The organism is Sphaerochaeta globosa str. Buddy (genome assembly GCF_000190435.1).
Classification (GTDB): Bacteria; Spirochaetota; Spirochaetia; order Sphaerochaetales; family Sphaerochaetaceae; genus Sphaerochaeta; species Sphaerochaeta globosa.
This window is the reverse complement of sequence record NC_015152.1, coordinates 1,728,377-1,785,901: the sequence shown is the minus strand read 5'-3', so window position 1 is coordinate 1,785,901 and position 57,525 is coordinate 1,728,377. Positions and strand designations below refer to the sequence as shown.

Genomic DNA, 57,525 nt, shown 5'->3' with positions numbered 1-57,525 from the left:
TTCCTTTTCCATCCAAGGTGAACCAAGCCAGAAGCAGATTTACCTTGTTGCCAGCAATCAGGTAAGCTCTTGGACCCTCACCATCGAAGGTGATGAGAAGGATACCTACACGGTAGGCCCACTTAGTATGGGCAGGAATGTCATGCTGCCTGAAGGGGAGTGGAAACTGTCCATCCTCAACGACGACGGACAAACGTTGGAAGAAACCTTTCTTGTCAGCTATACGATGCCAAAAGATATCGTTGGGTATGATGCAGAAACCTACACCCTGCATCTGCATGAAGGGCTTGGTCAGCTCAGCCTGTATGATGCAGATGAAGCATTGCTTGAGACCCGCCAAATACAGCAGAACGAACCCATTACCCTGCAAGAGGGAGTTTCTAAGGCAAGCGTTTTAGTGCAGGACCAAACGGTACGCTACATCGTCTACCGCTAAGTACGCTGTACCGCTTTCATCAATTCTTCCTTGTTCAATCGCACCACGAAGGTTCTTCCATGCGGGCAAGTAGGCTCGTCGAGTTGAAAAACCTTGGTCAAGAGCGATAGTGCCATCATTCTGTCAACCGTATCACCGGCTTTAATCGCCGCATGGCAGGCAACAACGGCATAGAGTCCCTTTTCTACTTCTTGGGTATCACCGGTAGTCTTCTGGATGAAAGAAACCAGCTGCGCCTCGATATTGCGGTACAAGCCAGGTAAGGAAGAGATCTGCCAAAGCAGGTCTTCCGTTCGCTCAAGCTTGATACCGAGATTCAGATATACATCCTGATGTTCCAATAAGTAGGTGTCAACATCCCGTTCCACTTCAAAAGAGAGAGGGATCATCAACTGCTGAATGTTCTTTTTCTCCCTCACCTCGTCAAATATCAAGCGTTCGTGGGCCGCATGCTGGTCAACCAGGAACAAGTCATCTTTTTTCTGGGCAACCAGAAAAAGGTTGAATGCCTGCCCAAGGTAGATAAACTCCTGTTCGTCTTCCTGTTCGGCCCAGATGTCCTGTGACTCGGTTGTGCGAGATGCTTGCATCCGGTTTCCTTCCAGCAATTCTCTTGCTTTCTGGAACCATTCACTATCGAGCGGAGCCTTTTGCGAAGGGGCTTCATACCGGTTTGAGCGCTCCGAAGCCTGATAAGAACTCGGTTTTGTCTCATACAGCGGAGCAAGCAAAGGGGAAGCTTCAGCTTCCAACTCCTGTTTCACCAACCGTGGAATGGTTCGCTTGATTTGGCTTGCAATCATGCTGACCACCTGATGATGAATTTCAGCTTTGTTGCGTAGCTTCACCTCTCGTTTTGTTGGGTGTATGTTGAAGTCGACCAGTGTGGGATCAACGTCGATGAAGAGATAGCAATACGGAAACGAACCTCCTGCGAGAAGTTCTCCATACCCATAGGTTACTGCCTGCACCAGTGAGTACTCGTCAACCGGACGATTGTTCACATAGATTTTTATATGGGAGCGGTCACTGCGCGAGAAAGCGGGGGAAGAACAGACTGCATAGAGGTCGAAACGGCCGGCACTATCGTACAGCTCAAGCATTTCAGAGCTTACGATATTCTGATTGAGCAACAATACATCCAGGACACGTTGTTTTCTGGTTGTCGGTACCAAATCCACCCGTACTGTCTGGTCGCTGATGAAACGAAAGGCTCGATCGGGGAACGCCAACGCCTTCTCAAGCAGAACCGCCCTGGCCATGGTGGCTTCCGTGGAAGGCCGCTTGAGAAACTGCCTTCTTGCAGGAAGCTCTTTGAACAGGCCCTCTACCGTCACCATGGTACCGGTACGCGGGCCTCCGGGCAGAACTGCTTCCTTTCTTCCGTTGTCTACGGTGATTTGGTAGGGCTCTTGGCCTTGAAAACTGCTGGCGATGGTAATTCTGGAAACAGAGGCGATACTGTACAGTGCCTCACCGCGGAATCCCATGCTCTTGATATGATACAAGTCATCAAGCTCGCGTACCTTGCTGGTGGCATGGCTCTCACACAAAAGAGGTAGGTCCTCTCTCTCTATGCCTTCACCGTCATCAATAACCTTGATCTCTTCAAGTCCCCCCTCGATGACACTGGCAACAATGGATTTGCTTCCAGCATCGAGGGCGTTGTCCAAGAGCTCCCGTATCACTGAGGCTGGTCGTTCAATGACCTCCCCGGCAGCTATACGCTGTGCTACCAAGGGATCGAGTAGTTTAATCTTCATAGCAAGACTCTATCACAGAAGAGGCCGAAGCGCAAAAGCTAGAAGGCCTTACTGAGCTTCAGGCGTGCAGTCAGGCTCACAACCGGCACTGTATATGCTGAACTTGAAACAGGGTAGGTAACCTTAGCCAAAAGACTTGCAATACCAAACTCATAGCTGGCATAGAGGTAACTGGTCGCATAGGTGCCACCCAACAGCGTAGTATACCTCGCTGTTCCAGCGAAAATTGCTTGTAGCGTGTCAAAAAGGCCGAGGTTGGAAATTCCTAGACCAAATGAAGCCTTCTTGATTTTTACTCCGAGTGAAAGCTGGCTGTAATCAGCTGCATGACCTCCACTCAGGGTGGCTATGGCAAACGAAGCTGTAAAGGGCACATTCCAAACTACTTTCGATTCAAATCCTGTACCCTCATACCGTATGTCGGTAAGAAGATCGACAGTGGAAGCGTAGGAGGTGTCAATGCCCGCATAGGCAAAATCATTGACCAACAGGTTATGATTCTTTCCCTCGTTCAAGGAGGCAAGAATCTTGGCTGAGAATTGGTTGCGCTTAATGGCAAATCCAGCTCCCAAGGAGTAATTGGGGAAGAAGGTTGCAAGCGAGGTGTCGATGAATTGGTCGGTATCAAATGAAGGATAGACAGGCAGGTACCCGTGAGCTTGCAGGATAGCACTGAACTGGGTTGTTCTGGTATTGATTACCGGGAAGCGGAAGCTGAGCAGGGGATAGAGATTCACCGAATTAGAGGGTGTCTTCTCCACTTTTGCCAAGGCACCGAGTGCGATGGTGAGCGGATATCCGCCTGACGGGGTAAACTGAAGGATGGAAGAACCAAATTGAGCCCGGTTTGCCAAGAGGTTTGTCAGATACAAATCGTCGAAGGCTGTGATCAAGGTGAAAGGACCTGCCTTGATTTGGTTTTGCAGGACCAACTTGCTGCTTTCTCCGAATTGGGGGGCTGTGAAACTGGTCATATCACTGACCATGCTTCTGGTGTGGTCCAATACCAGATAGAAGGCAGACGTGCTGTAGCCGATTCTCAGTTGGTCCACGTAGGAGAATGCATAGGAGAGCCGAGCAAGTGTCGAAGAAGGAATAGGATTGGTATTACTGGTAAATGAAGAGAAATCCTGGGTCTCTATATTCGACTGCAACGATAGGCTGAAGGGACCCTTGGTGAAAAAGGGCTTTACGATGAGCCGATGGCTGAAGGAGTTTGCATTCGTCCCATCCAATTGGAATCGATAGTCTGCAACCAACCCAAAGGACCCCCCAATCCGTTCGGCATCGGAAGAGGTGAGCAGGCTGGGGGTACTGGTCAAAACCGGGGTCGTAGAAAGTACTGCTTCGCTTGGCTGCTCAACGGCCGCTTGTTCACTTGCAGGAATCGGCTCGATTACCTCGGCCTCTATGTTCTGCAAGGGAATTGCTGCTGAACGTGTATCCTCCGGTTGCATTACCATGGTAGCGGGCTCTTCAAGGGGAAGGGAAACGTCAAGACTTTCCTGCTGAACTACACTAGGTACGTCTAGTTCAGACATCGTAGTAACTTGAGAGGGTGCAGAAGGCACTTGAACCGATGTTGTTGCCTTAGGCGCAGACGGAATGTCGGCAACCATGGGGCGCACCGTAACGATAATCCTGGAGGAGGGTGCTTTGAGTATGGTTGAAGTAAGCGTCCGTACCGGTTGCGGTACGGCAATCGGTTGCACCGCTACTGAAATGACCTGTACTTGTTCCGGAATAAAAGGTTTCTGCTGCGTTACAACCAAACTGCTTACGGGTTCAGCCAAAGCTGCGATGGTAACCTTCTCTACTTCCGGTTGCTCGATCACCAATTCAGTTGTTCGGGCCTTAGGGGCCATCGGCTTAGGAGCAACAATCGGAGCTGAAAGATTCTGCACAATCTGTCGTGCAAGCATCATGTCAGGGTAGGTTGCATAGGTCAGATAATATCCAATCTCAATCGGCTGGGGCCTGGCACTCTCTTCCTGCATGAACAACTTGTCGAATGGCCGTATGGTTCGGGTGAACCCCGTCAAGGCGTTGAACGATTCTACCGTACCGGTAAAGGAAGTGACACTTTCCTCCCCCTCGGTGGTAATGACCAACATCTCCCCATCCCCTTCGAGTCGGTGGCGGGAGACAGGGGTGGTTACCGTAAGCACTCCCCCTTCCATTGCATACGTGTTGAAGGTGGCTTTTCCTGAAACTAGGTACAAGTCGGAATTTTTGCTGGATAGATTGCCGGTGACCAACAAGGAGCCTTCATACACATTGATGGTCCCCCTGGGTGTAATGATGAGTATGGGTGTGTCGGGGTTCTGGATAATCCACCCCTCACCGATCTGGCTAGCATTTTCACTGGTTGCATCGAGTGGGTTGCCTTGACTGTCGTAGAGTTTCAGGGCGCTGATATCGCCATCGCCGATGAACACAGATTCATCAGCATACAGATTCCCTATGAGGCAGGCGGCCAAGAGAAGCAGACCAACATGCTTGCATAACCGATTCATATACACTCCCTGCACTGAAGTTACAGGATTGAAACCCTTACTGCAGTATCTAACGTATAGGTTGCTTGGGCTTGGTCATCAAAAAGGATGCTTAGTCCAAGATCAAAAGAGTACGGTTTGACTTTGACTACTGCAGAGGCAGAAAGTATTACATTGCGTAGTGTCTGCAAGCCCTCAAAGAACCTTTCTCCGGTACTGGTAGGATAAAGCTTTTCATAGCTCAAGTCTAGCGAGACGATATTGAATAATCGCTTGTCTATGCGTGCATTTGCAAGGAAACGGTAGTCATGGTAAGATCCAGAGGTGTAATTACTTGTCATTTTTGCTCTGAGGTACACCCCATCCCGCACAAAGTTCAGGCCGAACATCCCATCGAGTCGTGAAGTCCCCAACTCAAGAATGAGATTTTGTAGATCCTGTGCAGTTCGATTCTCAAAATCTGAGGCAAAGTAATCAGTATAATAGTGACCGAAAGTTGGAACTGTCACACTCGTGTTGAATACAAAAAAGCTTTTCGTATGACCCCAAAGGCCGTACCGGTAGGCGAATGCCGGCTTACTTGAGCCGTTATCGGGAGATTGTGCGAGAAGATCGGTAAAGAAATCAACATTGAACCAGCTCCAGGTAATAATCGGAATAGAGAGGTCCAGTGCGATGAGTTTTCGACCGAGTAGTTGTCTGTCCTCAAGGTCGAGCAGTTTAGGACTCTGGGCGAAGGAAAGACCGATTTGTACATTGGAAATAGTTTTATACTCGGGATATTCGTTCAGTGGCCTGGAAAAAAGTCTCCACGCCGTGAGTGTGGGTTTAAAGACATCGTTGGTGATGAATTGAAAGCCTGCATCCGGGATTCCCAACAATGTTCCATCAAGCATGACTTCCAAGCCGGGGCGACTGCTGCGCACGGAAACCCCGCGGTCGAAGTAGCCGTTGAGCAGAGCACCATCACCTAGGGTAATGCCCAAAAGTTTTCCGAACCGGATATACAGCGAGTCATAGCGTTCCCCATACTGGATGGTCCGTATGAAACGACTGTAATGCTTGAGTGCGATGACCGCATATGCATCAAGACTCTGGTTCTCAAGGCGATCTGGAGCTTTCCAGTCTGAGAAATCCAAGGACAATCCAAAGGGGTCGGTTGCATACGATCCCTTGATTTTAACATCCAGCTGAAAAGCAAGTTTGCCGATGCTGAAGTCCGGCATATAAGAAAGGGCGAAAAACCCATCGGAAGTAGCGACGCCTTCGAGCAGTCCGGTTGCAACATCATCACCGGTGATTCCCCAAGTATTCTCATTTGTGTCAAAAGAAGGTTCCTGCTCCGTATTGCTTGGCGTGATTTCTGTTTCCTCACTGGGCACAACAGCATCACCCTCGCTCTCAGCACTCAATGGGAGGGTTGCAAGCAGGATTATCAGTAGAAGCAGACCTAGGCGTCTGAGCAAATCGTCACCCCTCCTTCCAGCTCTATCATCACATATACTTGGTATTGATGTAAACAGGTCTGAAAGAGCCAAGTTACAGCCTGCCCGTAAATTGATGGGCATGATATATGTGCTCTCGGCTGAGTTTGTCCAAATGAGAAAGGTCTTTGATAATGGGTTTCAGACGGGCTCGGATATTTGTTTGGTCATAGGGGCAGACCGGCTTAACCACCGGCAAGTCATAGACATCGGCTAGCCGTTGGGTAACCGATTCATGTATTTCTATCATAGGTCGGATAATATGAATTTTCCCATCAAAAAAGGGCTGAACCGGCTGCATGGTGGAAAAGTTTGCCCGAAAACAGAGATTCATCAGACTGGTCTCCACCAGGTCATCGAGGTGATGCCCCATGGCCACGAGACCTATCGAATGTTCTTCACAATAATTGAAGAGCACTCTTCGGCGATTTCTGGAGCACAAATAACAATTGAACTCACCTTTGAAGGATTCTGGGTACTGATGTTCATCAACAATGGTAAAATCATAGCCAAGGTCGGTAAAGTAGGTAGTAAGCTTCTCTCGAAATTCATCGGGAATCGGATGCTCGATCCAGTTGATCATCAAAGCCTTCAAATTATACGTGATAGGCAGCCAATTGCGACGGATCGAAAGGGCCAAGGCCAAGGCGAGGCTATCCTTTCCTCCCGAGGCGGAGAGCAACACCGTATCCTGCTCGCGGATCATAGAGTAGGTATTGATGGCTTTGCCGGTATGTTTGATGAAACGCATAACCCACGGCGGGATCTCGCCGTTGATGAGCGTGCGATAGGGAATTTTTTCCATGTACTCAGAGCTCCAATGCCTCCTCAAGTGCTTGCACCGGGATGGAGGAGGGTGTGAAGATTCTGAATTTTCTCAGGCTTTTTGTAAAGACCTTTCCGATATCATAGGAAAATATATGGTCCAGGGACTGGAAGCTCGCAATCTTTCCCTGATCGTTGAGAATGGGAATATCTGTTTCAAAGGAAACCGGCTCGGGAATATCGACAATAATCTGCGATGCAGGCACCTCAAGTTTTGCAGCGAGAGCAGCCTCATACTCCATCCGCTTGGACAAGGTATCGGTTCGGCTCTCCAAATCTGAACCTGACTCATACTGTTTTTCGAAGCCCAGCTTATAGAGTTGATTCTCACGCACGAGTGTAAACAGGGAGGCCGCAGGAAACTGCTTGGTAGTAGGCAGTAAAAAGAACTGCTCATCATCCAGCGCATACAGTTCTTCTGCTTGGATGCTGCCATCACAAAGCGAGAGAAGCACGGCCTTCTTGATCATTGCCGTTGCACTGCGCGTTGTTTTGTGCCAGTACACATTGCGGTACATCAGGTACTTGCTGAACAAGAGGTGTTCCACCGACCCTAGTGCCTGCTCGGTGATTGCAAGGTGGGAATCAACAACAAAAAGCTTATCTGTTATGTAGGACACATCCTGGGTGCCGTACGGTACCCCGCAGAAGAATGCATCACGGTTCAGGTAATCGAGCTTGTCCGGGTCCAGCGTACCAGAGAGAATATTCCGATACAAGCTGATTTCCTCACTGTCAAAGGCAGCCTGCTCATCGATGATACTCCCCACCTGTTCGGGCACAAGGCCGGCACGTTCGATGGCAGTCCTGAAATTCCCTTGTTCACAGATAAGTCGATTGGCAATGCTTTCATGGCTTTGAAGCGGCAATTCTTTCAGCGAGTGCGCAAAGGGGAAATGTCCGATATCGTGGAGCAGGCAGGCACACAGGAAAGTTTTCATACCCTGTTCCGTGCATGGCAATGTACAGGCACCATGCATGGCTTGTTTGAGCAAGCTGACAAGGATGGAGAACCCTATATGGTATACCCCCAGGCTATGGTCCAGCCTGGTGTGAACCGCCCCCGGATACAGGTGGAACGTGGGTCCCAGTTGTTTAATCCTGCCTAATTTTTGGAAAACAGGGTCTGCGATGATCGGTTTGAAGGAGAGTGGAAGATGAATATCCTTCCACAGTGGATCACGAATACCAAATTGTTGTTCGCCATAGAGGCTGCTGAGCAAAGATGAATACGTGCGCTGCATGCCTAGATAGTAGAACACCGAGCAATCTGTGTAAAGCGAAAGAGAAAAGTGTGGCAACCAAGCAGGGGAGCAGGCTAGAATGGTACTATAGCCGTATCGGGGAGGAACCTATGCAAACTTACTTGATCATCGCCGATGATTTTACGGGAGCCAATGACACCGGCTTACAGCTCGTGCGCCGAGGATTTCCTACCAGGGTACAGATCGGCCGACCCAAACTGCTTGCTCCCCAGTATTCATTGGTGCTCGATACTGAATCGAGAAATCTTGCACCAGGCAAAGCGAGAGAAGTCGTGCGTTCTTCCCTTGCCGATTTGGATAGCTCGGCTTTCACTGTTTTTATGAAAAAAATCGATTCCACCCTTCGCGGCAATATTGTAGACGAGGTGGTTGAGGTTGCAACCTGCCTGCATGCCGATCTCATCGTTGTTGCAACAGCATTTCCCGATATGGGGCGTATCTGCATGGATTCGGTGGTTTCGGTTCATGGGAAACCACTGAAAGAGACTGAGCATGGAAAGGATCCCCATAAGCCGGTAACTGAGGATAACCTGTATACGCTGTTCAGCTCATCCAAAAAAGTGGTTTCCTTGGATTTGGAGACTGTCAGGGCACGGTCTTGGCCTAGTATAGAGGAGGGTGTTGTCGTTTGTGATGCCACCACCAACGAAGATTTGAACCATATCGCTGCATGGGCTCTCTCCTTATCTCAAAAGGTATTGTTTGTAGGGAGTGCCGGACTTGGTGAAGCGTTGGTTACTCAATATCACCCTTCCAATCCCGTTCTGGGACTGATAGCAAGCCTGAGTGAAGTAACACGTAAGCAGGTGCTGTATGCACAAAGTCGTGGTATTTCCACTGTCAGTGTAGGGGTTTGCGACCTTTTGGAGAAAAAAGGCCTGCATAGCCATGCAGAACGGGTTCGTCTCCTCCTCTCCCAGAACAAGGATGTTCTGTTATTGGCTTCATCGGTGCTTGAACACGCAGACTATGAGGATTCATTGAAGCTGGGCATCCAAATGGGACTTACTGAAAGCCAAGTGGGTAATGCTGTACGATTGGCCTTGAGCACCATAGCCAAGGATGTAATAGAATCTCATGCCTTGGGCGGTTTGTTTTTAACCGGCGGGGATACTGCTTTCGGCATACTTGAACTTTTACAGATCAGCGAGGTGGAAATTATTGGGGAGGTGCTCTTAGGTCTTCCCCTGCTGGAAGTGGTAGGCACGAAGTATGAAAAACTCAGGCTCGTCACCAAGGCGGGAGCTTTCGGGAATGACGATGCCATTGCCTACTCACTACGGGTTTTGCGAGAAGTATAGGAGTACAACCATGAAACGTTTTGGTATCACACTGGGAGATCCCTGCGGGATCGGTCCGGAAATCACCTTGAAGGCACTGTATGCCAACGAGCTCTATCAAAGGCATGCTCTCTTGTTTGGCAGCCATGCAATTTTGGAGTATTACAATCAAGAGCTTGGCTATGGGTTTGTATTCAATGCCCTTACAACCATCGATAGTTGGAAAGAGGATGCCATCAACCTCTATGATCCGATTCCGTCGGTAACATTGGCGGACATCCAGATAGGAAAAGTGACTGCTTTGGGTGGGGAGCTGGCATTCCAAAGCGTACGTACATCAATCGAATTTGCCCTACGAGGGGATATTTCCTCAGTGGTGACCGCTCCCTTGAACAAGGAAGCCTTGCATTTGGCCGGACACAAGTTCGCCGGTCATACCGAAATTTTCGGCTTCTATTCCCATGGTCCTTCGTATGCCATGCTGCTGTGGAGTGAAAAGCTGAAAGCCATTCATGTTTCCACTCATATCTCCCTTCGACAAGCATGTGATGCCTGCACAAAGGAACGAGTTTTGGATGTTATCCACCTTGCCGATGCAACCCTCAAGAAAGCAGGGTATGCCTGTCCGAGGATTGCAGTTGCCGGCTTGAATCCTCATGCCGGGGAGAACGGGCTGTTCGGTACCGAAGAGCTAGAGCACATCATTCCGGCTGTTGAAGCAGCCCGCGGGGAAGGTATTGCCGTTGAAGGTCCCATTCCTCCTGATACCGTGTTTCTGAAGGCAATGAAGGGAGGCTACGACATTGTTGTGGCGATGTATCACGATCAAGGCCATATTCCCTTGAAAATGCTCGCATTCGACAGCGGAGTGAATATTACCGTAGGTTTGGATGTTGTCAGGACATCGGTTGACCATGGTACAGCCTTCGATATAGCAGGTAAGCTTGTCGCCAGTGAAAAGAGTCTGCTTGAGGCTATATCCATAGGTATGAAACTCTAGGGATATACAAAACAGAGAGGGGATAGTCCTCTCTCTGTTTTGCAACGAGTATCTGGTTATTTCACGTAAGGAATGGAATAAGGTCCATCACTGAGCCAGATGATTTTCAGCTTTCTTCCACTTTCTCGCTTGGAAATGACTTGTAGCAGTGTTTGTACCACTTCACTATAGTCCTTGCTGTCGGTAAGGGTTGCGGCATTGATGCCCGGCAGCCCGGGTCCGTCAGCTTTAGACAGCTGGGGTGCAAAGTAGTAATAATGGTCTAGAGGAATTTTCTCAAATACAGGCGCCCACTTTTGCACTTGCCATTGGTCGGGGATGAACGGCCAGTCCTTGCTGTGCAGCACCTTAATCAAGGCTTCAGCCCCACACAGTGACAAAATGGCCAGCACCGTTTTATAGGTGATCGAACCGATTATGTCTTTCTTGTCGGTGAAGTTGGCGATGCTGATCAGATACCCGTCCTTTTTCAACGCCCCGATGGAAGCGAAGGCAGCTTTGGCACTCTGATAGTGGTTGATCCCGACAAAGCCACCGTGGGTGATGACAATGTCCGCCTCTTCGGTGATGGGGACTTTGGCATAGCCTTTTACCATTTCGAAAGCGGCAAGGTGGGCAGCCTCAAGGTCGCCGGCATATACACCGGTGATGGCAAACTTGTGGTCCAGCGTTACATTGACGATGAAGTCAACTCCTGCCATTTTGGCAAAAGCCAAGGATTCCTCGTGTACAGGGTTTCCCTTCAAGTTGAGGTCGCGAGAGTCCGGATGGCCCATCAGGTTTGCCCCATGGAAGAGGAATGTACCGTGTTCACTGATCAAACCTGGACATACCGACTTACGGCCGCCGCTCACCCCTGCCATGAAGTGGCTTTCCACCAAACCGGTGAGAATCTTCAAGTCGGCGTTTACATAGCTGCTGTTGATCTTTACTTCGCTGCCGCGTTCTGTCTTGCCAAGGTATGTCAGAATTGTTTCATCCTTGCAGTCATGATTGACGACGGCGATTCCTTGTGCAAATACCCAGGGATCGATGATGCGCTCTATCTCTTCGCCGGTCATGGGTCGATGGGTGCCGGTAGCAATCAGAACGGTTATATGCTGACTTTTGTAGCCGGTTTCCAACAAGGTGGTAAGAATGGGAACAAGTATGTTTCCTTTTCCTTTATAGGGTACCGGTCTGGTATTGTCAGAGATGACAATAACCGCCGAAGCATCCTTGTTGGCACCAAGCTTCTCTTTTGCAATGACCGAAAGAGGTTTGCTTTGGATGGGAGCTGAAAGTGCCTTTTGAATGGCAGCCTCGGGATCAGAGAGGGCAGGGGGGGCCGACATCCCATATATCACCGTAGATTCGGGAAGCAGTAGATCTTTGTTAGTAGGATCTATCGGATTGTGCACATGCATAAGGTCCTCCTGAGACTCATAAAGACGAGCATTTGCTCGTCTTTATGATGAATTGTATACAAACGAGTGCCTATAGCTTAAAGCTGTTGGCCTGCTGCGTCAACCTCAACGGTTGCCGTGATTGCGTGTTCATTTATCAACCCTCGCTTCTGTTCCCAGCGATAGAAGAAATCTACCAGGAACGGCACCAAAATTGCCGTAACAATAATGGCTGCAGCAACCTGTACGGTGGCTTTTTCAGCAAACGGCAACCAGGAAGGATCGACAGCTGCAATCGCAGCAGGGGTTGCAATAGCATTGCCAGCCGTTGTTCCGACACCGGCACCAACTGCAGCGGTTCTTCTCATCTTCTTGGGTACCAACCACTTGTAGATGAAGTAGGAAGGAACACCGGTTACGATCAAGGTCAAGACACCAAGGATGATTCCCGGGATACCTGCTTTGATAATGGTCTGGAAACTCAGGCCTGCTCCAAGGGGGAAGGAGAAGGTGAAAATGGCAATGAACATACCGGGCTTGAGGAAGTCGCGGAACTTATCGTCTAAATTGCCCAGAATCATGCCAGCAAGAATGGGGACAATGACAGCGACCAAACTCATAAACGGAATGGTTGCAACGCCGGCAATACCCATGAACATCATCTCAAAGAATGGTCCATCATTGGAAGAAATGACTGCGATGGCACCAACGTCTGATTCATCACCATATTTGGATGCAAGAGCAGTATACAATCCACCGTTCGAGTTTGACATGGCGGAAATCATGGCCAGGGGAGTGACTCCAAGCAGAGCACCACCAGGACCGGCAACCTTTGCAAAAATAACACCAATGATCAGGCCGAAGAATACTTTGCTGGAGTTGAGAACTATACCTTTGTACAACGAAATACCGGCAGTTTTGAGATTGATTTGGGCGCCGCTACAGAAAAACAGGAGTGCGATCAAGGTCAATGCACCTGTTTTAAAGAAAGCAGTGGTAAAACTGCCAATATTCAAAGCTCCAGGGAAGAATGTGTTGAAAATCACACCGAGAACCAAAGGAACCACCATCATGCCACCAGGAATCTTGTTGATCGTGTCAAAAATCGGTACTTTTCCCATCTTCATGTTATTGCTCTCCTCTTTTTTTTTCTGTTGTCCAACGACACACATGTGTATACAATATCACAAGGCTGTATAATGTCTAGAAAAAAGCATGGAACAGGTATACAATTTGCAATGGTAAACCTAATGGCAAGGAAGGGCGTGTTGAAAAAGTATCGAGTTGCACGAAATTGTATACTGTTCATGGTTGTAGGAATGCTTGCAACACCGCTCTTTGCTACTCCCAAGCCAATGCTTCCTCTGGACCGAAATATCGGTCAAATTGTTGAAATACAAGATGGTAGTGTAGAAGAGAGAGCCCTGCAAGCTCTCAGCGAAAGCTACTCCCTATCGTGGATAGAAAGCTATGTTCCTTCTTCGATGCGAACGGGATTTGTCTATACATATGATCGTATTCTTGCCTCCCATCTACCCTTGCAACAACTACAAATTGCCCAAGCCATCCAAAGAGGCCACCTCTATGAAGTCCCGTTTTGTTACCATGAACCAACCTACGGCTACGGCAGTACGACCTGGATGAAGAATGAAGATGGAGCGTTTGTCCTTCTTTCCTTCACGCTGGATGAATAAGTTCTTAAACACTTTTGATTTACAATAGCCAAATCCTTTTCTTGCTTGCCGCCCAATCAATGATAGAATTATCTATACGTTTTTTAGGAGGTTCTTATGAAACAGTTACTGATAGGTGTGCTCATGCTACTGTGTCTGTTCAGTCCTCTCGCAGCCCAGGGGTCCAAGGAGGATGGGCAGGCAGCAAAGGAGTTGGTCGTCTATGCAAGTGTAGATGAAGCGAATGCCGTGAAGATTCTCGATGCCTTTACCAAGGATTCTGGAATCAAGACGAGCTTTGTCCAGCTCTCCAGCGGTCCGGCTTTGACCAGGATCCAAGCAGAGAGTGGTCGTCCACAAGCCGATGTCTGGCTTGGTGCCCCAAGCGACAACCACGTTATCGCAAAAACACAGGGCTTGACGATTCCCTACAAGGGACAAGCATTCGAAGCCCTTGGTGCAGAGTTCAAGGATGCTGAAGGGTATTGGAGAGGTTTCTACATGAACCCGCTCTGTTTTGGGGTGAATACCGTTGCTTTGGCCAAAGCTGGAGCAAAAATGCCTACCAGTTGGGCTGATTTGCTCAGAGCTGAGTACAAGAACCTCATTCAGGTTCCTACTCCGCAAGCAAGCGGCACTGCAACCACCATGGTCTACAGCCTGATCGAAATCATGGGTGAAAATGAAGCCTATGCGTACATGGCAAAACTGAATGCCAACATTCAGACCTATACCTCCAGCGGCACCGGACCCTCGAAGGGCGTCAACGTTGGGGATGCCGCAATCGGAATCCAGTTCTCTCCGGCATTCTTCCAAATGAAAGCCAATGGACAGCCGATTGAAATCGTATTCCCCAAGGAAGGTTTTGGGTTCGAGTTCCCCGCAGCCTCGATTCTCAAGGGTGCCAAGAACTACGAAGCAGCCAAAATCTTTATGGATTGGTTGGTAAGCAAGAAAGGCCAGGATGTGCTGAAGTCCACCGGTACCTACTTCTATCCGGTCATCGACGATGCTGAGATTGATCCTGTCATGCCCGCATTCTCCACCCTCAACGTGGTGGGAGTTGATTTGGCATACTACAGCTCGCGCAAATCTGAATTGGTCGAACGCTGGGTCAGTGAAGTGCTTTCCGCCAAGAAGTAAGTCTTTTTCTGTTCTCCGGTGGAATCCACCGGAGAACATTGGTCTGAGGTTTTCATGAAACAACGAATCATCTCCTCATGGCATGGTTTTATTCGGCTGAGCAAGGATCCACTTCTGTTAGGGGTTATTTTGCTGCTCTTGCTCTCGTTGATTCTTTTTATCATCTATCCGCTGTACAAGGTCATCGTAGTAAGCTTCCAAGTCAATGGAGCCTTCTCCATCAAGAACTTCACCGATGTGATGACATACTCAAATGGGTATTACCTCAAAGCTCTGTTCAATTCACTGTGGATGGGAATTGCCACGGCACTGCTTGGGACCTTGATTGCATATGTATTTGCGTATTCTCTGACTCGTGCAAACATTCGAGGAAGAAAATTCTTCAACCTTATCGCCACAATTCCCATTATCAGTCCTCCGTTCATCGGAGCATTGGCGGTGATAATGCTCTTTGGACGCAACGGGTTTGTGAGCTCATATCTGTTGGGCATGCAGGATGCCAACGTGTATGGTCCAAAAGGATTGCTGTTTGCCCAGGTACTGACCTTCTTTCCTGTTGCATACATAACACTACGCGGAGTGCTTGAGTCGATCAGTCCAACCTTGGAGGATGCTGCCATGGATTTGGGCGGCAACCGCTTTACCATTTTCAGGAAGGTCACCCTTCCTCTCTCAATTCCCGGTATTGCCAGTTCCATGCTCGTGCTGTTCGTGGAGTCTCTTGCTGATTTCGGCAACCCGCTTGTGCTCGCCGGTGCCCAGTTTCCAATTCTCAGCGTCCAAGCATACCTTGAAATAACCGGTATGGGCAACTTTGCAAAAGGTGCAGCCCTTGCCTTTATTTTACTGGTTCCTTCTGTGTCGGCCTACATGTTGCAAAAATATTGGGTCAGCAAGAAACAATATGTGACAGTGACCGGAAAACCAACCCAGTCGAGCAACGATGTGGTAAGTCCCAAGGCCCGCTGGATTTTGTTTGCCGTCTGCTGTGTTATCGCAGCCTTCATTATTTTGGTTTATGCGAGCATTATCTGGGGTGCCTTTGCCCAGTCGTGGGGAAACAGCAACAAGCTTACCTTGCAAAATTTCGTCTATGTATGGCGGGTAGGCTTTGAGTCGGTACTCGATACCTTGGCGATTGCAGGGCTTTCGACTCCGATTGCAGGAACGTTGGGTATGGTCATAGCCTTTTTGGTGGTTCGCAAACGTTTCTGGGGACGAAAGTTCATGGAATTTTCCTCCATGCTCAGCTTCGCTCTGCCTGGAACTGTTGTAGGTATTGGATACATTCTGGCTTTCAATAATCATCCGCTCTACCTTACCGGAACCCTGCTCATTCTTCTGCTCAATTTCATTTTTCGTTACTTGCCCGTAGGAGTACAGGGTGGGGTGGCTGTCCTTAACCAAATAGACCCATCCATAGAGGAAGCGGCTGTTGACTTGGGTGCTGACAGCAGCAAGACGTTCCGCAAGGTAACGCTCCCCTTGATGATCCCGGCTTTCTTCAGCTCTCTCATTTTCAGTTTTGTACGTTGTATGACAGCCATCAGCGCGGCAATATTTTTAGTCTCTGCCAGGTGGAAGCTGATGACCGTACAGATTATGAGCCAAGTCGAGAGCGGGCGCATCGGAGCTGCAGCAGCCTTCAGTCTGATTCTTGTAGCAATAATATTGGTAGCCATGGGTGTCATCAAACTGATTCTTCGCTTGAAATACCATACCACCAGCTCGATTCTCAGCCACTAGGAGTTTTGTATGAGTGTAACCTTAGTAAATGTAACCAAGATTTTTACCGACCAGGATGACAAGAGCAAAGAGTTCACTGCAGTGGATACGGTCAACATCGAGATTAAGGAAGGCGAAATGGTTACCTTCCTTGGTCCTTCGGGATGTGGAAAAACAACGACGCTGCGCATTATCAGCGGTTTTGAGAAACAAACCAAAGGCAATGTTTTCATCGATGGTCAATTGGTCAACGACCTGCCGGCAAATAAACGAAACTCCGCAATGGTGTTCCAATCGTATGCAATATTTCCACACTTGACCGTGGAGCAGAATATCGGCTTTGGTTTGGAGTTGAAGGGCATGAAGAAAAGCCAAATCAAAACAGAAGTCGATACCATAATGGCCACCATGGGGCTCTCTGCTTTGGGCTCTCGTCAGCCAAGCCAACTCTCCGGTGGTCAGCAGCAGCGGGTGGCCTTGGCACGTGCCATTGTCACCAAGCCCCGGGTGCTTCTCTTCGACGAGCCGCTCTCCAACCTTGATGCAAAGCTCAGGGATCAGATGCGAACGGAAATCCGCAGGATTCAGCAGCAGTTCGGTATTACCAGTATCTATGTCACGCACGACCAGGATGAAGCCATGACGGTAAGTGATCGAATTATGGTCATGGACAAAGGAAAAATCCAACAGTTGGGCACTCCCTTCGAGATTTACAGCCGACCTACCAATCATTTTGTGGCTGACTTTATCGGCAGGGCGAATTTCTTCAAGGGGATGGTCAAAAAGATTGATACTGCATTGACGATTGAGATCAACCAAAAAGAGTATGTTTTCCCCTCATTCAATAAAGATGTCAGGGTTGGCAAGCGTGCAACTGTAGTCGTTCGTCCTGAAGGTTTGAAAATTGAGAAACCCAGCGAACAGGCTTTTTTCAATGGGGTAGTACAACAAGCAGTCTATTTAGGGGCGACGGTTGAGTATGAGATATCCGTGAAGGGAAGGACTGAACCCATTGTGGCGATATCGTACAATCCAGTGAAAGAAGGCCTCTATCAGGTAGGCGACCTGGTAGGGGTCAGCTTCGAAGCTATCAGCGCCCATGTGATCAGCTAATCAATTTCCTGTTGCTTTTGGATTACCAGCACGTACTCTCCCCTGTCACTGACAGGGAGGGTGTGCTGGTTTTCTTTGGTATCGATGTACGTTGACAACAGAGAAAGGTCGGCATCCAACTCATCGAGGTTGAGGACAATGGTTTTCTCGCGGGGTTTTACCACGATGTGCACATGCTCCATATCCGCCCGGTCAAGCAGGGGACCTTCCCATTCTTGTGCTTGGGGAGTAACCGATGGCACCTTGCTGTACACGCCGCAGCCACTGAGCAGAAGGGAGCAGACAATGAATACAGCAACGCTATGTTGTCTTATATGTGAAATACTTCGCATCTGCTTTCTCCCCCTACAAAGCTAGAACAATCAGACTTCGTAAAGATTACAGAACCGTATCGGGTGGCTTTTTGAGAGAAAATGCGATACAGTTGCTCCCAACCTGGAGGCAGCCATGGCGCTCATTCGGCTCGATTTTTTCTCTGATGTCCTGAAAGTAGATACTGCTGTTCAAATTATTGTACCGCAGAAATGCGAACGCAGTCCTAGTGTAGGTCCAGGACCGTACAAGGTGCTCTATTTACTGCATGGACTGAAGCAAAATGAGACCAGCTACCTCAGAAACTCGCATATCGAGCGATACGTACAGAACTTGGAACTAGTAGTTGTTATGCCCTCGGTAGGCAGAAGTTTTTACACTGACCAGAAGAAGGGATATCCCTACTTCACTTTTCTGACCGAGGAGCTTCCCCGTTTGCTTGCCAAGCTCCTGCCGATCAGCACCAAGGCTGAGGATACCGCCATTGCGGGGCTTTCAATGGGCGGGTATGGAGCGCTTAAGGCAGCACTGACCAAACCTATGCAGTATGGCTTTGCCGCAAGTATGAGCGGTGCCCTCGATTTGGTCTCGCTCGCCAACCGACTTACGGATGAAAAGCTCCCATTCCCTTCGGAATTTGAGAATACCTTTGGGCCGATAGCGTGCCTTTCAGGCAGTGAGGACGACTTGTTTGCCCTTGCCGATTCCCTTGCATCGGTACAGCCAAAGCTCTACGTCACCTGTGGGACGGAAGACTTTCTGTATGAGGATACCAAACGATTTGTTAAGACGTTCGCTGACAAGCTACAAATCACGTATGAAGAGAGAAGCGGCGCCCATACGTGGGCTTTCTGGGATGCCGCTTTGCCAAGAGTGCTCTCAAGCTTCCTGCAATGAGGGTAAGGTGTTGTAGTCCACCCATCGGTCGTCAAGGGTGAAAATGATGTCGGCTTCACACCAGTTGCTATAGGTATAGAGAGCCTTGAGCATTTCCAAGCGGATGGCATCGAGCTGCAACAGTGGTCGTTCTTCTTTCAAGAAGACATACATGAGTACATTCAAGGATCTACCCTGTTTGGATGCAAATACTTCGGCTTTCAAAAAGTCATACTTGCGAACGAATCTGTACGCAATCTTTTCCAAGGCTGTCTGGGTCGAGCTTGTTGGGGCAGCTCCCAAGAGTTCCTTGCTGTACTGGACCAAATCCTTGGTCAAGAGTGGAATCACGCAGATTAGGAATCCTAGAGTTAAGCATGGGTCGATGTATCGCATCAATCCGGAAAAGGAAAATCTTAGTGCTATTTGAGCGATCACCATCGCCGACATTGAAGCAAAACTGAGCAGTGTATCCAGCAACCAAGCTTTGCTCTCAGCTCTGAGCACCGGGCTGTTCAGTTTGGTTGCTTCTCGCTTGAGGATGCTGTACACCACGGCACAGACCAGCAGTGAAAGGACTGAGATCGGCAGGGCGATGTCTACGGATATTGCATACCCACCATTGAAAAGTGAGAGGAACGCTGAGAATCCGATGCTAAGGACCATAATCAGCAGTGTCAGTGACCGGATAACCAGAAAGAAGGGCTCAAAAGCGGCAAAGCCAAAAGGAAATCGTTGGTCGTCACTGGTAAACAGCAACGAAACGATACGCCCGGATCCAAGAATGAACAGGCTTTGAATGAGTGAGTAGAGTCCGTCCAGAAGCAGCGAGCGTGAGTGGGCGAGCTGGGAAGCCGCCACTCCCAATATGCCGAAGAATAGACACACAAAGGTTGTGAAACGAAGGATTGCAATTTCTCGTGTTTTGGTACGCATAGGGTGTTTGTAAGCCCAGCACTCGTATGGTTACTCCTCTGATTCTCCGTCATAGGCACGGAGTATTCACACAATAAAATGGGAATAGTGAGATGGTGTGCTGAAAGCTATATGGTTATTATACAAGAAGTTTTAGTAAACTGCAAGCAGAGGACCAATGGACAAGGCTTCTCTTGTCTAGGGAAATTATTATCTGTATACTTATTGAAACTAATTCCTAAAAACTATTTTCCCATTTGAGGTATGTATGCAGTTGAGGCAATCGGTTCGCTGGATTCTCCCCTTGGTGGCCATTATGATGTTGGCAACTTCGTGTGCAAAGGCACAACAGGAAGATCCTGTTGCAGTCGAAGTGGTTGCTTCAGCGACGGACTATACCCAAATTGTCTCGTCAGCGGTTGCGGTGCAGACCAAGGCTTTGCGTGACAAGGTTGTTGGCAGCGGGACAATTCAAGGCCAGCAGGAAGTAAGTGTGAAAGCACGCACGAGCGGTGAGATCAATACAATTCAGGTAACGCTGGGAAGTACCTTGCAAAAAGGTGATGTGTTGATCGAGCTCGATGACAAGGTAGCCAATCTTACGTTGAGCCAGCTCGAGAAACAGAGTGAGAATGCCCAGAAGGAACTTGGCGTCAATGAACAGCTCTATGCAAAAGGGGCTATTTCACTGTCCGCCCTCAATAGCTCCCGCTCGACGGCAGACGGTCTATCAGCCCAGTTGCAGAATGCCCGCAATACTCTGTCGAACATGAGTATTACCACTCCCATAGCGGGGAGTGTGGCTGAGGTTGCGAAACTGGTTGTCGGCGATCTACTGACATCAGGTACCCAGGTGGCACGTATTGTCGACCTGGCTCATCTCAGAGTAACCCTTGCAGTAGGGCAATCCCAGCTTTTTCTGATCAAGGAAGGAGCGAAAGCCGACATAGTCATTGCAACTCCAACTGAAACCATAACAGCACAAGGATCTGTCAGTGCCATCAGTGCTTCCAGTGACAGCAGAACCGGCAGCTGGACAGTGTACGTCGACTTTGAGAATCCTCGAGTGGATTTGATCAGGGCAGGTATTACCGCCCAGGTTACCATCTATAATGCTGATGCTCCTGTCTATACCTTAGTCCCCAATGCCGCAATCGTTGACCGCAATGATACAACGTATGTATTCGTAGCGCAAAATAATACGGCACAGCTTGTTGAAATTCAGATTATCGATCAGTTTGGTGACCAGACTGCAATACAGAGTGTAGATCCTGCCTTAAATCTTTCAGATAAGAAGGTATTGGTCAGTGCTCTCTCTCGTATAGTCGACGGCAGCTCGATTAGCAGCCAAGGCTTGTAGGAGCAGGGTATGGACGAAAACACAAATCGCTTTACCATAGGCAGGTTCTCCGTAACCAAGCCGGTACTTATCAATATTCTCATGGTCACGGTATTGGCTCTTGGGCTTTTCTCCTTGATTAGTCTACCCCAGGAACAGTTTGCCGAGGTTCCTTTTTACTGGGTCAATGTCATTGTACCGTATCCAGGGGTTGCATCTGAGGACATGGAAGCATCAGTCACCATTCCGGTAGAGAATGCATTCCAAGGGATGGACAGGCTTAAGCAGATAAGCTCCACTACCAGTGAAGGCCTTTCTGTCGTGCGCGTTGAATTCGACGACGGCATCGATGACCAACTCTTCAAATCCTTGTTTCAGGATGCTCAAACACGGTTCAGTCAAGTAACCTTGCCTGATGGAACCCTGCCGGCAATCCTGGATGACTTCTCTTCGTCTGACTTTTTGCCCGTAATTGAAGTAATTATCAGTGGAAACCTTCCGTATCAGGATTTACGGGAACAGGCTCTCTCGTTACAGAATGAAATATTGAAGGTCGGTGATGTCGCTGATGTAGAGATTATTGGACTGCCCGAGCGCCAAATCCAAGTTCAGATGGATCCAGTCATGTTGGCTTCCCTTGGCTTGAGTGTAAACGAGGTTGTCCGCTCCATCTCCGAGCAAAATCGATCGGTACCCAGTGGAAATTTAACGACACAAAGTCGGGAATACCTGTTGAGGACCCTGGGCTCCATTCGTGAGGTTGCTGATATCAACAGCGTCATCGTGCGGCGCTCGAACCAAGGTGAGGGTATCATCAGAGTCAGCGATGTCGCCCAGGTCATTGATGGCTTTGAGAAGGATACTCCCTTCAATCGATTCAACGGCAGTCCTTCTGTAAGCCTTCGGGTAACCAAGGTGGTGAAGGGCAACTCAGTCGCCATTGTTGATATGGTTCGTACAATCGTTGAAGAACAGCAACAGCAAAGCGGGGCGACTCTTACGCTGTTCAACGATTCAACCGTCCAGATCGCCTCAAGCCTCTCGGTGCTTTCTTCCAATGCTCTTATGGGATTGGTCCTGCTCGTTCTTATTCTCAGTTTGTTCATCGGGGTGAGAAACTCCCTCGTCACCGCTTTGGGTATTCCCGTTACGTTTGCCCTGACGTTCCTGGTTCTGGATTTGTTGGGGGAGACCATCAACACCAATACACTCTTTGGTCTGGTGCTTGTTCTTGGTTTGATCGTCGACCACGGTATTGTCATTATTGAAAACTCCTACAGGCTGCAGAGCTTGGGAATGAAGCGCCACGATGCCGCTATTTTAGGGGTAAACCAAGTTATTTGGCCCATTATTGCAGCAACCGGTACAACCGTTGCAGCATTTTTACCGCTTATGATTATTCCCGGTACCATTGGTAAGTTTTTGAGAGTCATCCCCCTGACGGTAACCATCGCCTTGGTTGTCAGTACGTTTGAAGCTTTGTTCTTTCTTCCTTCACACTATGCAGAATGGGGTCCTAGGGAGAAAAAGAGCGGGCAAAAGCAAAAGACAAGTCGTTTTGATGCCTTCATAGGGCGGTACCGTAGGGTATTGGAAGTGGTGTACAAACGCAAAGGTTTATACCTGATCCTAACTCTTCTGATCACCCTTGGAGTATTCTCCTTGGTGGGAACCCTTAAGCAGGATTTATTCAGTGCCGAGGATTACAGTTACTTCAATATTGAGATCACCACGCCTCTTGGTTCCACCCTGGACCAAACCAACCGCATCGTACAGACGTATGAGGATGTGTTGCTGAGCAAAGTAGGGAAAGGCGAAATTCTTTCAATCAGCAGCAATATTGGGGGGTCGGGAAATTCCCAAACAACAACACAGGCCCAAATTACGGTTGACCTAGCAGAAAAAGATCAAGGAAGAGAGCGTGGCATTGAAGAAATCATTGAAGAGCTGAAGAAAGAAACCTACTATCTCAGTGGCTCAGAACAAGTGCTCTTCACCAAGGCTCAGACAGGACCTCCCACCTCATCCGATTTCAGTTTCAGGCTCTCCGGAGACTCCTATCAGCCCATCATCAATGCAGCAGCAACACTTTCCAATACGCTTGCAGGAATTGAGAATGTCTCCAATGTTCAGAGTGACTTTGTTCCGGGTAATCCTGTGCTTCGTATTGAAGTGAATCAGGATCAAGCAAGCCGACTGGGTATTGGCGTTTCTACCATAGCCAGTTACTTACGCTCCCGATTCGATGGCATTACGGTAGGTACTTTTTTCTTGGAGAATGAGGAAATCGACATCATCGTTCAGTTTGCTTCCAAGTCGACTGATCGATTCGAGGACCTTGAACAGATTCTTATCCCCACCGACGATGGCCGATTGGTTCCCATCTCCAGCGTGGCAACCCTCAAACTGGATAATTCAATCGGTTCCATTCGCCGGGTTGAAGGCAAGCGAGAGATTACCATCACAGCCGATGCGCTGGGTGATATCGATCAAAAGGCCGTCAATGAGCAGATCCGCCAACTTTGGGATACCCAACTCGATGAGCGCTTTAGTGGTGTCGACTTGGTAGTCGGCGGTGAGTTCGCAGACTTCTCCAACCTTCTGATTGATATTCTTAGGGTCTTCGTCCTGGGAATTTTCTTGATGTACCTTATCCTCGGAGCGCAGTTCAACAGCTACAGCCAACCGTTCTTGATTCTCCTTTCCGTTCCCTTCGCTTTCATCGGGGTTGTGCTGTATTTGTTTGTGTCAGGCACGCCGCTTTCAACCACGGTCATTTATAGTGCTGTTGCCCTTGCAGGGGTAGCGGTCAACGATGCAATCGTCTTGATCAGTTTCATCAACGAATTACGGGCAGAGGGGAAAACGGTGAAGGAAGCAATCTTCGAGTCTGCAGTCACCAGAATCCGGCCGATTCTGCTTACCAGTCTGACTACCATTGCCGGTTTGCTCCCTACTGCCATCGGCATCGGAGGCTATTCGGTGGTATGGTCACCTATGGCAAGCACCATCATGGTGGGCCTTATTTTCTCAACCCTCAGTGCCTTGCTGGTCATCCCGTTGCTCTACGGTGTTCTCTACGACCGTACAAGAAGGAGCGCTGCATGAAAACTAAATTCCTTAGCATTCTTATACTAAGTCTTGTCTGTCTGCCTCTTTTGGCAGCGTATCCTGATTTGTCCACTCAAGGGGTGCCTTCTTTGGCTCTTCCTGAGTTTGAAGAGAAGAAACTTCAGGACTTTCTTTCGGAGTGGTCTCCAACCCAAGGTCCTTCACTGTTCTCCCTTTCTCCAACCTTGCAGCAATTGGTACAGCAAACCAGCCTCGATGCAAAGCGACTTGCTTCGGTTGTAGCCATCCAACAAGCACAATTGGATTTTGCCCAGGAGAACAGGAAACCCAAGATTGGCATCACGGCAACTCCGTATTCGTATAGCGACACGACTATACCATCAGGACCGGGGACAACAAGAACGCAGAAGCACAATTTCTCAGTTGGATCGACCCTTACGCAGAATCTGCCAACCGGAGGGGTTGTGAATCTGAGTGTAAAGCAAAGCTCAACGTTTGAAAGTCTTTCCACCTCTGCATGGACGCAAACTCCTTCAGTTTCGCTCTCCGTTTCCCAGCCGTTGTGGACAGGAGAGAAGATACTGGACACAGCCTACCAATCCAAACAGCTTGAGAAGCAGCTGCTTGCCCTTGAATCCTCCCAAATTTCCCTGAAGGCGCTCTCTTCGGCGATGGTTCTGCAGAATCTGCAGCTGCTTATACTTCGACAGAACCTATTGGAGAACCGCTACCTCATCGCTGAAAGGACCAGTCTCGCCTATGATTTGGTTCAGAAGGCTGAAGAAGACCTGAAGCAAGGCCTTATCAGTGCCCAAGCATTTGAGAACAGGTTGCTATCGTATTATCAGAATGTATCCGCCTACCAAAACTTGGGATATGAAATAGCGGAACTCGAAGAGACTCTTGCATTGACTTGGGGTGAAGCCCTACCTTCCGAGCTCACACTTTCTTCCTTCAGTCTCGCTTCCCTTGTACAACAGGCAAATAATCGCGATGTACTGCTCACCAGATATCTGATGGAGAATGCTGAATATACCCAGGCAGTAGGTGAACTGCGCTCAGCAACCTTGGATAGCGGCTTTTATGCTCTGTCCGATGCTCCCCAGGTCCAACTCTCGTTTCAGATCTCACCGTTCTATATTCCCTCAAATAACACGTCCTTTTTCGAATCGTTTGCCAGCATGTTCTCCGATTCGAAACCTATACTTTCCTTCTCGATCAGTTTCAGTGCAACCGATCTCTTCCGTCGATCGTCGGATTTGCAGCAGAGTAGTGCACAACAGGCACTGTATGCTGCCAAGGCAAAGGTGGAACAAGCTTACGATAAGGCATCCTCAGAGGTCAGGGCCCTCCAGCAGGACCTGTCCACGTATCGGATGAACCTGATATTGCAGCTCAAGGAGTATGAGAACAAGCAGATCCTTTTACAGACCGAACAGATTCGTTTTGCTGCAGGCCTTTCCGACTCCTCCCTCGTTCGTCAGAAGGAACTCGATGGAATGCAGGCAGCGTTCACCGTGTTAGGAACGCTTCGGGAGTTGGAATTTCTGTATATGAGAATGCATCTGTCAGGATTGCTCACGTAGTATTCGTTTCAGCTCGTTTTTATTTCGATACATCTGCTCGTCAGCATGGATGAAGGCTTTTCTCAGTGAGATGCCCGCATCCTTGCTGCTCAGCGAAAACCCGGACGCAATACGGATAGGGTGTACTCTGCTCTCGTTGGCAGTTGCAATGGACGCAAGAACTCTTTGTTGGTACGAAGCAGGGTCTGGTTTCTTTGCTAGAGGGAGGATGGCGCAAAACTCGTCGCCTCCGATGCGAAATACCTTTGCTTCAGGCTCAAAGCTCTTGGCTATGATTTGGGCAACCGAGTATAAGAGGCTGTCCCCTTCCTGATGACCCCAGATATCATTTGTTTGTTTTAGATTATTCACATCGAACATAAACAGAGCATAATCTTGTTCAAGATGCTGCTTCGAAAGCAATTCCTGCTCAAAGGCTTCCCTGTTGCGTACTTTTGTCTGGACATCGTAGTCAAACTGCGCTTCCTGAACAATGAGATAGTAGAGCAACAGTGAGATTCCCACCGTACTGAAGACGAAGATTTCATCGCGGGTTGCCATCTGAAAGGCCGTTGAGATGATGGGCAAGAGATAGACAAAACCCATGAGGAACTTCGAAGGGACAATTCGTTCTTTCCTGATTTGCAGGAGTCTGAGCAGTATCCAGACATAATAATATGCCGAAAAGGCAGTAACAAGCCAAAAATAGGGGCCTCGCTGATACGTATTGTCTGCGAGAATGGTAAAGTACCAACCACTTTGCATCGAGAGGATGGACAGTAATACGTTGAGTCCCATCGGAATAAACAATACGTTCTTTTTTGCCAAAGGCCAGGTAGAGCATCCGAGATAGAAGAGAATCACCATAGGTACTGCCGGAGTGAGTGCGTATCCCAAGGAGTAGCTGAGATAGTGGATGATCAAGGCAAAGTTTGTTTGCGTTCTGCTGATGAGGCTTCCTACGATTTCCAAGAAAAGTAAGATGATGGTAATGACCGATGCAAAAATATAGTACCAATTCTGTCGGGAACCTGAGAGATGCCGTTTCGCCAGATAGATGGTAAAGAGCAGAGGAAACATACTAAAAATGTTTACTATCACTACAGGTTGCATGCAAGTGTCCGCCTGTTCTTATCCTACACAATAGTCGAGTATTTGCCTATAAAAAACGTCAGTTGGACACAAAAAAAGCGCAAGAGAAGCATCTCTCGCGCCTTTCATCATCCTGAAACGATTACATCTGCCAGTGTAGACCCGTTGAGAAGGTAAGCGATGCAATATTGTTCTTGGTGTACGGCAATACGTTTTCTGTCCAATTATCGCCGATGTTTTCGCTGATACCCTCGGCTGTTCCACCAAAGAATCGGGCGTTGGCAAATAAGGAGTAGTTTTCACTGACCAAATAGCTCATTCTCAGAGAAGCATCAAGGATCGATCCCGCAAACTCGAAATCAGCGCCGTTGATAATGGCAGAATCTGCATAGGAGCCTGCAATGTCTGCACTCAGGGTCAGACCGAAGGGGAACACGTACTCACTATAGATCGCAAGTGCAGGTACCAAGCCGACGTTCTGACTGACATAAAGTTGACCAGAAGCGCCATCGATTTGCTTGAACTGTATGGAAGCATTTCTGATCTGCAAGGCAAGTCCTACACCTAGGTATGCATTATCATTTTTGCTTAACAGGTCATAAGTATAGGTCATTCGGTAGAAGGGGAAGCTGTAGGTAAGTTCCATGGGAGTACCACCATTAAATGTAACTCCTCCAATAGTGACGTTATCAGCAAATCGCACAGCGGTGTTGAGTTCCAGCGGCTGGTAGGTAAACCACAGACGGTGGTTCTCCTGGATGGTTGCGCCAACGGTGTACCTGCTGAAGGGGTAGAGGTTGGTCTGTCCACCTTGTTTGATGAAGTCAAAGTTAGTTCCTGCTGTTCCATTTTGATAGGTATGGTAAACCAGGCCGATGGTTCCCTGTTCTGTTTCTAAAAAGGGGGTGAATGAGAAGGCGGGAAGTGAGAATGAGATAAAGCAAAGAAGCAAGGCAGTGGTGATGAGTATGCGTTTCATAGGTCCTCCTGATTGATGATTTAAGTATAGAGGTAAATAATATTGATGTCAATATAATAGAGGGCTATTAATACTCTGTATTGGTAATATGCCAGTGAATTTTCTAACATCGCCAATTTCCTGTCGGCTATATACAGATAGTGCATGAAAAAAGATTGAGAATCGGAATACTATGCTGTATGCTACACATAGTTGAAGTGATAATTTCTTCCCTCCTGGGGCACAAACTTTGGTAGGAGAAGGTATGAATACACATCCCGAGAAAGAACGCGTACAGAAGACTACTTTGGTGTATTTGGTAGTTATGGCTCTCATTATTGTCTTGATTCTTATCGCAATTCCAAACCCGACCTTCAAGGCGATAGCCAGTATTCTGGTTGTTTTGGTCTGCGCCATTGCCATTATCAGCCAATGGATGCTGCTCGGGAAGAAACCACAAGAGGACCCAGAGCCTATTCGTAAGGCACAAGAAGCAGAGCAGCAGGACACTGAACGAGTCTCCACCCAGACCGGTGCCCCGTGCGAAGTCAGCGGACAATACCACTGCAGTGAACATCCCGAACGCAAGGTTTCCATGGAAGAGGGCAAACGCTTCCCACCTTGCAGAGGTGATAACAAAGGACACTCCGCCATTTGGATGTTGGAAGCGTAACAAGAATTCAAACAGAAACATCTCTCATTTGCGCTCCTGAAAAGGAGCGCTGAGGTAGTTACACTAAAGGCTCGGAGCTCTGTTTGGTCTTGTTGGCTAGATGCCGCTGATAGAGCACTATAAGTACCAGGAATGCCAAACCGATTGCATCCTGTACAACATTGGCAGTGATCAAAAGTAGCGATCCGACGAAGGCCAGAATCCTCAGAAGCGTGTTCATGGTGGTAAACAGATATCCCTCGGTCGCCATTCCGATCATGCAAACCCCGATGATTGCCGTGATGGACACCCGAATTGCTACCAAGGGCGTAGTATCGATGAGCAGCAAGGCTGTGTTGTAGATGAACATGTAGGGGACGATGAAACCGGCAAGTGACAGCTTGACTGATTGCAAGCCCGTTTTCATAGGGTCGCCACCGCTCAGACCCGCAGCTGCAAAAGAAGCAAGTGCCACCGGTGGGGTAATATTTGCAAACATAGCAAAATAGAAGACGAACATATGGGCGGCGATCGGAGGGATTCCCAATTTCACCAAGGCAGGGGCTGCCATGGTGGCGGTGATCAGGTATGCGGGGATGGAAGGAAGTCCCATGCCCAGAATCATGCAGGTTACCATGGTAAGAATCAGGGTGAGCATCAGGTTGGACTGTCCCAACTGGATAATGGCGTTTGCCATATTCAGGCCGAATCCGGTAAGGCTTACCACGCCGATGATGATGCCGACAACTGCACAAGCTACAGCCACCGATACAACCGCCCTTGTTCCTTCGCTGAAAGCATCAAGGATTTGGGTGAAGGTCATTCGAGTGGATTTACGTGTCATACTGACAACAATGGTGGCAACGATTGCCCAAAAGGCACTGAATATGACCGTTGCTCCGCTGAACAGCAACATATACAGCAAAAATGCTATGGGAATAAGCAAATGCCCGCGTTCGCGCATGACTTCGCCTACTTTGGGAAGGTCCTCTTTGGGAATGCCTTGAAGGTTCTTCTTGGAAGCCCTCAGTTGTACTTGCACCAGGATTCCCAAATAATAGAGGAGGGCCGGGATGGTGGCACTGATCACAATGACACCATATTTGACACCGAGCATTTCTGCCATGATGAAGGCAGCAGCCCCCATGATGGGCGGCAACAGCTGTCCACCTACCGAGGCCGACGATTCAACGGCTCCGGCAAATTCCTTGCTGTATCCGGTTTTCTTCATCAGGGGAATGGTAAAGGTTCCCGTGGTTACCACATTTGCTACCGCACTGCCGTTGATCGATCCGAGGAAACCGCTTGCAATGACTGCGACTTTTGCCGGTCCTCCCTTGGAACTACCGGCAAAGGCAAGAGCAAGGTCATTGAAAAATCTGCCCATGCCGCACTTGTTCATGACAGTCCCGAACATGATGAACAAGAAAATGTAGGAGGCCGCAACATCGACGGAGGTACCGTAAATGCCTTCAGTATTGATGAAGATATGATTGACCAATGCTCTCCAAGTATAACCGCGATGCATAAGAATGCCGGGAAGATTGCGGCCGACCAATCCATAGAGCAGGAAGATGAGGCTGAGAATTACCAACGGCCAGCCCGAGATTCTCCTGCTTGCTTCCAATACGAGTACGATAAGAATGGTGCCCATCACCACATCCATGGTATTGGGACTGCCCATGCGATTGATAAAGTTGATGTAATCGACCCATACATAAACTGCTACAGATACTGCAAGCAGTGCAAAGAGGATGTCGTACCATGGGATGGTCTTGCGTGGTGACTTTTTGCTGAATGGGTAGAGGAAAAAGGTCATGAACAACATCATAGCCACATGGAGTGAACGGTGCAGGTGGGTGGCGGGGTATCCAATGAAGGAGGTGATGAAGTGGTACAAGGCGATGCCGATAGTCAAATAATAGACCATCTTCACCAAAAGTACGTGGTCGAAGGTCCTGGTCTTTGACTCTTTCTCAAATTTGCCCAGCAGTTCTTCCTGCTTTGCTTTCATATGGGGATTCAGTTCATCAAGATGTATCTTGGCCATAATGTTCTCGTTCCTTTGATAGAGAGTACTACCGGAAGGTGATGTTGTACGTCCTTGCCGGCAATGAATGTAGTGAGTCCAAGTGTAATGGAAACAAGGGCTGTTTGTGAATGTATCCATCGAATCGCATCGAAGCTCTGGTCGATCTGACGCATGACGATCATACCATTCTCGATGGATACCACTCCCTTGTTTTCAGGTATTCCTGCGCCGAAGCCGGCAACAGAAATGGTGTCTAGCGCAAATGTACCATCTTTTTCAATGGTGTACTCTTCGATCCAAGGGATATGTTCGAACGAGTGTATCCAATGAAAGGTTAGGGTGTCACCCTCTTGTACAGGAAGGGAAAAGAGGACCTTTCCTGTTTCTTGGTCACTGAGGACAAGCTGCAGTCCAGGTCCCGATGCGAGAAGAAAGAAGAGCAGTGTCCCCATCACGAGGATGAGGACAACAAGTACTATAAACCGTGTTCTGCTCTTCATCGACTAATTTACATACCTACTTCGCTGTAGTAGCGCTTGGCCCCTTCATGGAAGGGAATATCAACACCAAGGTGGCTGTTTTCCAGCGTAATGTGTTGCTTTGCGGTTGCATGCGAAGCCTGGATGTCGCCGATATTCTCGAAAACTCCCTTGGTCAAATCGTAGGCAACTTCTTCATCGAGACTTGCATTGACGATCATGATGTTGCGAACCGTGGCGGTGACGACATCACCTTTGGTGTCATATACATCGGCAGGAATCGTAGCCTCAACAAAGAACGGATACTTTGCCTTCAGGTTCGCAAGACCTTCCCCTTCGATGGGAATGAGAACGATTTGGCTGCTGGTACCCAGTTCCATAATGGTTGCATTGGGAATGCCGCTGGTTACGAATACTGCATCGACCAGGTTGTTTTTCAACTGGGCAATGGCCTCACCGTAGTTGAGGTAGTCTACCTTGCTATCGGCATAGGTCATGCCGTGGGCTTCATACATCATTCTTGCGTTGAGTTCTACACCACTGTTGGGAGCTCCGACGCCGACGCGCTTGCCTTTCAGGTCAGTGAACTTTGTGATGCCGGTGCGGCTGGTGGTGACCAGCTGTACATAGTTGGGGTAGAGTCCCAACAGAGCTCTGAGCTCACTGGCGGGCTGCTTGCCTTCATAGGCACCGAAGCCTTGGTATGCCTGGGCGACAGCATCACTCATGGCGATAGCCATTTCAGCACGCTTTTCCAAGATCAGGGTGATATTTTCAGCCGAGGCACCGGTTGCCTGAGCTGAGGATTTATAGCCAAGCTTATTTTGAAATACCGATGAAAAAGCTCCACCGATCGGATAGTACAGCCCACTGGTAGGACCGGTTGCCACGGTAATGAAGTGCTTGCTGCGGTCCAATCCTTCAGTCTTTGTGGTCTCAGCCTGACCAGCTGCAAATATATTGACAGCCAGAAGCAGAGCCAAAAGTGCTACAAGGACAATTCTTTTTGTATTCATATCATTCTCTCCTGTTTGTATGATTGCAGGGAAGAAAGTCCTGCGACTTATAAAATGGAATCCTTACTCTTAAAGTAATGATTATAAAGATGCATAGAGGTTGCATCAATATGCAATACTAAGAATATTGGCAAGTAATAAGGAAAATCAAGCCAAAAAGACTAGACAGTGGTAAAACCACCCGTTTTTCGGTACTATAGCGCTATGACGCGAAAGCAATTCATGCACATTGTGGAGATGCGCACAAAAATTATCAGCATGGGAACGTTCTTGTGTGCAAGCATCTATGCACTTTCAGTGAGAGGTTCATTGAATATCCTGACATGGTTGGTCATGGGCCTTGCCACGCTCCTTGTCGATATGGGAACAACCGGTTTCAATACCTTTTTTGATTATTGGAGGGGAACCGACAACGCCATCTATACCAAGGAAGAGGATAAAGTACTCGTCCATCAAGACGTCAGCGCATTCTCTGCTTTGCTGGTCTCCCTGCTTCTTTTCGGCTTTGCCGCCCTGCTTGGCCTCTATCTTGCATGGCTTACCAGTTGGTACCTAATTTTTGTAGGGGGGGCGTGCATGCTTGTCGGTTTTTTCTACACAGCAGGACCGTATCCCATTTCACGAACACCGTTTGGAGAATTGTTTGCCGGCCTCTTTTTGGGAACCGTGCTTTTTCTCATCACGGTGTTTGTACAGGACGTCACCCTCACTCGTTTGCACGTCGTGGTCACCTTGCCGTTTTACTTGCTCATCGCCATGATCCTTTCGGTAAACAATGGATGCGATTTGGTTGGTGATACGGCAAGTGGACGTAAGACGCTTTCCATTGTAGTAGGGAAAAGAAAGGCCTTCACCCTTATTGCAGGGGAGGGCCTGGCTGCCTATGTACTGAGTTATGCCTTGGTCGTTCTTGGATTCTATCCTGTGACACTTGCCCTCTGCCTCGTTCCTTCGCTCGCTCTCTTTTGCATTGCACTAGCGAAAGTCAAACGGGAAGGGTTGGATGCAGAGCACAAGTCTGTTCACATGAGGTTTGCCTCCATAAGCTATGTGCACTTTTGCATGGCCTTTCTTCTCGCATATGTGCTTAATATAGCGTTCTCTGCTCCGGTTTTTTGATTGTTGCAGCAAAGAGGGAGTTGATCACTCCCAGGATTGCAGACATGGTAAACAATACTTCAATGCCCAAGGTTTTCCAGATGTAGCCGCCCAGCAATGCAATCAGGACGCTGATCAGGTGATTGACCGATATTCCCGTTGTCAGAGTGGCTGTCAGCTCTTCGCGACTGGAGCTAAGGTCACGGACATAGACGTTGGTTGCCATGCTTGCCAAACTGATGATTGAGTCCAGAACAAAATTGATACAGACCACGATAAAGGCGATATGCATCGGAAAGAGACGATGTGCATATCCGTAGAAGAAGCAGACGACAACAAGAATCAGGGTATCGGCAACCATGATTTTCTTATACCCCAGCTTGTCCACCAGCATCCCTATTACCGGGCTGAGAAGCATGCCAAAGACTGCGCAAATGGCCAGTAGTAGGGCGATGACCGAAGTGTCGGCACCATAAAAGAGAATGAGCGCATAGGGGGCGAAGGTGAGGAAGATTTGCTTGCGGGCTCCATAGAATATTTCCAGCATGTAAAACTTGGTATACTTTTTGTTGAAGTACAGGCGTGAGCGTTTTACCTGCTTTCCTTTGTCCTTCATGGACAGCGCTATCATGGTGGAGAGAAGCAGCAGGATGGCCGCAATGAGGAAGACAATGCGGAAGCCCAAGAGTGAGTCGCGTGCATACCCCAGGCTTGCGAGCACGACAAAGAGCAGGGAAACCAGCATATAGCCGATGATGTTGCCCCCGTGGCTGATGCTGGAAGTCACGCCCAAGCTCGCTCCTCCCTTGTCGCTCTTGGCAAAGGCGAGGGACATTGAACTCTTGATAGGCATGACAATATGTTCACCGGTACTGAAAACCACCATAAAAAGAATGACGACCACTTTGCTCGATCCCAGCAGCAAAAGACCGAGGACGCCTCCAAGCATGATGGCTGTACCGATCTTGAAAACCTTGGTTTCACTGAGGCGATACATCCAAGCAAGGATGAAGACGAGCATGAGGCCGGGAATTTCCCGAAAGAATTCCACAATACCGCGTTCGAATTCAGAAATCTTGACAATTTCCGCCAAGTAGTTGTCCTGAATCCCCCGATAAAAGCCGTAGGCAAGACCGGAAAACAAAATAGTGGCCAAGAAAGTTTTCACCGTCTTGTCCCCTGTATAGATGGATGGTTTTTTTGGTTGCATGACAGTATCTCCCGTTCCCTTACAGCCGACTATGCTGGGAAAGCGAAGGGATGTCAACAATGTTCTTACTTCTGGCCTTCAAGAACCTTGTTTATATCAGCAAGCGAGCTGCCTAAGTGTGCGAGCATGTACGCTGCAGCCTTCTGATTGTCCCGCTCCTCAATGGCGTTGATTATCAACTCATGTTCGCGAATGGTATTGTCTGAGCTGGTTTTCACCGAAATGGACATGAGTCGATAACGCTTGAGTTCCATGGCCATCAATTGGTTAATTTTCAAAAGCAATGGGTTATGCGCCATGTGACAGATTTGGGTATGAAACTGTTCATCGAGCTCGGCTAGGGCGGTTACATTGCTGACCTTGTTCTCTTCGATGAATTGCTGGTGAATTTGCTGCAGAATAACCAACTCCTCATCGCTTCCACGCTTGATGGCCATGCGTACCTGCAGCGTTTCCAACGCTTCGCGGACCTCGGTGGTATCCTTGAGGGTGGGAGCGACTTCGATGAACCACGAACGAATGGCATCATAGTCGTGTCCTTGGTTGTCCTTGACAAAAGCGCCTTTGCCGGAGATCAATTCGACATACCCTTCTGCTTGTAGTGAGCGCATCGCTTCACGGACGGTGGAACGACTCACCGAGAGCATTTCACAGAGCTTTACCTCTGGAGGGAGTTTTGAACCTACGGGGTAGGTTCCCTGAAGAATTGACTCGCGGATCGAGTCTATCACTTGGGTGGTCACGGATATGCGTTTTATTTCTTTCATAATGTTTGTCTGACAACAGACTAGCACGAAAATGGGGCATAGTCAAAGAATTGTTAGGAAATTTACGGTTGACAACCAGGGTATTCGTGGTAAACTCAGTATGTAACGCATGGATTGTCTGACAATCCGGCATCCTACAAATCCTTTGGAGGTTCTTATTATGAAACGAATGTTGCTCGTCATGGCCGTACTGATGCTCGGTCTCTCATTGGCCTTTGCCCAAGGCGGCAAAGAAGCAAGCGCACAGGCAGAGAGCGTAACGTTAACCGTATACTCCCCTGGCAACGTAAACTCTGTACCTACGAAAACCATTCTCAAGTACAAGGAATTGGTGGAAGCAGCTTCGAATGGCACCATAAAGATGGTCGCCCATCACAGCGGTGAGCTTGGCAACGATGCCGAGGCCCTGCAGTCGACCAGAATGGGAACCATTGACGTAATTTTTGCAGGAACAAGCGGATTTACCAGTTTCTACGACAAAGCAAAAATCCTTGACCTGCCGTTCCTTTTTGATTCAGCTCAGGAAGCGTATGAGATTGTCAACAGTGCAATCGGCGAGCAGATTTTCGCCGACCTTCCCAAAGCCGGGCTTGTATACCTCTCCGAAGGCGACAATGGCATGCGTCATGTTGCAACCACCAACCGCCCTGTAAAGAACGTTGATGATGTAAAGGGACTGAAGATTCGCGTTCCGACCAGCAAGATGTACCTCGATGTCTGGGGTGCCTTGGGATCAACACCCGTAGCACTCGCACTCAATGAGCTTGCCATCGCCCTTGCCAATGGAACCGCTGAAGCCCAGGACAACGCAACCTACCACCTGGTAGCCAATGCAACCTACGACGATATCAAACACTACAGCTTCATCAACTACATGTGGATGGGTTGCACGATGGCCATGAACCAGAAGTCTTGGGATAAGCTTACTGCCGACCAGCAGAAGATACTCAAGGAACAGGCAATTGCAGCAGCAAAGTACTCCTTCGACACAATCGAGGAAGACAACGTAACTGCAACCGAGACGCTGAAGAAAGCAGGCGTGCAGTTCATCGAAAATCCCGATATCCAGAGCTTCAAGAACAAGCTCGGGGGATCTGCCTATTACAAGCAGTATGCCTCTGAAGCTTGGTATGACCAAAAAATCGTAGATGCAATTCTCGCAAAGTAAGGTATAGAGTCTGAAGAAGGGCGGTTTCCTCCGCCCTTCTGTTTGTACAGTTTGGGAAGGTGGTACATGCAATTAGTAAAAAAACTCCTGGATCTCTTCGTCCGCCTGGTCTCGGTACTCCTTATGTGCTTGGTGGCAGGCATTGTGCTTCTCATGCTCAATGAACTGGTACTGCGTAACATATTGGGAAAATCCTTTCGAGGAATGACCGAGATGGCAGGTTTCATGTTCCTGTGGATGGCCTTTTTGGGTGTTATCGTGCTCTATGACAAACAGAGGATGATAAGCTTGGACATGTTCTATGTCAGGACAAAAGGCACCTTGAAAACAGTGCTCTGGGTTATTCATAAAATGGTGGCAGCAGCCCTTGGGACGATTATGGTCATCGCATTTTTTGGCTTGTATCCTTATGTGAGCACCGAATACTACTCCTCCATGCCCAAGTTTGCCAAACTTTGGCAGTATGTCCCGATGGCGATTACAGGGAGTTTTCTCTGCATTAAATCAATCTACGAGCTTGTTGAAAAGGCAAGAGGGGAGAGGAGCCGATGATTCTCTTTTTTGGAAGTTTTGTTGTTTTGTTGTTGATCGGTGTGCCTATCAGCATCTCCATCGGTGCCAGTGCCATCCTTGGGTGTCTGAATTTGGGGTATCCCTTGATGGTCATCGGTCAGAAAATGGTCAGCGGCATCGACTCCTTCTTGTTGATAGCCATTCCCTTGTTCATTCTTGCGGGCAATCTGATGAATGCCGGAAAGATTACCGAAAATATTTTTGACTTCGCCAAGCGTCTGGTAGGATGGATTCCCGGCGGTCTTGGTCATGCAAATGTTGTTGCCAGCCTCATTTTTGCCGGTATGTCGGGCAGTGCTGCCGCTGACGCCGGTGGCTTGGGGACCATCGAAATGCAAGCCATGACGACCAACGGATACGACGAGGAATTTTCTGCAGGCATTACGGCAGCCTCTTCGGTCATTGGTCCCATTTTCCCCCCATCCATTCCCCTCATCATTTATGGATCAGTTGCTTCGGTCAGTGTTTCCCAGCTCTTCATGGGAGGCGTGGTTCCCGGTCTTTTGATGGCTGTTGCTTTAATGGTCTTAGTGTTTATCTTTGCCGTTAGGCGTAAGTATGAACGGACTGCGTTCAATATGCGGTTGCTCATCAAACAATTCTTTGCTTCTGTATTGTCTATCATCACCCCTCTGATTATTCTCAGCGGCTTTGTGTTCGGTTTGTTCACGCCAACCGAAGCATCCAGCGTTGCTGTCGGATATGCTCTGGTTATTGCATTGTTTGTGTACCGCACCTTGGATTGGAAAACCTTCAAGCAGTGCCTGCTTGAAAGTGCCATTACCAGTGCCAATACGCTGTTCATCATCGGTACATCAATGCTGTTCAGCTATGTACTGATAAAAGAAGGCGTTTCCGCCCAGATGGCGGACTTTATTCTGGGCATCAGCGACAATCCCAATTTGATATTGCTGGTGATCAACATTCTGTTGTTGGTTCTGGGAATGTTCATGGAGCCGGGTGCAATCCTAACCTTGATGCTGCCGGTTCTGCTTCCCATCGTCAAAGCATTGCAGATCGATCTGGTGCATTTCGGGGTAGTGATGATTCTGAACCTGATGATCGGCCAGGTCACCCCTCCGTTTGGCGTCTGCCTGTTCATTATCGGGGATGTTTCAAAAGTTTCATTGAATAAGATGTACAAGGCAATTCTGCCGTTCATCATTCCCTTGGTAATTGTTTTGTTTATGTGTACGTATATTCCGGAAGTAGTAACGTGGCTTCCTACCAAACTCTTGCAAGCCTAATGTCAATATATTGAAGGAAACACTATGAAAGATAGATTGTTCGATGTTTCAGGAAAAATTGTGGTAATAACCGGCGGCCTTGGCCAGATCGGTGCCGAGTTCGTGAAGGAATTTCTTCGCCGCGATGCGAAAGTCGCCGTATTTTCCCGCTCTGCCAATGCGCAGAAGGCTGAGAAGGCTTTAACGAAAGAGTATGCATCGCATGCAAACCTGCTGTTGACGCAAGCCGATATCACCAATAAGGAATCCATCAACCAAGCCCTCGATACCGTAGAGTCTACCTGGGGTGTTGCCGATGTTCTGATCAACAATGCAGGTATCGACACCCAGCCCAGTGCTCCTCCTGAGGTTTCAGGGCCATTTGAGACCTTTCCCGAGGAAGTCTTCCGTGAAGTGGTCGAGACCAACCTTGTAGGTACCTTTTTGATGACCCAAGCTTTCGGTGCAAGGTTGATTAAGGCTTCGAAGGGCGGGTCGATCATACAAGTTGGTTCCATTTACGGCATGCTTAGCCCGGTACAGGACATTTATGCCTACAAGAAGGAAATGACTGGTGTTCCCTTCATCAAGCCTGTTGCCTATAGTGCTGCAAAAAGTGGCATCTACAATCTGACCCGCTACTGTGCAACCTATTGGGCCAAGCAGGGAATCCGGGTTAATACCCTTACTCCCTCAGGAGTCTGGCGTGAAACCCAGGACGAACACTTCCATAAGAATTACCATGCGCGCATGCCGATGGGTAGAATGGCGAAAGCTGATGAGTTCAACGGTGCCGTGGTCTTTTTGGCAAGTGATGCTTCGACGTATATGACCGGTTCGAATCTGGTGGTCGACGGGGGATGGACAGCATGGTAGACAGGACGCCTGCAGTAGTATCGGCGCTCATTACACCGATGAGAGAGGATCGGAGCATCGATGAGAATGCACTCCAGAACCTGGTTATGTATGAGATTGAACACGGCAGTGAAGGTTTTTACTGCTGTGGTTCATCAGGTGAAGGCTTGCTCCTCAGTGTAGAAGAACGAATGCTGATAGCATCGCTGGTCAGCGAGGTGTGCAAAAACAAGGTTCCTTTCTATGTGCATACCGGTTCATTAGGGACTCGGGAGGCGATTCAGCTCTCGGTGCATGCACAGAAAGTAGGAGCAAAAGCTGTCTCCCTCATTCCTCCCATCTACTACCACTATTCACAGAAAGAGGTGGAGAACTACTATTTGGATGTAGTGAATGCGGTGGACCTTGGGGTTATTGTGTACAACATTCCCCAATTTACCGGGATTTCCTTTTCCAAGGAGAGTTCGGTCATGCAGAGCGTCAAAATCATCGGCGTCAAGCATACCTCCATGAACCTCTATGACCTTGAACGCCTTGGGCAGGCTTTCCCCAAGAAAATTCTGTTCAATGGGTTTGATGAGATTTTCCTCTACAGTCTTGCCGCCGGGGCACAGAGCACCATCGGGACGACAGTCAATGTCTGTCCTAAACTTTTTGCTTCCATCCGTGAAGATTTTCTTGGCTCCAACATAAGCGGTGCTCAGCAGAAACAGCATATGCTCAACAACTTCATTGAAGCGGTGGTCAAGGAGGGGATTTTCTCAGCGGTCAAGTATTGCATGACCTATCTGGGTGTTCCTTCAGGCCCGTGTAGAAAGCCGTTCAAAGAGCTGGATGACGGGGCAAAACTGAGAATAGAGGGAGCTCTCAGGCGTATTGAACCCTATCTGTAGCTTGCAAAATGCCGGTATCCATCGTAGCGTAGCTATGTGGAGGCTAGTATGGATACGCAAAAATTTGGTGCACACCTACAGGGGAAACTGGTTGTTGTTACGGGTGCAAGTAAGGGTATCGGAAGAGGCCTGGCCCGCATAATTGCATCCGAAGGGGCCACGGTGGCTCTTGCTGCGCGAGATGTTGAAGCATTGCAGGAAGTGAAAGAGACCATTGTCGGGGAAGGGGGAAAGGCGTACACCTTTGCCTTGGACCTCAGGCGGGTGGACTCGATTCGTTCCTGCTTTGCTCGTATTGAGGCAGAACTCGGCTGTATCGATGTATTGGTGAACAATGCAGGTATGGGCAATCCCATTCCTGCCGAGGATATTACCGAAGAGGACTGGGATTGGATGATGGATCTCAATCTCAAGGGAACTTTCTTCTGTTGCCAGGAAGCAGGAAGGCGGATGCTCAAACAAGGCAAAGGCCGGATCGTAAACATTTCCAGCCAAGCCTCGGTGGTGGCAATCCCCCATGAGGCTGTGTATTGTGCATCCAAGGGCGGCCTGAATATGTTGACCAAGACCCTGGCCGTCGAGTGGTCGGGCAGGGGGGTCACCGTCAATGCCGTAGGGCCTACTTTCGTGTATACCCCGGGAACCGCCAAGCGCTTGGACGATCCAGTATTTCTTGGTTCGGTACTCGCGAAAATCCCCCGCGGCAGGGTAGCCACCATCGAGGACGTCGCGTCGGCTGTTCTCTATCTTGCAAGCGATGGTGCAGACATGGTGACGGGTACCCTGTTATTGGTCGACGGCGGGTGGACCGCCCTCTGATCGGTGGAGAATAGATAAAGATTTTGGTCCATCACTTGAGTTGCCAAGCCGGGCGAGCTACCATCGACCTATGATATATGTAGTAGAGGACAACCCATCCATTAGGCAAATCATCAAGGCCTATCTCGAATTGGCCGATTTTGCCGCTATTGAATTTGAAGGCGTGCACGGCGTAGTGGAAAGCCTTGCCTTCAAGCACCCGCGTCTGTGCATTTTGGATGTCATGCTCGGTGATGGAAACGGTTTCGAACTTGCCAAGCAGATCCACCACCTCGATCCGAGCCTACCGTTCTTGTTTCTTACCGCGCGTGAATCGGAAAGCGATAGGATAACCGGCCTTGAGCTCGGAGGGGAAGACTATATTGTAAAGCCTTTTTCCCCAAAGGAATTGGTTCTTCGAGTCCAAGCCATCCTCAGAAGGGTGGAACAGTCAGGAGAGCCAAAACAGTCATCCCTCACTTGGGAAAAAGAAGGGCATACGCTGACCCTCGATGAGAAGAAGCATGAAGTGCTGGTCGATACCCAACCGGTGTCCCTGACGGCTCTGGAGTGGAAGCTCCTTTCCTACCTTGCAAGCAATGCGCCGCTGTTGATCAAACGCGAGCGCCTTCTTGGGCAATGTCTGGGCTATACCCACGACGGAAGCGACCGGACCATCAATACCCATATGAAGAACTTGCGCTCGAAGTTGGGGGAGACTGAGTGGATCCAGACCGTGCGAGGATTCGGCTACTCCTTCAGTGGGACAAAGAGGGAGCAATAGGATGCGTAAACCTTTCTCCCTTGCCGCACTGAATCTAGCGTTGGTGGTTTTGAGCCTCCTGATTTTTGCGCTTGTTCTCTCGTTGTTTCTTTCGTTCGGCCTCGATGCGGCACAAGCTTCCTGGCATGCGAAGGAAGAAGCCTCCCTGAACGCCTACATCGTCAGTCAACTGCTGCAGTCAGAGCAACCTGTAACAGCGGAAATTGCCTCGATCCTTTTCAATTCCCTGCCCTATACTCCCACCTATTTGTATGTCAGCGACAGCCAGGGTCAACTGTTGTACTCCTATCGTAAGGCTGAACGGGGAGCGGGCAGGGGCAGAGGAATGCAACTTGGTTTGACTGAAAACTTGAACTGGCAGGAAGTGAAGTCAAGCTCGGCTGAACTGGTCTATCGGTATGCTGTACACCTGCCGACGTTCTCTGAAATGGAAGGAAATGCTTCCCTGCTTGCAGCAGCGGAACGCATTCTCATCTGGGCTTTGTTGATCGCACTCGCTGTTTCAACGCTCTTGGCGTTTTTGTTCCTCAAGCCGTTGAAACGTCAGAGCAAAATGCTCGCCCAGGCATTGGATAGTATGGCCGGGGGACAGCGCTCGGTAGAGTTGCGAAGCGAACATATTGTGGAGTTTTCGATTATTGCAAATGCTGCACAAACCTTGCAGGATACCTTGAAGAACGAAGAGCAGCTGCGCCGCCAATGGGCGGAGGATATCGCTCATGACCTTAGAACTCCTGTATCGGTTCTCAAAGGCCAATTGGAAGCGGTTGAGGACAAGGTATTGCCTTTTAACGATGAGCGCCTTCATCTGCTGCAACACGAAACAGTGCGACTGGAGTCCTTGATCAACAGTCTTTCCTTGCTCACCAAGCTTGAGTCCCCGGATGTAAAGGTGCATACGAGTGAAATCAATCTGCACGCATTTCTTACTACGTTCATACAACGATTCGAAGCACAGGCTGCCAAGCATGACATGCAGATAGTTCTCTCATCAGGGGATGCAGTACTGAGTGCCGATACACAACTTTTCACGCGGGCTTTGGAGAACCTAGTAAGCAATGCCATCCGCTATGGAAAAGAAAAAAGCATAATACGCGTGAATGTTACCCCCGATGCAACAACAAAGGCTGAAAGTCTGAGCATCGAGAATGAAGGAACCATCGAAAAGTCCTATATTCCCTATGTGTTCGATCGTTTGAGTCGGGGAGAAGCCGGACGAAGAAGCGATGGATCGGGGCTTGGGCTTTCCATCGTGCGAGCGATTGTCCAGGCACATGGCTGGTCGATCGATGTAAAAAGCAATAAAACTACTATTTTTACGGTTCGCTTTACCTAATCTTTACCTACCGTTGAAACAGACTGGATATTGGGATGCGACTATAGAGTCAAGAACAACAAACAGATTGACTGGAGGTCAACAATGAACAAGAAACGTTTCGTAATGGTAGCAATCATTCTGGTGGTAGTAGCAGCGATCGCATTTGCAGTCCCGATGCAGATGGGTGCAAGAGGTGCAGCAGTACAGAGTCGTCCTATGCAGGGTATGGCAGCACAGGCTCGTCCCGCTCAGATGGGAGCAGCTAATCAGATGGCAGTGCAACAGAGACAGATGCTTCAGGATTGCATCCTGGAGGACGGAGAGATTCCTGAAGAGATGCAGGCTCTCATCGATGCACGCAGGGCAGAAGCTGCCGCCAGACAGACTGCCAACCGTGCCAACCAGACTGGCAACCAGATGCGCCAGGGTGCAAGAGGCCAGGGCGGCAGGTGGTAATCACTACCGCATAGCAACAGGAGGGGAGAACGCAAAAGCGTTCTCCTCTTTTTATCTGTGTCAATCTTTTTCACTCTGCACCTGCATGCTATGATAGGAGTGTTGGAGGAACAGATGCCAAAAACACTGATTATCTATGCAACCAAATATGGTACAACCCAAACCTGCGCCACAATGCTTCAGAAACTGCTTAATGAAGGTGCAGACCTGCAGAATCTCAAACAAAAGAGGACAGTCAATCTTGATGACTACGATACGGTAGTGCTTGGTGGTGCGGTGTACGCAGGAAGAGCCAGCACAAAACTCAGGAAGTTCTGCTCAGCAAATGAGCAGGTTCTGCTGACAAAAAAACTTGGGCTGTTTCTGTGTATGATGGAAGAGGGAGAAGGGGCGATCAAGCAGCTAAAGCAATGTTACAGCCAGGCACTGCGTGAGAAAGCCGTGGTGATGGATTACTTCGGTGGAGAGTTCCTGTTTTCCAAAATGGGCTGGGTTGCCAGAAAAATGATCAAAATGATGAGCAAGGGAGACGAGGATGTGCATCACATCAGAGAGGATGCCATCAAAGCCTTTGCCGAGGTTCTCAACCGCTGATGTTCAGTGTTTTGCTGAAGCTTTCCTGAGTCGGTTGTTGATGGCAACTCCGATGCCGACTTCGGGCAGCAGACTACCTACCATACAGCGTAGGTGCATGGTATCGAGGTGGCGAATCGCCCAATAGAGGCGGCTTGCCGCTTCTTCTGCATTCTCTGTCTCACTGACATAGACAACCGGTCCCTTAAATGGGACTTTCTGTTTTTCAAACAGAAGGACTCCGACATCGCTTTGGTCTTTATACAGGGTAACATCGTCGACCAAATACAGCGGGGTGGTAGGAGCGTAATGGCTTTCCAATAAGCCCGGGCTTTCCAAATGTGTATCCGTCGGTCCTACTTGTTTGGTAACAATCACCTCACCGAGCAAAGGTTTGAGTTCTTCAATGCCAATTTTACCCGGTCTGAGTATGGTGGGAATCTCGGTACAAAGAGAAAGGACTGTTGACTCGATTCCTACCGTACAGGCACCGCCATCCAGGATTGCATCGATACGCTCCCCCAGCTGCTCTTTCACATGGGTAGCCGTAGTGGGGCTGGTGTAGCCGAAACGGTTTGCACTGGGGGCTGCGATGGCTTTACCACTTGCTTGTATCAGGTTCAAAGCCAATGGATTGGAAGGCATGCGGATGGCAACCGTCTGGCTGTTGGCCGTGACGATGGCAGGTACCGAGGGATGCTTTTTCAGGACCAAGGTCAAGGGACCGGGCCAGAAGTGATCCATCAGGAGCCTGGCTCTGGGGTCGAGATCGACAACCAAACCCTCTAGTTGTTCCAATTTGGCAATATGCACGATAAGCGGGTCGAAGAATGGTCGTTGCTTGGCTGCAAATATGCTTTTCACTGCTTCTTCATTCAGTGCATCGGCACCAAGGCCATAGACGGTTTCGGTGGGGAAGGCGACCAACTTGCCTTGTGCGAGTAGTGCTGCCTGTTCCTTGATGAGTTTGGGCAACTGAATACTGGGTATCGGATAGGATTCGATGTATTGAACAGCATCAGAAAGGGTATGGAAAAACAAGGTAAGGACTGAGGAAGTTGCTATCTCAAGCGGGCAATAGAAGGAGAGTTTAATTCCTACATCGAGCAAGAAAGTGCTTTCTTTATCGGTAATACGGTCAAAGAGGGTTTGTTCGGTTGCTTGGAGGCAGGATGAGAGATACGGATGCGTTTTGCACAAAGTTTTGGCATCGGCCTCAGAACCCATCGGGTATGCAAGCTTTACAACTCCGCTTTTGGCAAGCTGAAGCAACGATGCTGCTGCATCGCTTTGCCCCTTTAGCAGAGTTGGTGTTACAAAGATGGTTATCTGGTTCATTATCGCTTTTTCCTCGCTTTGCAAGAGTACCGCAAAGACGGAAAGCAAGGCAAGCCGGTTTGTGCTACACTTATGCCATGACGATCAGAGCATACACACAAGCAGACATCCAAAGCATGGTTGAGATTTGGAATGAGGTGGTCCAAGAAGGCAACGCATTCCCCCAAAAAGAGAAGCTTGACAGCACTTCGGCTTCTGGTTTCTTTGGCGGGCAAAGCTATACAGCGGTAGCCCAAGAGAAGGATGAGCTTGTAGGCTTATACATTTTGCACCCAAACAATGTTGGAAGAGTCGGTCATATTGCCAACGCCTCCTATGCAGTGAAAGCCAAATACCAAGGCAAAGGCATTGGAAGGGCCTTGGTTGAGGACTCCCTGAAACAGCTATCCAAGTATAATTTTCGCATGCTCCAGTTCAACGCGGTGGTTGCCAGCAATACCCGGGCACTTGCTCTCTATGAAAAGCTCGGCTTTGAAAGGCTGGGAACGATTAGGGGAGGGTTTGCCAAGGATGATGGTAGCTATGAGGATATAGTGAGTATGGTGTATTATGTTGCTGACAAGTAGTTCAAACAAAAACAAGTTTCCTATGTTTGCTATGTATTTTCTAGTATAAGATTTATGGGTGTACACATAAGCGTAGTTTCCCTTTGGATATCACTACCACAATAATGGGAACCATAGATATTCACTATGTATCTTTCGTAGCATTGTGAGACTATCTGGATTATATCAAAAGGGAGGCCTCTCCCAAGGAAAAGAAGGCGTAGTATGAGTATGAAGAAACAAGATGATGATACCAGAGGAATGGAGGGAATCGATTTCTCCGATATTCCTGAGATGACCGACGAGCAGTTAGTACAGCTAAAGCCTTCCCATTTGATCAATCCGACGAATATACCTCCCAATCAAGAAGAAAAGTAGCATTTTTTTAATGCTGAAGTGATAGAGCACTATACGTCAAAAGGCAAGGAAAGATTAATTGCCTTTTGCGTCAGGGTATGCTCAGAATCCTGACCTAAAAAGGAGAATGAATGATACCTTTCATTCCCCGATGATCTTTACCAGCATGTGCTTGCTCCTCTTCCCATCGAACTCGTAGTAGAATAGTTGCTCCCATGTACCAAAATCCAGGTTTCCTTTGGTACTTGCCACTACGCTCTCATCGTCGTTGATGAAGATGCTTGCAGCGCTGTTCATGGCATTCACCAAACCCCTGGTTGAAGGAACATTGAAACACAATTCCTTACGAAAACCTTTCATGTTCAAACATCCTCTCTTCTCGCTATAGGACGGAGAAGGGGCAGTATTGAGTCAAATTGGTCATTCGAGAAATGATTCGATACTGAAAATATACTTGTATTCACATTAATCAAGTACCAAAAACTGGGATTATTGTAAATTACTCATTGTCAATACTATAAATACCTTGCTTTATACATTTTCTGAGTTTAGTATAGGCGTAACGATCTTCTGGAATATATTCAAGCATCCTATGGATGTTTATTGGTATAGATGCAGGTTTTCCATGCACTGTCCTCAATGTTTCCCAAGGAGGTCCTCATGAGTGATCGACACGTTGCAATTGAAGCGATTGTTGCCTCACACCGCACAGAACGAGGAGCATTGCTCTCGATTCTTGAAGCGGTGCAGCGAACCAACGAACACAACTATTTGAGCAAGGAAGAGTTAATCTTGGTTGCCAAAGCAATGGAAGTGCCCCTGTCTACCGTGTATTCCGTTGCTACCTTCTATGCCTTCTTCAATCTCAAACCCCAAGGCGAGCATGTCATCACCGTTTGCAGGGGAACCGCCTGCCATACCCGCGGTTCCAAACCGCTGTTGCAGCAAGTCCTCAAGCAATTGAACCTCGAGCTTGATGAGGAAGGAACGGCTACCACCGACGACGTACGTTTTACCGTGCATACGGTGGCTTGCTTCGGCCAATGTGCCTTAGCCCCGGTCATTGCCATTGATTCGGTCATTCATTCTCGGGTTACCGAGCAGAAACTTACCCAATTGCTTCAGACGCTCATACAGAGCAAGGAGGTTTCATGAGCAGCCTCTTGGATCGACTTCAACAGGAAGGTGAACACACCCTGTATCCAAACCATGCAAGCATAGCTGTCGGGATGGGTACCTGTGGGATGGGAAGTGGGGCTACAGAGTTGTATGCTGCGTTTGCTAAGGAAATTGATAGCCAACATCTATCAATAAGCCTACGCAGTGTCGGATGTTTTGGCTGTTGCAGTGAAGAGCCTTTGGTATCACTCTATCTGCCATCCAAACCATTGGTATGGCTCTCCAAAGTAGAACTCTCCGACGTGCCATTAATTATCGACAACCTGATGCAAGGCCGCTACTACAAGCCCAAAGCCCTCTGCAGAATCAACGAATGGGATCACCATCTCTCTCAGCATACCTATGGAGAGGGGTTTGAGGAGCTTCCTCCCTGGAACGAAGTACCCTTCTTCCACGCCCAGAAAAAATTGATTTTGCGTGATGCAGGCCTTATCGATCCAGCAAACATGGCAGAGTACGTAGCAGTCGGAGGCTATCGCTCCTTTGAGAAAGTGCTGGGAGGCATGAGCCGTGATGAAGTGCTGCTGGAAGTAAAGAACTCCAAGCTTCGCGGCCGCGGAGGAGCAGGCTTTCCCACCGGACTCAAGTGGGAGTTGATGGCCAAGGAACCAAGCCAGCCTAAGTTTCTCATCTGCAACGCCGATGAAGGCGATCCCGGTGCATACATGAATCGCAATGAAATGGAAAGCGATCCCCATATGCTCATTGAGGGCCTGCTTATTGCAAGTTATGCCACCACCGCGCAGGAAGGAATCATCTACGTACGCGCAGAATATCCTTTGGCCGTACAGCGACTGCGCACTGCCATCGAACAAGCGTATGCGGTAGGACTGCTTGGTGATAATATTCTCGAGCGAAAAGTCCGTTTTGACCTATCGGTGGTGGAAGGGGCGGGAGCCTTTGTCTGTGGAGAGGAGACAGCCCTAATCGCCTCGTTGGAAGGAAGAGCCGGAAGAGCGAGGGTTAAACCCCCATTCCCTTCCCAGAAGGGGTATTTGGGCCGTCCTACGACCATCAACAACCTGGAGACTTGGTGCAATATCCCGCTGATCATAGGCAAAGGCAGTGCATGGTTTGCCAGAATCGGCAACCCGGCAAGTCCGGGCACCAAGGTATTCTCTCTGGTCGGCAAAGTCAAAAACACCGGCTTGGTGGAGCTACCGCTCGGAGAGAAACTTACCACCCTGATCTATGAAGCCGGGGGAGGGTCTGTCAATCCCAGCAAGAAAATCAAGGCGGTACAAAGTGGAGGTCCCTCTGGAGGGTGCATACCCGCAAGCCTGTTCAATAGCACCATCGATTATGAGAGCCTGGGTGCCCTGGGAGCCATTATGGGTTCAGGGGGAATGGTCGTCATGGACAGCGACAACTGCATGGTCGACTCAGCCCGCTATTTCTTGGAGTTTACCACCAAGGAGTCCTGTGGCACCTGTACACCCTGCAGGGAAGGCTTGAGCCAAGCCCTCGACCTGGTAAGCCGCATCTGTGAAGGGGCGGGGAAGCTTGAGGATGTAAAAACACTCACGGAACTAGGCAACCATATCAGCGATACAGCGCTGTGCGGGCTGGGACAATCGGCGATGAATCCGGTATTGACTACGCTAAAGTATTTCCCCGAAGAGTATGAGAGCCATATCAAGCGCAGCAAGTGTGAAGCCGGTACGTGTGAGGCATTGGTAGGGGAACTGTGTTCCAACTCCTGTCCTCTTGCCATGCGAATTCCCTCGTATATAGCATTGCTGAAGGAGGACCGCTTGGTAGAGGCCTTCACCTCAACCTTGGAGGACAACCCCCTTCCGGGTACCTTGGGGCGTATCTGCCACTTCCATTGCCAGATGCGTTGTCGACGTGACGATTTGGATGGTCCTGTCCATCAGGGGGAACTGCACCGCTACCTTGCCGATACCCTGTATAAGATGGGCCAGGAGACCGAGGTGTACCAGACACTGCTCGATCGAATGCCCGAGCCGACGCACAAGCACATAGCAATAGTCGGAGCGGGGCCGGGTGGCCTTTCCGTTGCCTTCTATCTGCGTCGATTGGGCCATGAAGTTACCCTATACGATGAACATCAAAAAGCAGGGGGAGTGTTGCGCTACGGCATTCCCAGCTACCGACTCCCCAAGGAAGTATTGGAAAAGGAGCTGGAACTCTATACGACCCTTGGCATTCACTTCGAACTGGGGAAAGCCCTCGGCAGGGAACTTGAGATGGAGAATCTAAGGCGTTCCAGTGATGCTGTCATACTCGCCCTGGGGTCCTATCACCATGCCACCCTCCAGCTTAGTGGAAGTGAAGGACCTGGCTTTTTGCAGGGAACCGAGGTGCTCAGGCGCCTCAGTGAAGGGCGGGAAGCGGATGTAGGAAAGCAAGTAGTCATCCTGGGTGGAGGCAATGTTGCCATCGATGTTGCCCGTTCGCTCTGGAGACTGGGCTGTGAGGTAACCGTTGCGTACCGTCGAGGCAGGGACGAAATGCCCGCGAACCGCAGTGAGATCGAAGAAGCGTTTGCAGAGGGAATATCCTTTGTGTTCGATGTAGCACCCTCACAGGTGCTGCGTGGAAAGCAAGGTCAGGTTATCGCTCTGGAAGTCCAACAGCTTGAACTTGGCACCTATGACCTGAGTGCCCGAAGGCAACGCATGGAAAGTGGAAAGAAGAGCATCCTTAGCTGTGACACGGTAATCGTGGCCATCGGTGAACGGGTGGATACTGCGTTGTTTGCGAACTTGGGACTTGGAGTAACCAAACAAGGGTATTTGGACGTAAAGCACTATAGTTATGAAACCAATCTGCCAAACGTATGGGCGATCGGGGATGTAATCACCGGCCCCTCAACGGCAGCCCAGGCGATGGGACAGGGCAAGGAGGTTGCACGCATCATCGATCGGCTTTTGGTGGGAGAGGACCGCTTTGACTCCCTGTTCACTACCTTTACCTACGACAGGACTGTAGGTAAAACGCTGTATGAAGGAAAGGCCATCACCTCGACCAAGCTGTCGCCTAAGGACCGTAATCTTTCATTTGCCGAGGTAAACCGGGGATACAGCGGCCGACAGGCACGCATGGAAGCTTCAAGGTGTCTGCGCTGTGATATCAAAATCCAGGAGGTGAGCAATGGATGAGCAGTTGATTACCTGTATCATTGATGGAAATGCCATCACTACCCAAAAGGGTACACGCATTCTCGATGCCTGCATGACTGCCGGCATCAAGATTCCGACACTCTGCTACCTCAAGGATGTATCCGCTCATGGATCGTGCGGCATGTGCATGGTGGAGGTGGAAGGGGCCAAGCGCTTGGTACGCTCCTGCATGCATACGGTGACAGCCGGTATGGTGATTCATACGCATACCCAGCGGGTGCTGCATGCCAGAAAACTCAACCTTGAGTTGATTCTGGCCAATCATCCGCTTGTATGCACCACATGTGAGCGCAATCTCAACTGCGAATTGCAATCGTTGAGCCAGCAATTGGGAGTCAGAACCAGTCGATTTCCCCGAACCAAGAAAAAGTTTGAGGAACTCGATGTCACCTCAGCCTCCCTCGTACGCGATCCCAATGCCTGCATACTCTGCAATCGGTGTGTCGAAGTGTGCTCCTCCATGCAGTCGGTCTCAGCCATCCAATTGGTGGGACGAGGTCTGAAGACAAAGGTTGCTACGTTTTATGACCAGGGCTTGGGCAATTCGGTATGTACGAATTGCGGTCAGTGCTCCCTGGTTTGTCCTACCGCCGCCATTACTGAAAAAAGCCAACAGCAACAGGTTTTCGACGCCCTCAGCGACCCTGACTTGGTGGTATTGGTCCAAACAGCCCCTGCTATCAGGGTGGGACTCGGGGAGGCGATGGGCCTGAAAGAAGGAAGCCTGGTGACGGGTCGGATGGTAAGCGCCCTCCGCTCCCTCGGTTTTGACAAGGTGTTCGATACCCAATTCACAGCCGACCTTACCATTATGGAAGAGGCCTATGAGTTGATCCATCGGCTTACCCACCAAGGAGAGCTTCCCATGATCACCAGCTGTTCGCCGGGGTGGATTAAGTTCATCGAGACGTTCTATCCCGAACAGGTGGGACACCTCTCATCCTGCAAATCACCGCAACAGATGTTTGGAGCCATTGCCAAGACTTTCTATGCTGAACAGGCCAACCTGGACCCCCGCAAGATTCGGGTGGTCTCGATCATGCCCTGTACAGCAAAAAAGTTTGAAGCCGGCCGCAGTGAAATGGACAGCTCCTTCGACTATTGGAAGGAAAAGATGAATCTTGGGGAGGATGAACGATTCTGTGATGTTGATTGGGCGTTGACCACACGCGAGCTTGCAAAAATGCTCAAGCAGGTCGGTATCGACTTTTCCGCACTCAAGGAAGAAGCATTCGATGATCCACTGGGAGCCTCAACCGGAGGAGCGGTCATATTCGCTTCTTCGGGCGGGGTAATGGAAGCAGCCCTACGAACTGCGGTGGAGAAATTGACAGGATCGGTCTTAGCGGAGGTAGAGTTTGCACAACTGCGGGAGCGTACAGGAATACGTGAAGCCGCCTTGCAGGTGGGTGATAGCACCATCAAGGTTGCTGTAGCCAATACGCTATCCAATGCACGGGTGCTGCTTGATCAGATACAGGGGGGGACAAGCCCGTATGCGTTCATCGAAGTAATGACCTGCCCCGACGGCTGTCTTGGTGGGGGAGGCCAACCTATTCCCACCAATGCCGACATCCGGCTCAAGCGTGCACAGTCCATCTACGAGGAGGACCGGCATAAACCAATCCGCAAGTCTCATGAGAACCCTGCAATCCAAGACTTGTATGCACGGTTCTTGGATCAGCCATTATCAGAGATGAGCCATCACCTGCTGCATACCACCTATACCAAGCGACAGGAATATCCGCTGGGTTAAGACTGTGTAACAACCGACTCTTTTGGAAACTGCCTAAAGAGAACGAGCAGGTACAGAACTGAAATTACGATGATACTCAGCAGCAGTAGCGTTTCACTGCTGCTTTCTTGTACGGTAATGCTTCCGCCGATATTGAACAGAATATGAAAAAGAATGCCTGGGATGAGGTTCTTGGTGATGACTACTAAAAGCGCGAGGACAAGGCCAATGGCGATGGCTCCCGCAATCTGGGTAGCAAGCTCAGATGCGTCGTAGCCTCGCAGCAGATTGACAATATGTCCAAACCCGAAGGTGATACCACTGATCAGTATTGCCCTTCGGTTTCCCTTTTTGCTTGCAATGGCTGTCAAAAGATATCCACGAAACAAGACTTCTTCCAGAAAGCCTACGTTGACCATCAACAGGATCGCCACCAGAATATCAACAGGTGAAAGAGAGGTATCGATTCCTCCGAGGTAAGCCAGCACCGCTAGGGCGATGAGGGGAAGATAATACAATGCTTTTTTGGCATCGGCTCTGCAAAAGGAACCGAACCCGGGCTGGAAATGCTTTTTTGAATACCGATACAACACTGTCGAAAATGCGGTGAGCAACAGGCTGGTTGCAAGGTTCGTAATGCCGCTCACACCCACCAGTGCGTCTCCGATATTTACTATGACGATGTACAGAACAATCCAAAAAATTGCATGTGCGATGGGCTTTCCTTCCAAGCTACGGTTCATAGATGCTCCTTATACTGTATCAGTGTGCTGAAGGGTTGCTTCAGCAAGTGGTCGATCATTGCTTCATTCTAAAAATATCAAACGTTATGTAACAAATGATATGTATCATATTGATGACGATATCGAAGGTCAATACGATTTTTTGACGAATTGTAAAAAAAGTTGGATGGTCAACAATTGCAGCTTTGAAAACCTTATCCTACAGTAGAATAAAGAGAACCAAACCAAATGAAAGCAGCAGTGTATGAATCGTACGGCCCTCCTAGTGTGGTACATCTTTCAGAAGTACCCATTCCCGTTTGCAAAGACGACCAGGTGTTGGTACAAATCGGTGCATCGGCAGTGAACTCGGCTGATGTGCGGATACGGTCCTTGGATGTAGCCGGCCCTTTGAAAATGATCATGCGTCTGGTTTTGGGTTGGAGAAAACCCAGACAACCGATTCTGGGTACTGTATTTGCAGGTACTGTCGTAGCAAAAGGCCCTTCGGTCAAAGCGTTTCAGATTGGAGACCGACTCTTCGGTTGTACCCCCGGCCTTAGCTTAGGATGTCATGCACACTATGTGTGTGTCCCCATCAAAGCAGCAATTGCCAAGAGTCCTGAGCATGCTACTGATTTAGAGGCAGTGTCCCTGGTTTTCGGCGGTACGACGGCCCTTTCTTTTTTGGATAGAGTGCCGTCGAAGGCTGGAACAACACTGCTGGTATATGGGGCTTCAGGTGCTGTAGGTTGCATGGCAGTGCAAGTAGCAAAGCTTTTAGGATTCCATGTCACTGCTTGTGCCAGTGAAAAGAACCGCGCGGCAGTGCTTTCTTTGGGACCGGATGCGTTCTTGGCCTATACCAATGAGGAGCTCGATAGGTGTACCACTCGCTTTGCTGTTATCTTTGATGCAGTAGGAAAACTTACTGCTGCCCAGAAAAGACGGTACTTGATCAGCAAGGGGAGATTCTTGACGGTAGGGGGAAGCCGCGTCGCCAAGGAGACCAAAGAGCAATTGCAGCAACTGAGCCGATGGTTTGATGAAAGTAAGTTGCACCCGATGATCGACAGCACCTATGGGTTGTCAGAAATTGTAGCAGCTCACACGAGAGCCGACACCAAACACAAAGTAGGTAGCGTCGTAGTGGTGATGGATAATCGTCCATAATTGTCCAATAGTCTGTATTCGATGGTTTCTCTGTCTGTCAATATGGTATACTCAAAGTTCTGGAGGCAGTATGAGAATCCTTGCATGTGCAGATATCCATATGGGCAGAAAACCTGCATTCGCTCCCTCGGGTCATAGCAGTTGGGATGCCATTATCGAGAAAGCGATCAGCCTCAGTGTCGATGCCGTAGTTCTGGTCGGGGACGTGGTGGAGCAGGAACAGGCATGGCTTTCGGTCTACGGGCCGCTGCTTGCTGGTTTGAAAAAGCTAAAGGATGCCAACATCCAGGTCATCGGGGTAGGGGGGAATCACGACCACAACGTTTTCCCTCGGCTTAGTCGAGATAGTGATGCAATTAAGCTTCTCGGTCTCGGCGGAACATGGGAAGCGTTTGACATCGGATGTGTCCGTTTCCTTGGATGGTCCTTTCCCGACAATCATATGAAAACCAATCCCCTTGTATCATTGAATGCAAACCTCCTTGAACCTTCCCGTCTTACCTTGGGATTATTGCATACCGACTATGGTATGGCAGTTTCAGCCTATGCTCCGACCCAAGAACAGGACTTTTTTCGCAGCAACGTTGAGCTGTGGATGCTTGGCCACATTCACAAGAAAGGCAAAGTAGGCAATTCTGAAGCATATTACTGCGGTTCTCCCTACGCATTGGATGTAAATGAGATGGGCCAGCACGGCGTCTATCTCATTGAGACCGAAGCAGACTTGCACTTCAAGACTCCGGTTTTTGTTCCGCTCTGTCCCTATCGCTATGAAACCTGTCCCATTGATGTTACAGGCATTGTCGACCTCGATGGCCTGAAATCCCAGCTTACCGGTAGTATCCGCTTTTTTGCACAGAATCTCCATTTTGAAGGGTCGCTCTATATCAAGGCTCTGTTTACAGGATCACTTGCCCCCCATCTGCATCTCAATGAGGTTATGACCATCGCGTATGACGAGGCAGTATTTCTTTTTGAGGAACAGGGGGCGGCTACCTACCTGTTGGGTCGGTATGAAGACCAGACAGACCTAAAGATCGATATGCAGCAGCTTTCCGAGGGAAGTGGTGCCGATGCCTTGCTCGCCAAAAAGCTTCTCGACCCGGAAGAACTCATGCGGTATGCGAAACAATACCAGAATCTGCATACCCAAAGCTTCAACAGTTCAGCCTTCAGCAGTCTTGAGAGTACCCCCCTTGATTTGGAGGCTGCTCTGTTGCTGGCCAAGCAGGCGGGGATGCAGTTGCTTAAAGCAATGGTTGCCCAGAAGGAGGGAGAACAATAATGGAAAAGCAACATCAGTTCACCTCTTTCTCGCTTTTTCGTGCACCCGGCTTTCCCAGTCATACATTTCCCGATCCTCCTCCATTTCATAGCGGCCTGAACGTTGTCTATGGACCCAACGGAGTTGGAAAAACTACCTTGGTCCGCTCTCTGCGTTCACTCTTGTACGCAACGGAACAGCAGAAAAACGTAGAAGCGGAGGCCACACTCGTATCAGGTGAACAACGTTGGCATCTGTCTCTTTCTCAAGGCAAACTCGTACAAAAACGGCTGGACACTGGGGAACAGACCCTCCTTCCCGGAAGAAACGATGAGTATGCAGAAGCCTATTGGTTTCCCCTGCACGAGCTGTTGGAAAAAGAAAGCTCCAACTCCGTATTTCTCCAAGCTATCCAAAAAGAGATGCAAGGAGGTATCGACTTACAACAAGCGTTACACAATGCAGAAGGCCTATCTTCTTTTTCCAATGGCCGTATCCAACTGGCCAAACGGGTAAAAGAGACCTACGATGCGGTTGCTCAGGCACGTACCGAGCTGTTGGTGAATGCCACTATAAAGGATGAAATCAGGGAGTTGGAAAAGGAATTGCTGCGGTTGCCGAAGCTGACCCAACTACTGAACCATCAGAAGGCTGTACAAGCATACCTGCTTCAGAAAGCAGAACAGCAGACATTACATACCCGCCTGGACTCCTATGACCAAAGACTCGCCAACCTAGGCGAACATACCTTGGATGATGTACTTGCTTTGGAAAAGACGCTAAAGCAGGCTAAGGACACACTGAGCGAGGTGGTGCACTCGATCGAATCCGATTCTCAAAAACTGAGCGATTTGCATCTCTCTCCGGCTTTCCAGCAAAACAATGACCTGCTCAGCATGATCGCACATCGACTCGATGCTATAAAGGATTTAGAGGCTCAGGTACGTTCGGCCAAAAAGGATGCACAAGCTGCACAAGAAGCTTTAATGACGTGGGAAGAACAACTTGCATGGCTGGTTGCAAAGGCTCCCGAGCAAACAAGTCTCCAAACCATGGTGACAAAGCTGACCGAGCTTATGCATGCCTGTGAACCCCTACGTTGCAATCTTGCCCTTACAGAGGCAACCTATCGTGAGGCAGGCGAGATAGTCGCCCTTGATGCATCTGAGCCGGAGAAGTTGCTGGAACTGAAAACAACCTTGCTGCTGTGCATCAAAACCCTGGCCAAGCTGCAATCACTACAAAAGACAAAGCCGTATCAACGATGGCCCCTGATAGTTGGGGCGAGTGTGCTTTCTGTTCTTGGATCGATTCTTGGGCTTGTATTTTCACCCGGGTTGGGATTTCTTGGTACAGCCTTGCTAGCTGGTTTCTTGCTTTTCATTACCAAGAAAACAACGAATGAAGAGTATCGTTCCCTGAAAGGCTTGCTAGATACCTATCAAGGGCAACTCGAAAAGCAAAAGCTTTCGTTTGGTCTGGACTCGTTCGATCTCGAAGGCCTATCGGCTCTGCTTGGAACCGTAGTTGCCCGAATTTCGGCCGTTGGACAGATTGCATTGGAGAATGAAAAGAGACGGAACGTAAAACAGGCGTATGAGGATGCAAAGCATGCCCATGAGGCATGGCTAAAAGCCTGGAATGAGGCAAGTAGTGAACTGCATCTCACCGGCGAACCTATGTTGCAAGGTTCCCAATTCTTCAATTTTTCCTCCCAGTTGAAAGATTGGCTGGTATTGTTAAGCAAAGTCCAACAAACTAGCGAAACTTTCCTAGACCTTCAGAAAGAACTGCAAGCTGAAACTTCAGATCTAGCAGTTCTCTGCGAGCTACCTGATGAACAGCGTATCGATATTCGTGCACGCGCTTCACAGCTTGCTGAAAACTTACGCAGTGCAAAGAATTTGCAAGAACGCTTGGACGCTTTGGAAAACCAACGCAAGCGTGAGCAGAAAAAGGTAGAGGACGCAGAGGCGAATCTCCAAGCTTTGTATGCAAAGTTCGAACTGGATTTGCACGATTTGCAGGGTCTGCAAATGCTCCAACAGAATTATGGCGAGTACCGCGGGCTTTTAGACCAGATGCGGGCTGTGAAACTTCTGCTCGATGGATTTTCAGCAGAGGTAGGGCAGCGTGCGGATGAGACAACCTACGAGTACATAACGCAAGCCTTGCAGCAAACAGAGCAGGACATTGCCTACTTGCAGAATGTTGAGGTGGAAAAGGCCAAGAAGCAGGAACGCTTTTCCATGCTCTGCTCCGATACCAAATTGGAGGAAGCTCTCTTTGCCTATGAGACGGCCAAGGATGCGTTACAACAGCAGAGGGCCAAGGAAGTCCAGCAACGCATGGTTTCACTGTTCTTTGAGGAAATTAAACAACAGACTGAATCTACGTATGTACCTCAGGTTCTCAAGCGTGCCGGTATGTGGCTACTGCGTATTACCGCAAA

Annotated in this window: 50 protein-coding genes (2 of these 50 only partly in view); 31 read left to right on the top strand and 19 right to left on the bottom strand. The window is 49.1% G+C overall.

What is annotated here, in order from left to right; genetic code table 11:
- Window positions 1-436, top strand: the 3' portion of a protein-coding gene (locus tag SPIBUDDY_RS08330; protein WP_155816086.1) for a hypothetical protein. 74 nt of this gene lie to the left of the window's left edge; only the last 436 of its 510 coding nucleotides appear in the window; the start codon falls outside the window, past its left edge; it ends in the stop codon at window positions 434-436.
- Here SPIBUDDY_RS08330 and mutL read toward each other — a convergent pair.
- From mutL to SPIBUDDY_RS08305, 5 genes are all read right to left on the bottom strand, one after another.
- Window positions 433-2,199 carry a DNA mismatch repair endonuclease MutL gene (gene mutL, locus SPIBUDDY_RS08325; RefSeq protein ID WP_013607311.1) on the bottom strand — a complete coding sequence of 589 codons (1,767 nt, stop codon included), beginning with the start codon at window positions 2,197-2,199 and terminating at the stop codon, window positions 433-435. The two genes, SPIBUDDY_RS08330 and mutL, sit on opposite strands and share 4 nt — an antisense overlap.
- A gap of 38 nt (window positions 2,200-2,237) precedes the next feature.
- Window positions 2,238-4,715: a hypothetical protein gene (locus tag SPIBUDDY_RS08320; protein WP_013607310.1), complete on the bottom strand. Its 2,478-nt coding sequence runs from the start codon at window positions 4,713-4,715 to the stop codon at window positions 2,238-2,240.
- A 20-nt stretch (window positions 4,716-4,735) separates the two neighbouring features.
- On the bottom strand, window positions 4,736-6,160 hold the full coding sequence (locus tag SPIBUDDY_RS08315) for a hypothetical protein (protein WP_013607309.1): 1,425 nt from the start codon (window positions 6,158-6,160) through the stop codon (window positions 4,736-4,738).
- A gap of 73 nt (window positions 6,161-6,233) precedes the next feature.
- A complete protein-coding gene (locus SPIBUDDY_RS08310; protein ID WP_013607308.1) occupies window positions 6,234-6,983 on the bottom strand; it encodes a PP-loop family protein in 750 nt (249 codons plus the stop codon).
- Between the two features lie 4 nt (window positions 6,984-6,987).
- Window positions 6,988-8,247: an HD domain-containing protein gene (locus SPIBUDDY_RS08305; protein WP_013607307.1), complete on the bottom strand. Its 1,260-nt coding sequence runs from the start codon at window positions 8,245-8,247 to the stop codon at window positions 6,988-6,990.
- A 110-nt stretch (window positions 8,248-8,357) separates the two neighbouring features.
- On the opposite strand from SPIBUDDY_RS08305, the gene SPIBUDDY_RS08300 reads away from it, so the two are divergent.
- Window positions 8,358-9,569 (top strand): four-carbon acid sugar kinase family protein, encoded by a 1,212-nt coding sequence (locus SPIBUDDY_RS08300; RefSeq protein ID WP_013607306.1) that lies wholly within the window; start codon window positions 8,358-8,360, stop codon window positions 9,567-9,569.
- Between the two features lie 10 nt (window positions 9,570-9,579).
- Window positions 9,580-10,548, top strand: coding sequence for a 4-hydroxythreonine-4-phosphate dehydrogenase PdxA (pdxA, locus tag SPIBUDDY_RS08295; RefSeq protein WP_013607305.1), 969 nt, complete (start codon window positions 9,580-9,582; stop codon window positions 10,546-10,548).
- 56 nt (window positions 10,549-10,604) lie between these two features.
- Here the strand turns inward: pdxA and SPIBUDDY_RS15685 are convergent, their stop codons facing one another.
- Window positions 10,605-11,954: a lactate racemase domain-containing protein gene (locus tag SPIBUDDY_RS15685; RefSeq protein ID WP_013607304.1), complete on the bottom strand. Its 1,350-nt coding sequence runs from the start codon at window positions 11,952-11,954 to the stop codon at window positions 10,605-10,607.
- 77 nt (window positions 11,955-12,031) lie between these two features.
- Window positions 12,032-13,060, bottom strand: coding sequence for a 2-keto-3-deoxygluconate permease (locus SPIBUDDY_RS08285; protein ID WP_013607303.1), 1,029 nt, complete (start codon window positions 13,058-13,060; stop codon window positions 12,032-12,034).
- A 141-nt stretch (window positions 13,061-13,201) separates the two neighbouring features.
- On the opposite strand from SPIBUDDY_RS08285, the gene SPIBUDDY_RS08280 reads away from it, so the two are divergent.
- From SPIBUDDY_RS08280 to SPIBUDDY_RS08265, 4 genes are all read left to right on the top strand, one after another.
- Window positions 13,202-13,627, top strand: a complete 426-nt coding sequence (locus SPIBUDDY_RS08280) for a hypothetical protein (protein ID WP_172634192.1) — start codon at window positions 13,202-13,204, stop codon at window positions 13,625-13,627.
- A 96-nt stretch (window positions 13,628-13,723) separates the two neighbouring features.
- Complete coding sequence (locus SPIBUDDY_RS08275) at window positions 13,724-14,749, top strand: ABC transporter substrate-binding protein (protein WP_013607301.1); 1,026 nt, start codon at window positions 13,724-13,726, stop codon at window positions 14,747-14,749.
- Window positions 14,750-14,803: 54 nt separating this feature from the next.
- Complete coding sequence (locus SPIBUDDY_RS08270) at window positions 14,804-16,495, top strand: ABC transporter permease (protein WP_013607300.1); 1,692 nt, start codon at window positions 14,804-14,806, stop codon at window positions 16,493-16,495.
- Window positions 16,496-16,504: 9 nt separating this feature from the next.
- Window positions 16,505-17,587, top strand: a complete 1,083-nt coding sequence (locus SPIBUDDY_RS08265) for an ABC transporter ATP-binding protein (protein WP_013607299.1) — start codon at window positions 16,505-16,507, stop codon at window positions 17,585-17,587.
- On the opposite strand, the gene SPIBUDDY_RS08260 is transcribed toward SPIBUDDY_RS08265, so the two are convergent.
- Window positions 17,584-17,919, bottom strand: coding sequence for a hypothetical protein (locus tag SPIBUDDY_RS08260; RefSeq protein WP_013607298.1), 336 nt, complete (start codon window positions 17,917-17,919; stop codon window positions 17,584-17,586). The two genes, SPIBUDDY_RS08265 and SPIBUDDY_RS08260, sit on opposite strands and share 4 nt — an antisense overlap.
- Window positions 17,920-18,034: 115 nt before the next feature.
- On the opposite strand from SPIBUDDY_RS08260, the gene SPIBUDDY_RS08255 reads away from it, so the two are divergent.
- Window positions 18,035-18,796 carry an alpha/beta hydrolase gene (locus SPIBUDDY_RS08255; RefSeq protein ID WP_013607297.1) on the top strand — a complete coding sequence of 254 codons (762 nt, stop codon included), beginning with the start codon at window positions 18,035-18,037 and terminating at the stop codon, window positions 18,794-18,796.
- Here SPIBUDDY_RS08255 and SPIBUDDY_RS08250 read toward each other — a convergent pair.
- A complete protein-coding gene (locus SPIBUDDY_RS08250) occupies window positions 18,779-19,711 on the bottom strand; it encodes a cation efflux transmembrane domain-containing protein (RefSeq protein ID WP_013607296.1) in 933 nt (310 codons plus the stop codon). The two genes, SPIBUDDY_RS08255 and SPIBUDDY_RS08250, sit on opposite strands and share 18 nt — an antisense overlap.
- Window positions 19,712-19,958: 247 nt before the next feature.
- Between SPIBUDDY_RS08250 and SPIBUDDY_RS08245 the strand changes: the two genes are divergently transcribed.
- The 3 genes from SPIBUDDY_RS08245 to SPIBUDDY_RS08235 are packed head-to-tail and all read left to right on the top strand — an operon-like array spanning window position 19,959 to window position 25,687.
- Entirely contained in the window at window positions 19,959-21,050 is a 1,092-nt protein-coding gene (locus tag SPIBUDDY_RS08245; protein ID WP_013607295.1) for an efflux RND transporter periplasmic adaptor subunit, read from the top strand.
- 9 nt (window positions 21,051-21,059) lie between these two features.
- Window positions 21,060-24,137: an efflux RND transporter permease subunit gene (locus SPIBUDDY_RS08240; RefSeq protein ID WP_013607294.1), complete on the top strand. Its 3,078-nt coding sequence runs from the start codon at window positions 21,060-21,062 to the stop codon at window positions 24,135-24,137.
- The gene (locus tag SPIBUDDY_RS08235; protein ID WP_013607293.1) at window positions 24,134-25,687 is read left to right on the top strand and encodes a TolC family protein; all 1,554 of its coding nucleotides are present in this window, start codon (window positions 24,134-24,136) and stop codon (window positions 25,685-25,687) included. The genes SPIBUDDY_RS08240 and SPIBUDDY_RS08235 overlap by 4 nt, the downstream gene beginning before the upstream one ends.
- Here the strand turns inward: SPIBUDDY_RS08235 and SPIBUDDY_RS08230 are convergent.
- Both SPIBUDDY_RS08230 and SPIBUDDY_RS08225 read right to left on the bottom strand, forming a co-directional pair.
- Entirely contained in the window at window positions 25,670-26,779 is a 1,110-nt protein-coding gene (locus SPIBUDDY_RS08230) for a GGDEF domain-containing protein (RefSeq protein WP_013607292.1), read from the bottom strand. The genes SPIBUDDY_RS08235 and SPIBUDDY_RS08230 overlap by 18 nt on opposite strands.
- Window positions 26,780-26,900: 121 nt before the next feature.
- Window positions 26,901-27,737, bottom strand: a complete 837-nt coding sequence (locus tag SPIBUDDY_RS08225; protein WP_013607291.1) for a hypothetical protein — start codon at window positions 27,735-27,737, stop codon at window positions 26,901-26,903.
- A 244-nt stretch (window positions 27,738-27,981) separates the two neighbouring features.
- On the opposite strand from SPIBUDDY_RS08225, the gene SPIBUDDY_RS08220 reads away from it, so the two are divergent.
- Window positions 27,982-28,389, top strand: a complete 408-nt coding sequence (locus SPIBUDDY_RS08220; RefSeq protein ID WP_013607290.1) for a hypothetical protein — start codon at window positions 27,982-27,984, stop codon at window positions 28,387-28,389.
- A 58-nt stretch (window positions 28,390-28,447) separates the two neighbouring features.
- On the opposite strand, the gene SPIBUDDY_RS08215 is transcribed toward SPIBUDDY_RS08220, so the two are convergent.
- From SPIBUDDY_RS08215 to SPIBUDDY_RS08205, 3 genes are read right to left on the bottom strand one after another with little or no spacing between them, the layout of a single operon-like run.
- Window positions 28,448-30,418 carry a TRAP transporter permease gene (locus tag SPIBUDDY_RS08215; RefSeq protein ID WP_013607289.1) on the bottom strand — a complete coding sequence of 657 codons (1,971 nt, stop codon included), beginning with the start codon at window positions 30,416-30,418 and terminating at the stop codon, window positions 28,448-28,450.
- Complete coding sequence (locus SPIBUDDY_RS08210) at window positions 30,391-30,900, bottom strand: DUF1850 domain-containing protein (RefSeq protein WP_013607288.1); 510 nt, start codon at window positions 30,898-30,900, stop codon at window positions 30,391-30,393. Before SPIBUDDY_RS08210 ends, SPIBUDDY_RS08215 begins: the two co-directional genes overlap by 28 nt.
- An 8-nt stretch (window positions 30,901-30,908) precedes the next feature.
- Window positions 30,909-31,895: a TAXI family TRAP transporter solute-binding subunit gene (locus SPIBUDDY_RS08205; protein ID WP_013607287.1), complete on the bottom strand. Its 987-nt coding sequence runs from the start codon at window positions 31,893-31,895 to the stop codon at window positions 30,909-30,911.
- Between the two features lie 204 nt (window positions 31,896-32,099).
- Between SPIBUDDY_RS08205 and SPIBUDDY_RS08200 the strand changes: the two genes are divergently transcribed.
- Window positions 32,100-33,014, top strand: a complete 915-nt coding sequence (locus SPIBUDDY_RS08200) for a prenyltransferase (RefSeq protein ID WP_013607286.1) — start codon at window positions 32,100-32,102, stop codon at window positions 33,012-33,014.
- Here SPIBUDDY_RS08200 and SPIBUDDY_RS08195 read toward each other — a convergent pair.
- Window positions 32,983-34,203 carry an MFS transporter gene (locus tag SPIBUDDY_RS08195; RefSeq protein WP_013607285.1) on the bottom strand — a complete coding sequence of 407 codons (1,221 nt, stop codon included), beginning with the start codon at window positions 34,201-34,203 and terminating at the stop codon, window positions 32,983-32,985. The genes SPIBUDDY_RS08200 and SPIBUDDY_RS08195 overlap by 32 nt on opposite strands.
- 65 nt (window positions 34,204-34,268) lie before the next feature.
- Window positions 34,269-34,970, bottom strand: coding sequence for a FadR/GntR family transcriptional regulator (locus tag SPIBUDDY_RS08190; protein WP_013607284.1), 702 nt, complete (start codon window positions 34,968-34,970; stop codon window positions 34,269-34,271).
- Window positions 34,971-35,130: 160 nt separating this feature from the next.
- Between SPIBUDDY_RS08190 and SPIBUDDY_RS08185 the strand changes: the two genes are divergently transcribed.
- The 10 genes from SPIBUDDY_RS08185 to SPIBUDDY_RS08140 all read left to right on the top strand — a co-directional run bounded on the left by SPIBUDDY_RS08185 (window position 35,131) and on the right by SPIBUDDY_RS08140 (window position 43,635).
- On the top strand, window positions 35,131-36,138 hold the full coding sequence (locus tag SPIBUDDY_RS08185) for a TRAP transporter substrate-binding protein (protein ID WP_013607283.1): 1,008 nt from the start codon (window positions 35,131-35,133) through the stop codon (window positions 36,136-36,138).
- A gap of 66 nt (window positions 36,139-36,204) precedes the next feature.
- Window positions 36,205-36,690, top strand: coding sequence for a TRAP transporter small permease (locus SPIBUDDY_RS08180; protein ID WP_013607282.1), 486 nt, complete (start codon window positions 36,205-36,207; stop codon window positions 36,688-36,690).
- Window positions 36,687-37,958 (top strand): TRAP transporter large permease, encoded by a 1,272-nt coding sequence (locus SPIBUDDY_RS08175; protein ID WP_013607281.1) that lies wholly within the window; start codon window positions 36,687-36,689, stop codon window positions 37,956-37,958. The genes SPIBUDDY_RS08180 and SPIBUDDY_RS08175 overlap by 4 nt, the downstream gene beginning before the upstream one ends.
- A 24-nt stretch (window positions 37,959-37,982) precedes the next feature.
- On the top strand, window positions 37,983-38,813 hold the full coding sequence (locus SPIBUDDY_RS08170) for an SDR family oxidoreductase (protein WP_013607280.1): 831 nt from the start codon (window positions 37,983-37,985) through the stop codon (window positions 38,811-38,813).
- On the top strand, window positions 38,807-39,685 hold the full coding sequence (locus SPIBUDDY_RS08165; RefSeq protein WP_041380664.1) for a dihydrodipicolinate synthase family protein: 879 nt from the start codon (window positions 38,807-38,809) through the stop codon (window positions 39,683-39,685). Before SPIBUDDY_RS08170 ends, SPIBUDDY_RS08165 begins: the two co-directional genes overlap by 7 nt.
- Window positions 39,686-39,733: 48 nt before the next feature.
- Entirely contained in the window at window positions 39,734-40,504 is a 771-nt protein-coding gene (locus SPIBUDDY_RS08160) for an SDR family NAD(P)-dependent oxidoreductase (protein WP_013607278.1), read from the top strand.
- A 70-nt stretch (window positions 40,505-40,574) separates the two neighbouring features.
- Entirely contained in the window at window positions 40,575-41,267 is a 693-nt protein-coding gene (locus SPIBUDDY_RS08155; RefSeq protein WP_013607277.1) for a response regulator transcription factor, read from the top strand.
- 1 nt (window position 41,268) lies between these two features.
- Complete coding sequence (locus SPIBUDDY_RS08150; protein WP_013607276.1) at window positions 41,269-42,603, top strand: sensor histidine kinase; 1,335 nt, start codon at window positions 41,269-41,271, stop codon at window positions 42,601-42,603.
- 84 nt (window positions 42,604-42,687) lie between these two features.
- Complete coding sequence (locus SPIBUDDY_RS08145) at window positions 42,688-43,041, top strand: hypothetical protein (protein WP_013607275.1); 354 nt, start codon at window positions 42,688-42,690, stop codon at window positions 43,039-43,041.
- A gap of 114 nt (window positions 43,042-43,155) precedes the next feature.
- Entirely contained in the window at window positions 43,156-43,635 is a 480-nt protein-coding gene (locus tag SPIBUDDY_RS08140) for a flavodoxin domain-containing protein (protein WP_013607274.1), read from the top strand.
- A 3-nt stretch (window positions 43,636-43,638) separates the two neighbouring features.
- Here SPIBUDDY_RS08140 and SPIBUDDY_RS08135 read toward each other — a convergent pair whose 3' ends face one another.
- Window positions 43,639-44,952 (bottom strand): L-threonylcarbamoyladenylate synthase, encoded by a 1,314-nt coding sequence (locus SPIBUDDY_RS08135; protein WP_013607273.1) that lies wholly within the window; start codon window positions 44,950-44,952, stop codon window positions 43,639-43,641.
- Window positions 44,953-45,029: 77 nt separating this feature from the next.
- Between SPIBUDDY_RS08135 and SPIBUDDY_RS08130 the strand changes: the two genes are divergently transcribed.
- Together SPIBUDDY_RS08130 and SPIBUDDY_RS16165 are read left to right on the top strand one after the other, a co-directional pair.
- A complete protein-coding gene (locus tag SPIBUDDY_RS08130) occupies window positions 45,030-45,518 on the top strand; it encodes a GNAT family N-acetyltransferase (protein ID WP_013607272.1) in 489 nt (162 codons plus the stop codon).
- 210 nt (window positions 45,519-45,728) lie between these two features.
- Window positions 45,729-45,875 carry a hypothetical protein gene (locus tag SPIBUDDY_RS16165; RefSeq protein WP_155816083.1) on the top strand — a complete coding sequence of 49 codons (147 nt, stop codon included), beginning with the start codon at window positions 45,729-45,731 and terminating at the stop codon, window positions 45,873-45,875.
- 120 nt (window positions 45,876-45,995) lie between these two features.
- Here SPIBUDDY_RS16165 and SPIBUDDY_RS08125 read toward each other — a convergent pair whose 3' ends face one another.
- On the bottom strand, window positions 45,996-46,214 hold the full coding sequence (locus tag SPIBUDDY_RS08125; protein WP_013607270.1) for a YjbQ family protein: 219 nt from the start codon (window positions 46,212-46,214) through the stop codon (window positions 45,996-45,998).
- A gap of 300 nt (window positions 46,215-46,514) precedes the next feature.
- On the opposite strand from SPIBUDDY_RS08125, the gene SPIBUDDY_RS08120 reads away from it, so the two are divergent.
- From SPIBUDDY_RS08120 to SPIBUDDY_RS08110, 3 genes are read left to right on the top strand one after another with little or no spacing between them, the layout of a single operon-like run.
- Window positions 46,515-47,009 (top strand): NADH-quinone oxidoreductase subunit NuoE family protein, encoded by a 495-nt coding sequence (locus tag SPIBUDDY_RS08120; protein WP_013607269.1) that lies wholly within the window; start codon window positions 46,515-46,517, stop codon window positions 47,007-47,009.
- On the top strand, window positions 47,006-50,158 hold the full coding sequence (locus SPIBUDDY_RS08115; RefSeq protein WP_013607268.1) for an FAD-dependent oxidoreductase: 3,153 nt from the start codon (window positions 47,006-47,008) through the stop codon (window positions 50,156-50,158). Before SPIBUDDY_RS08120 ends, SPIBUDDY_RS08115 begins: the two co-directional genes overlap by 4 nt.
- Entirely contained in the window at window positions 50,151-51,935 is a 1,785-nt protein-coding gene (locus tag SPIBUDDY_RS08110; RefSeq protein WP_013607267.1) for an NADH-dependent [FeFe] hydrogenase, group A6, read from the top strand. The genes SPIBUDDY_RS08115 and SPIBUDDY_RS08110 overlap by 8 nt, the downstream gene beginning before the upstream one ends.
- Here SPIBUDDY_RS08110 and SPIBUDDY_RS08105 read toward each other — a convergent pair.
- On the bottom strand, window positions 51,932-52,657 hold the full coding sequence (locus SPIBUDDY_RS08105; RefSeq protein ID WP_013607266.1) for a CPBP family intramembrane glutamic endopeptidase: 726 nt from the start codon (window positions 52,655-52,657) through the stop codon (window positions 51,932-51,934). The genes SPIBUDDY_RS08110 and SPIBUDDY_RS08105 overlap by 4 nt on opposite strands.
- Before the next feature lie 228 nt (window positions 52,658-52,885).
- Here SPIBUDDY_RS08105 and SPIBUDDY_RS08100 point away from each other — a divergent pair, with 228 nt between their 5' ends.
- From SPIBUDDY_RS08100 to SPIBUDDY_RS08090, 3 genes are all read left to right on the top strand, one after another.
- On the top strand, window positions 52,886-53,809 hold the full coding sequence (locus SPIBUDDY_RS08100) for an NAD(P)-dependent alcohol dehydrogenase (RefSeq protein ID WP_013607265.1): 924 nt from the start codon (window positions 52,886-52,888) through the stop codon (window positions 53,807-53,809).
- Window positions 53,810-53,879: 70 nt separating this feature from the next.
- Window positions 53,880-55,094: a metallophosphoesterase family protein gene (locus tag SPIBUDDY_RS08095; RefSeq protein ID WP_013607264.1), complete on the top strand. Its 1,215-nt coding sequence runs from the start codon at window positions 53,880-53,882 to the stop codon at window positions 55,092-55,094.
- Window positions 55,094-57,525: the 5' portion of an AAA family ATPase gene (locus tag SPIBUDDY_RS08090; RefSeq protein WP_013607263.1), read on the top strand. The gene runs 991 nt beyond the window's last position; 2,432 of the gene's 3,423 nt are visible here — the first part of the coding sequence; its start codon is at window positions 55,094-55,096; its stop codon lies off the right edge, out of view. The genes SPIBUDDY_RS08095 and SPIBUDDY_RS08090 overlap by 1 nt, the downstream gene beginning before the upstream one ends.

Coding starts and splice junctions, on each gene's coding strand:
- mutL (WP_013607311.1), bottom strand. CDS start 2,199: ATGAAGATTAAACTACTCGATCCCTTGGTAGCACAGCGTATAGCTGCC.
- SPIBUDDY_RS08320 (WP_013607310.1), bottom strand. CDS start 4,715: ATGAATCGGTTATGCAAGCATGTTGGTCTGCTTCTCTTGGCCGCCTGC.
- SPIBUDDY_RS08310 (WP_013607308.1), bottom strand. CDS start 6,983: ATGGAAAAAATTCCCTATCGCACGCTCATCAACGGCGAGATCCCGCCG.
- SPIBUDDY_RS08305 (WP_013607307.1), bottom strand. CDS start 8,247: ATGCAGCGCACGTATTCATCTTTGCTCAGCAGCCTCTATGGCGAACAA.
- SPIBUDDY_RS08300 (WP_013607306.1), top strand. CDS start 8,358: ATGCAAACTTACTTGATCATCGCCGATGATTTTACGGGAGCCAATGAC.
- pdxA (WP_013607305.1), top strand. CDS start 9,580: ATGAAACGTTTTGGTATCACACTGGGAGATCCCTGCGGGATCGGTCCG.
- SPIBUDDY_RS15685 (WP_013607304.1), bottom strand. CDS start 11,954: ATGCATGTGCACAATCCGATAGATCCTACTAACAAAGATCTACTGCTT.
- SPIBUDDY_RS08285 (WP_013607303.1), bottom strand. CDS start 13,060: ATGAAGATGGGAAAAGTACCGATTTTTGACACGATCAACAAGATTCCT.
- SPIBUDDY_RS08275 (WP_013607301.1), top strand. CDS start 13,724: ATGAAACAGTTACTGATAGGTGTGCTCATGCTACTGTGTCTGTTCAGT.
- SPIBUDDY_RS08270 (WP_013607300.1), top strand. CDS start 14,804: ATGAAACAACGAATCATCTCCTCATGGCATGGTTTTATTCGGCTGAGC.
- SPIBUDDY_RS08265 (WP_013607299.1), top strand. CDS start 16,505: ATGAGTGTAACCTTAGTAAATGTAACCAAGATTTTTACCGACCAGGAT.
- SPIBUDDY_RS08260 (WP_013607298.1), bottom strand. CDS start 17,919: ATGCGAAGTATTTCACATATAAGACAACATAGCGTTGCTGTATTCATT.
- SPIBUDDY_RS08255 (WP_013607297.1), top strand. CDS start 18,035: ATGGCGCTCATTCGGCTCGATTTTTTCTCTGATGTCCTGAAAGTAGAT.
- SPIBUDDY_RS08250 (WP_013607296.1), bottom strand. CDS start 19,711: ATGCGTACCAAAACACGAGAAATTGCAATCCTTCGTTTCACAACCTTT.
- SPIBUDDY_RS08245 (WP_013607295.1), top strand. CDS start 19,959: ATGCAGTTGAGGCAATCGGTTCGCTGGATTCTCCCCTTGGTGGCCATT.
- SPIBUDDY_RS08240 (WP_013607294.1), top strand. CDS start 21,060: ATGGACGAAAACACAAATCGCTTTACCATAGGCAGGTTCTCCGTAACC.
- SPIBUDDY_RS08235 (WP_013607293.1), top strand. CDS start 24,134: ATGAAAACTAAATTCCTTAGCATTCTTATACTAAGTCTTGTCTGTCTG.
- SPIBUDDY_RS08230 (WP_013607292.1), bottom strand. CDS start 26,779: ATGCAACCTGTAGTGATAGTAAACATTTTTAGTATGTTTCCTCTGCTC.
- SPIBUDDY_RS08225 (WP_013607291.1), bottom strand. CDS start 27,737: ATGAAACGCATACTCATCACCACTGCCTTGCTTCTTTGCTTTATCTCA.
- SPIBUDDY_RS08220 (WP_013607290.1), top strand. CDS start 27,982: ATGAATACACATCCCGAGAAAGAACGCGTACAGAAGACTACTTTGGTG.
- SPIBUDDY_RS08215 (WP_013607289.1), bottom strand. CDS start 30,418: ATGGCCAAGATACATCTTGATGAACTGAATCCCCATATGAAAGCAAAG.
- SPIBUDDY_RS08210 (WP_013607288.1), bottom strand. CDS start 30,900: ATGAAGAGCAGAACACGGTTTATAGTACTTGTTGTCCTCATCCTCGTG.
- SPIBUDDY_RS08205 (WP_013607287.1), bottom strand. CDS start 31,895: ATGAATACAAAAAGAATTGTCCTTGTAGCACTTTTGGCTCTGCTTCTG.
- SPIBUDDY_RS08200 (WP_013607286.1), top strand. CDS start 32,100: ATGACGCGAAAGCAATTCATGCACATTGTGGAGATGCGCACAAAAATT.
- SPIBUDDY_RS08195 (WP_013607285.1), bottom strand. CDS start 34,203: ATGCAACCAAAAAAACCATCCATCTATACAGGGGACAAGACGGTGAAA.
- SPIBUDDY_RS08190 (WP_013607284.1), bottom strand. CDS start 34,970: ATGAAAGAAATAAAACGCATATCCGTGACCACCCAAGTGATAGACTCG.
- SPIBUDDY_RS08185 (WP_013607283.1), top strand. CDS start 35,131: ATGAAACGAATGTTGCTCGTCATGGCCGTACTGATGCTCGGTCTCTCA.
- SPIBUDDY_RS08180 (WP_013607282.1), top strand. CDS start 36,205: ATGCAATTAGTAAAAAAACTCCTGGATCTCTTCGTCCGCCTGGTCTCG.
- SPIBUDDY_RS08175 (WP_013607281.1), top strand. CDS start 36,687: ATGATTCTCTTTTTTGGAAGTTTTGTTGTTTTGTTGTTGATCGGTGTG.
- SPIBUDDY_RS08170 (WP_013607280.1), top strand. CDS start 37,983: ATGAAAGATAGATTGTTCGATGTTTCAGGAAAAATTGTGGTAATAACC.
- SPIBUDDY_RS08165 (WP_041380664.1), top strand. CDS start 38,807: ATGGTAGACAGGACGCCTGCAGTAGTATCGGCGCTCATTACACCGATG.
- SPIBUDDY_RS08160 (WP_013607278.1), top strand. CDS start 39,734: ATGGATACGCAAAAATTTGGTGCACACCTACAGGGGAAACTGGTTGTT.
- SPIBUDDY_RS08155 (WP_013607277.1), top strand. CDS start 40,575: ATGATATATGTAGTAGAGGACAACCCATCCATTAGGCAAATCATCAAG.
- SPIBUDDY_RS08150 (WP_013607276.1), top strand. CDS start 41,269: ATGCGTAAACCTTTCTCCCTTGCCGCACTGAATCTAGCGTTGGTGGTT.
- SPIBUDDY_RS08145 (WP_013607275.1), top strand. CDS start 42,688: ATGAACAAGAAACGTTTCGTAATGGTAGCAATCATTCTGGTGGTAGTA.
- SPIBUDDY_RS08140 (WP_013607274.1), top strand. CDS start 43,156: ATGCCAAAAACACTGATTATCTATGCAACCAAATATGGTACAACCCAA.
- SPIBUDDY_RS08135 (WP_013607273.1), bottom strand. CDS start 44,952: ATGAACCAGATAACCATCTTTGTAACACCAACTCTGCTAAAGGGGCAA.
- SPIBUDDY_RS08130 (WP_013607272.1), top strand. CDS start 45,030: ATGACGATCAGAGCATACACACAAGCAGACATCCAAAGCATGGTTGAG.
- SPIBUDDY_RS16165 (WP_155816083.1), top strand. CDS start 45,729: ATGAAGAAACAAGATGATGATACCAGAGGAATGGAGGGAATCGATTTC.
- SPIBUDDY_RS08125 (WP_013607270.1), bottom strand. CDS start 46,214: ATGAAAGGTTTTCGTAAGGAATTGTGTTTCAATGTTCCTTCAACCAGG.
- SPIBUDDY_RS08120 (WP_013607269.1), top strand. CDS start 46,515: ATGAGTGATCGACACGTTGCAATTGAAGCGATTGTTGCCTCACACCGC.
- SPIBUDDY_RS08115 (WP_013607268.1), top strand. CDS start 47,006: ATGAGCAGCCTCTTGGATCGACTTCAACAGGAAGGTGAACACACCCTG.
- SPIBUDDY_RS08110 (WP_013607267.1), top strand. CDS start 50,151: ATGGATGAGCAGTTGATTACCTGTATCATTGATGGAAATGCCATCACT.
- SPIBUDDY_RS08105 (WP_013607266.1), bottom strand. CDS start 52,657: ATGAACCGTAGCTTGGAAGGAAAGCCCATCGCACATGCAATTTTTTGG.
- SPIBUDDY_RS08100 (WP_013607265.1), top strand. CDS start 52,886: ATGAAAGCAGCAGTGTATGAATCGTACGGCCCTCCTAGTGTGGTACAT.
- SPIBUDDY_RS08095 (WP_013607264.1), top strand. CDS start 53,880: ATGAGAATCCTTGCATGTGCAGATATCCATATGGGCAGAAAACCTGCA.